General features: G+C 44.4%; 46 protein-coding genes, 1 other RNA gene and 2 pseudogenes (2 of these 49 only partly in view). 12 read left to right on the plus strand and 37 right to left on the minus strand.

Going from position 1 to position 57671, the window contains the following annotated elements; genetic code table 11:
- Together ACH19P_RS11365 and ssrA are read left to right on the plus strand one after the other, a co-directional pair.
- Positions 1-121, plus strand: partial view of a choice-of-anchor D domain-containing protein gene (locus ACH19P_RS11365; RefSeq protein WP_462158649.1) — the final stretch only. It extends 2405 nt beyond the left edge of the window; the window shows 121 of its 2526 coding nt (coding positions 2406-2526); its start codon lies off the left edge, out of view; its stop codon occupies positions 119-121.
- A 256-nt stretch (positions 122-377) separates the two neighbouring features.
- Positions 378-733: a transfer-messenger RNA gene (gene ssrA, locus ACH19P_RS11370) on the plus strand.
- A 164-nt stretch (positions 734-897) separates the two neighbouring features.
- Here ssrA and ACH19P_RS11375 read toward each other — a convergent pair.
- Positions 898-1869: a hypothetical protein gene (locus ACH19P_RS11375; protein ID WP_462158650.1), complete on the minus strand. Its 972-nt coding sequence runs from the start codon at positions 1867-1869 to the stop codon at positions 898-900.
- A gap of 209 nt (positions 1870-2078) precedes the next feature.
- Here ACH19P_RS11375 and dgt point away from each other — a divergent pair.
- The 3 genes and pseudogenes from dgt to ACH19P_RS11390 form a co-directional block, all read left to right on the plus strand.
- Positions 2079-3541, plus strand: a pseudogene (gene dgt, locus ACH19P_RS11380) (dGTPase).
- Positions 3542-3714: 173 nt separating this feature from the next.
- Positions 3715-4425: a hypothetical protein gene (locus ACH19P_RS11385; protein WP_462158651.1), complete on the plus strand. Its 711-nt coding sequence runs from the start codon at positions 3715-3717 to the stop codon at positions 4423-4425.
- Positions 4416-5597: pseudogene (locus tag ACH19P_RS11390) on the plus strand (DNA phosphorothioation-associated putative methyltransferase); the annotation flags it as partial. The gene ACH19P_RS11385 and the pseudogene ACH19P_RS11390, both read left to right, overlap by 10 nt.
- Here the strand turns inward: ACH19P_RS11390 and ACH19P_RS11395 are convergent.
- The 9 genes from ACH19P_RS11395 to ACH19P_RS11435 all read right to left on the minus strand — a co-directional run bounded on the left by ACH19P_RS11395 (position 5598) and on the right by ACH19P_RS11435 (position 15662).
- On the minus strand, positions 5598-6095 hold the full coding sequence (locus tag ACH19P_RS11395; protein ID WP_462159345.1) for a class I SAM-dependent DNA methyltransferase: 498 nt from the start codon (positions 6093-6095) through the stop codon (positions 5598-5600).
- Positions 6071-7207: a coiled-coil domain-containing protein gene (locus ACH19P_RS11400; RefSeq protein ID WP_462158652.1), complete on the minus strand. Its 1137-nt coding sequence runs from the start codon at positions 7205-7207 to the stop codon at positions 6071-6073. The genes ACH19P_RS11395 and ACH19P_RS11400 overlap by 25 nt, the downstream gene beginning before the upstream one ends.
- Before the next feature lie 339 nt (positions 7208-7546).
- Complete coding sequence (locus ACH19P_RS11405) at positions 7547-7759, minus strand: hypothetical protein (protein WP_462158653.1); 213 nt, start codon at positions 7757-7759, stop codon at positions 7547-7549.
- Between the two features lie 9 nt (positions 7760-7768).
- The gene (locus tag ACH19P_RS11410; RefSeq protein ID WP_462158654.1) at positions 7769-8764 is read right to left on the minus strand and encodes a DNA sulfur modification protein DndB; all 996 of its coding nucleotides are present in this window, start codon (positions 8762-8764) and stop codon (positions 7769-7771) included.
- A gap of 10 nt (positions 8765-8774) precedes the next feature.
- Positions 8775-9392, minus strand: coding sequence for a GIY-YIG nuclease family protein (locus ACH19P_RS11415; protein WP_462158655.1), 618 nt, complete (start codon positions 9390-9392; stop codon positions 8775-8777).
- A gap of 8 nt (positions 9393-9400) precedes the next feature.
- Positions 9401-10228 (minus strand): phosphoadenosine phosphosulfate reductase domain-containing protein, encoded by an 828-nt coding sequence (locus tag ACH19P_RS11420; RefSeq protein WP_462158656.1) that lies wholly within the window; start codon positions 10226-10228, stop codon positions 9401-9403.
- Positions 10229-10230: 2 nt separating this feature from the next.
- Complete coding sequence (locus ACH19P_RS11425) at positions 10231-13677, minus strand: hypothetical protein (protein WP_462158657.1); 3447 nt, start codon at positions 13675-13677, stop codon at positions 10231-10233.
- Positions 13678-13679: 2 nt separating this feature from the next.
- Positions 13680-14624 (minus strand): DUF4007 family protein, encoded by a 945-nt coding sequence (locus ACH19P_RS11430; RefSeq protein ID WP_462158658.1) that lies wholly within the window; start codon positions 14622-14624, stop codon positions 13680-13682.
- Between the two features lie 234 nt (positions 14625-14858).
- The gene (locus tag ACH19P_RS11435; RefSeq protein ID WP_462158659.1) at positions 14859-15662 is read right to left on the minus strand and encodes an ion transporter; all 804 of its coding nucleotides are present in this window, start codon (positions 15660-15662) and stop codon (positions 14859-14861) included.
- A gap of 196 nt (positions 15663-15858) precedes the next feature.
- On the opposite strand from ACH19P_RS11435, the gene ACH19P_RS11440 reads away from it, so the two are divergent.
- The 3 genes from ACH19P_RS11440 to ACH19P_RS11450 are packed head-to-tail and all read left to right on the plus strand — an operon-like array spanning position 15859 to position 17552.
- Positions 15859-16491 carry a class I SAM-dependent methyltransferase gene (locus ACH19P_RS11440; protein WP_462158660.1) on the plus strand — a complete coding sequence of 211 codons (633 nt, stop codon included), beginning with the start codon at positions 15859-15861 and terminating at the stop codon, positions 16489-16491.
- 53 nt (positions 16492-16544) lie between these two features.
- Entirely contained in the window at positions 16545-16940 is a 396-nt protein-coding gene (locus ACH19P_RS11445) for a hypothetical protein (RefSeq protein ID WP_462158661.1), read from the plus strand.
- Between the two features lie 36 nt (positions 16941-16976).
- Entirely contained in the window at positions 16977-17552 is a 576-nt protein-coding gene (locus ACH19P_RS11450; protein WP_462158662.1) for an HNH endonuclease domain-containing protein, read from the plus strand.
- 29 nt (positions 17553-17581) lie between these two features.
- Here ACH19P_RS11450 and ACH19P_RS11455 read toward each other — a convergent pair whose 3' ends face one another.
- The 3 genes from ACH19P_RS11455 to ACH19P_RS11465 are packed head-to-tail and all read right to left on the minus strand — an operon-like array spanning position 17582 to position 25267.
- Positions 17582-17755 carry a DUF3604 domain-containing protein gene (locus ACH19P_RS11455; RefSeq protein ID WP_462158663.1) on the minus strand — a complete coding sequence of 58 codons (174 nt, stop codon included), beginning with the start codon at positions 17753-17755 and terminating at the stop codon, positions 17582-17584.
- Between the two features lie 43 nt (positions 17756-17798).
- Positions 17799-24206, minus strand: a complete 6408-nt coding sequence (locus tag ACH19P_RS11460) for a PAS domain S-box protein (protein ID WP_462158664.1) — start codon at positions 24204-24206, stop codon at positions 17799-17801.
- Positions 24207-24214: 8 nt separating this feature from the next.
- Positions 24215-25267, minus strand: coding sequence for an HD domain-containing phosphohydrolase (locus tag ACH19P_RS11465; RefSeq protein ID WP_462158665.1), 1053 nt, complete (start codon positions 25265-25267; stop codon positions 24215-24217).
- Positions 25268-25595: 328 nt separating this feature from the next.
- Between ACH19P_RS11465 and ACH19P_RS11470 the strand changes: the two genes are divergently transcribed.
- The gene (locus ACH19P_RS11470; protein WP_462158666.1) at positions 25596-27149 is read left to right on the plus strand and encodes a response regulator; all 1554 of its coding nucleotides are present in this window, start codon (positions 25596-25598) and stop codon (positions 27147-27149) included.
- A gap of 4 nt (positions 27150-27153) precedes the next feature.
- Here ACH19P_RS11470 and ACH19P_RS11475 read toward each other — a convergent pair whose 3' ends face one another.
- Positions 27154-28095 carry a PDC sensor domain-containing protein gene (locus ACH19P_RS11475; protein ID WP_462159346.1) on the minus strand — a complete coding sequence of 314 codons (942 nt, stop codon included), beginning with the start codon at positions 28093-28095 and terminating at the stop codon, positions 27154-27156.
- A gap of 236 nt (positions 28096-28331) precedes the next feature.
- Here ACH19P_RS11475 and ACH19P_RS11480 point away from each other — a divergent pair, with 236 nt between their 5' ends.
- Positions 28332-28757, plus strand: a complete 426-nt coding sequence (locus ACH19P_RS11480) for a hypothetical protein (protein WP_462158667.1) — start codon at positions 28332-28334, stop codon at positions 28755-28757.
- A gap of 98 nt (positions 28758-28855) precedes the next feature.
- Here the strand turns inward: ACH19P_RS11480 and ACH19P_RS11485 are convergent, their stop codons facing one another.
- From ACH19P_RS11485 to ACH19P_RS11495, 3 genes are read right to left on the minus strand one after another with little or no spacing between them, the layout of a single operon-like run.
- Entirely contained in the window at positions 28856-31930 is a 3075-nt protein-coding gene (locus ACH19P_RS11485; RefSeq protein WP_462158668.1) for an efflux RND transporter permease subunit, read from the minus strand.
- The gene (locus ACH19P_RS11490; protein WP_462158669.1) at positions 31927-33132 is read right to left on the minus strand and encodes an efflux RND transporter periplasmic adaptor subunit; all 1206 of its coding nucleotides are present in this window, start codon (positions 33130-33132) and stop codon (positions 31927-31929) included. Before ACH19P_RS11490 ends, ACH19P_RS11485 begins: the two co-directional genes overlap by 4 nt.
- Positions 33133-33144: 12 nt before the next feature.
- The gene (locus ACH19P_RS11495; RefSeq protein ID WP_462158670.1) at positions 33145-34530 is read right to left on the minus strand and encodes an efflux transporter outer membrane subunit; all 1386 of its coding nucleotides are present in this window, start codon (positions 34528-34530) and stop codon (positions 33145-33147) included.
- Between the two features lie 191 nt (positions 34531-34721).
- On the opposite strand from ACH19P_RS11495, the gene ACH19P_RS11500 reads away from it, so the two are divergent.
- Both ACH19P_RS11500 and ACH19P_RS11505 read left to right on the plus strand, forming a co-directional pair.
- Positions 34722-35237: an outer membrane beta-barrel protein gene (locus ACH19P_RS11500; protein ID WP_462158671.1), complete on the plus strand. Its 516-nt coding sequence runs from the start codon at positions 34722-34724 to the stop codon at positions 35235-35237.
- 13 nt (positions 35238-35250) lie between these two features.
- The gene (locus ACH19P_RS11505; RefSeq protein WP_462158672.1) at positions 35251-36519 is read left to right on the plus strand and encodes an Ig-like domain-containing protein; all 1269 of its coding nucleotides are present in this window, start codon (positions 35251-35253) and stop codon (positions 36517-36519) included.
- A 35-nt stretch (positions 36520-36554) separates the two neighbouring features.
- On the opposite strand, the gene ACH19P_RS11510 is transcribed toward ACH19P_RS11505, so the two are convergent.
- The 20 genes from ACH19P_RS11510 to infB all read right to left on the minus strand — a co-directional run.
- Complete coding sequence (locus tag ACH19P_RS11510) at positions 36555-37277, minus strand: SIR2 family NAD-dependent protein deacylase (RefSeq protein ID WP_462158673.1); 723 nt, start codon at positions 37275-37277, stop codon at positions 36555-36557.
- 36 nt (positions 37278-37313) lie between these two features.
- Complete coding sequence (locus tag ACH19P_RS11515) at positions 37314-38630, minus strand: sensor histidine kinase (RefSeq protein WP_462158674.1); 1317 nt, start codon at positions 38628-38630, stop codon at positions 37314-37316.
- Positions 38630-39955, minus strand: a complete 1326-nt coding sequence (locus ACH19P_RS11520; RefSeq protein WP_462159347.1) for a sigma-54-dependent transcriptional regulator — start codon at positions 39953-39955, stop codon at positions 38630-38632. The genes ACH19P_RS11515 and ACH19P_RS11520 overlap by 1 nt, the downstream gene beginning before the upstream one ends.
- Before the next feature lie 47 nt (positions 39956-40002).
- Positions 40003-41208, minus strand: a complete 1206-nt coding sequence (locus tag ACH19P_RS11525; RefSeq protein ID WP_462158675.1) for an ABC transporter permease — start codon at positions 41206-41208, stop codon at positions 40003-40005.
- Positions 41209-41217: 9 nt separating this feature from the next.
- Positions 41218-42531, minus strand: coding sequence for an ABC transporter permease (locus ACH19P_RS11530; RefSeq protein ID WP_462158676.1), 1314 nt, complete (start codon positions 42529-42531; stop codon positions 41218-41220).
- Position 42532: 1 nt separating this feature from the next.
- A complete protein-coding gene (locus ACH19P_RS11535; protein WP_462158677.1) occupies positions 42533-43267 on the minus strand; it encodes an ABC transporter ATP-binding protein in 735 nt (244 codons plus the stop codon).
- Positions 43268-43294: 27 nt separating this feature from the next.
- The gene (locus tag ACH19P_RS11540; protein WP_462158678.1) at positions 43295-44554 is read right to left on the minus strand and encodes an efflux RND transporter periplasmic adaptor subunit; all 1260 of its coding nucleotides are present in this window, start codon (positions 44552-44554) and stop codon (positions 43295-43297) included.
- Between the two features lie 399 nt (positions 44555-44953).
- Complete coding sequence (locus tag ACH19P_RS11545; RefSeq protein WP_462158679.1) at positions 44954-45283, minus strand: Na+/H+ antiporter subunit G; 330 nt, start codon at positions 45281-45283, stop codon at positions 44954-44956.
- Positions 45284-45291: 8 nt separating this feature from the next.
- A complete protein-coding gene (locus tag ACH19P_RS11550) occupies positions 45292-45561 on the minus strand; it encodes a K+/H+ antiporter subunit F (RefSeq protein WP_347389066.1) in 270 nt (89 codons plus the stop codon).
- Positions 45555-46091 carry a Na+/H+ antiporter subunit E gene (locus tag ACH19P_RS11555; RefSeq protein WP_462158680.1) on the minus strand — a complete coding sequence of 179 codons (537 nt, stop codon included), beginning with the start codon at positions 46089-46091 and terminating at the stop codon, positions 45555-45557. The genes ACH19P_RS11550 and ACH19P_RS11555 overlap by 7 nt, the downstream gene beginning before the upstream one ends.
- Position 46092: 1 nt before the next feature.
- A complete protein-coding gene (locus ACH19P_RS11560) occupies positions 46093-47616 on the minus strand; it encodes a monovalent cation/H+ antiporter subunit D (RefSeq protein WP_462158681.1) in 1524 nt (507 codons plus the stop codon).
- A complete protein-coding gene (locus tag ACH19P_RS11565) occupies positions 47617-47958 on the minus strand; it encodes a Na+/H+ antiporter subunit C (RefSeq protein ID WP_462158682.1) in 342 nt (113 codons plus the stop codon).
- The gene (locus ACH19P_RS11570; protein WP_462158683.1) at positions 47958-50750 is read right to left on the minus strand and encodes a monovalent cation/H+ antiporter subunit A; all 2793 of its coding nucleotides are present in this window, start codon (positions 50748-50750) and stop codon (positions 47958-47960) included. Before ACH19P_RS11570 ends, ACH19P_RS11565 begins: the two co-directional genes overlap by 1 nt.
- A gap of 263 nt (positions 50751-51013) precedes the next feature.
- Positions 51014-52147, minus strand: coding sequence for a hypothetical protein (locus ACH19P_RS11575; protein WP_462158684.1), 1134 nt, complete (start codon positions 52145-52147; stop codon positions 51014-51016).
- A 37-nt stretch (positions 52148-52184) separates the two neighbouring features.
- Positions 52185-53099 carry a lipoprotein NlpI gene (gene nlpI / locus ACH19P_RS11580; protein ID WP_462158685.1) on the minus strand — a complete coding sequence of 305 codons (915 nt, stop codon included), beginning with the start codon at positions 53097-53099 and terminating at the stop codon, positions 52185-52187.
- 51 nt (positions 53100-53150) lie between these two features.
- Positions 53151-55280, minus strand: coding sequence for a polyribonucleotide nucleotidyltransferase (gene pnp, locus ACH19P_RS11585; protein WP_462158686.1), 2130 nt, complete (start codon positions 55278-55280; stop codon positions 53151-53153).
- Positions 55281-55525: 245 nt separating this feature from the next.
- Entirely contained in the window at positions 55526-55795 is a 270-nt protein-coding gene (rpsO, locus tag ACH19P_RS11590; protein WP_347389058.1) for a 30S ribosomal protein S15, read from the minus strand.
- A gap of 97 nt (positions 55796-55892) precedes the next feature.
- Positions 55893-56834: a tRNA pseudouridine(55) synthase TruB gene (truB, locus tag ACH19P_RS11595; protein WP_462158687.1), complete on the minus strand. Its 942-nt coding sequence runs from the start codon at positions 56832-56834 to the stop codon at positions 55893-55895.
- A 5-nt stretch (positions 56835-56839) separates the two neighbouring features.
- On the minus strand, positions 56840-57232 hold the full coding sequence (gene rbfA, locus ACH19P_RS11600) for a 30S ribosome-binding factor RbfA (protein WP_462158688.1): 393 nt from the start codon (positions 57230-57232) through the stop codon (positions 56840-56842).
- A 112-nt stretch (positions 57233-57344) separates the two neighbouring features.
- A protein-coding gene (gene infB / locus ACH19P_RS11605; protein WP_462158689.1) for a translation initiation factor IF-2 crosses the window boundary here: on the minus strand, positions 57345-57671 show its end. The gene runs 2340 nt beyond the window's last position; 327 of the gene's 2667 nt are visible here — the last part of the coding sequence; its start codon lies off the right edge, out of view; the stop codon is at positions 57345-57347.

A 57671-nucleotide genomic window follows, 5' to 3' on the forward strand; every position in this document is an offset into this window, starting at 1 on the left:
CATTGGCATTGTGCTCTTCCCTAATGGTGCCGTTTATTACTACGTGAGCGACAGCAACAGCTTTGCCTTTGGTGGTGCTGAGGCTGAGCTACATAAAATCAGTAATATTTGCCCTCAATAACCCCCAAAAAAAGCCCAGTTAGCTCAGCTCAAAACGAGCCTGCTAACTGGGTTTCTTTGTTCTGAACACTTGAAATAAGATTACTTCACACCCATATCGATTAAAGAACAAGCAAACAATTGATTTCAATAGCTTAGCAAAGCGCAGAATTTGCGAAATGTATTGATAAGCGAAATCGTAGGGGCTACAATGCCCGCAAATGTTGACTTTGACGCACTAGCCGATAAGTTAGTATTAACTGAATTTTTTGGATTCAGGGGCTGATTAGGATTCGACGGGATTCAAGAAGCCTGAGGTGCATGTCGAGGTGCGGTTGGCCTCGTAAAAAAGCCGCATTTAAAGTAATCGCAAACGACGATAACTACGCTCTAGCGGCATAATAGCCCGCTAGCACTTCTCCGGTGTATGTCTGTGGACCCGGTTCTGAAGTGTCACCCTACACGGACTCGCTACGGAAACCCTGGCCGGGGTTGAAGGGCTAAAACTAAGCGGCCTCGCCTTTGTTTATCGTGTTCGTCCGAGACTCAAAGGTTAACCAAAAGACGATACTAAACATGTAGGACCGATGGTCGAGGTTTTCCGGACGGGGGTTCAAATCCCCCAGCTCCACCAATAACAAACCCTGTGCTGAAAAGCACGGGGTTTTTTATTGCCCAGAATTTGGGGGGTGAATGAAACCCCATAGGTTGACACAAAAAGTTCGAGGGATTTGGGTTCAACTATAAGCATGAACCCAGCTCTAAATTTTCAGTAACTAACCTATATACTTACCTGTCTTAAATGCTTTTACTGCTTTCGACACAAGGTCGGTACCAAATAATAGGCTTCGACGCTATAGCATTATGAATAGCGTTTACTAGTTGTGTGTTTCCCCCCACGGGGTTATAAATTCCAACGACCCGAGCATGCGTTTTGGTATTTTCCTCGTCATGAAGAACAGCTTTAATACCACCAATGGCCAAAATAGCATTCTGTATAGTTGTTTGATTTAATTCGCTCGGCAACGGTAATGTAGTTGAAATAGTCTTGCCAGTTACACCTAACGTTTGTACCACCAAACTACCACTCGTCTTACCTGAAGCAGCATCTGCAGCTAAAGCACCAAGGCTACCCAAATTTGCTTCGCCGTCAAGGACTGTTACATTCGCTGTTAGCCTTAGCCCTACTCCGACATAAACTGTAACGTTTATAATTTCAGCAAACTCACCATATGATTGCAGACCCTTCTGTGCCTTGATCAATTGTTGTATAGCACCTTCTTTATAATTCGCATCTAAATCAATCCTATAAACTTCGTAGGTACTCACCGTGTCAGGTGTGGAAAAGAGCCCTACACTTTGACTTCCAGTCTTCCTATTTACAACCAACGGAACAGAAACAGCATCAACATTTGTATAGTCCAGCACCACTTTGTAACTTTTTCCTTTAGCTCCCAAAGAAATGGGCCCAAAGCTTAAATTTCCTGAGTTGTTGTAGCTAGCAACAACCATACGAACTGTTTGGTCAGGTAAAGAATCCAATAGTGACTTCCACTTATTGTTGTCTTCTTCAGGAGTTTTTTCATTACCACTTTTTCCACCACAACTTCTGCTGTTACGCGAAGAGAACACAGGTAAGGGATCAAGAGGTATATAAGAAGCAACAACCCTTCCTTCACCCAACGTTTCAGGAAGGTCATGACTATCACCATTTATGTGACAGGCTCCAACTAAAAAGAATGGAATTAATAAGCACATTTTACGTAGCATTTTAACGTCCTTGTTTGAACCCAAATAACAGACAAAGGTTAGTAACAAACATTAAAATTAGCAATTAATTAACATGGGCGTGGCACACTCATGTTAGTCTCAGTACAGATAGGCATTCACTTTACCGAGAGTCAAAATGTTCAGCCTAGATTATTGTCTAAATATCCAAACCTGTTAGCTTAGAGGTAATACATAATGTAGGTGAAATGATGGATCGCTTCGACTTTAAAATCAAAATCAATACAGCACGACCAGCTAACCAGTTAAAAACCTTACGCACGAGTTTAGAAAGTGATCGTGGCCGCATAATAAATTGTTCCGGCGTACGCCGACTACAGCAAAAAACCCAAGTCTTCCCACTAGAGCGAAATGCAGCTGTACGTTCGCGCCTAACACACTCGCTAGAAGTACAGCAAAATGGCCGCTTTATAGTACAAAAACTATTTTCCAAACTAAGCGACCAAGAGTTAAAAGACTACGGCCTAACCGATATGGAGCGCTCCTTTGAATCGCTAGTTGAAATGGCCTGCTTAATGCACGATATAGGCAACCCTGCTTTTGGGCACTTCGGCGAGGCTGCTATTAACCATTGGTTTAGCGCATACTTGGACACTCGCCACGGCAACCTCACCGAAGTTAAAGTTACCTCCCAGAAAGCTATAAGCTATTGCTTGATTTACAAAACTTTGAAGGCAATGCCCAAGCAATTAGAGCGGTACATTCTCTGTTAGCCTTGAATTTAAGTTATTGCCAAAGTGCTGCAATTCTTAAATATACCCGCCCTGGCACCTTAGCTAAAAGCGAGCGTCCCAAAGATAAAGACTATCTAATGAAAAAGGTAGGGTATTATCACAGCGAAGCAAAATTTGTGGCACACATGTGTGATGCCCTAGAAATGCAAAATGGTTGCCGCCACCCGGCCAGCTATATCATGGAAGCAGCCGATGATATAGCTTATTGCCTAGCGGATATGGAAGATGCTGTGGAAAAAGGGATCCTTAAAGTAAAAGACTTATGCCTTTATCTTGATGCAGCCTACCGCCAGTGCCTACAAGCACTTGAAAACCCAAATCAAACACAATCAGAGGTTGTAAGTAAAGCTTGCGCCTACGCGCTGCAAAAAGCCAGTGATTCAGAGTATAACTTTGACAACACTTTCTTCATTTATCTTCGCGTTGGCCTACTACACCCCCTTGTAGAACACGCCGCACAGCGTTTTAAAACCAATATCAAGGGCGTTTTTAATGGCACACTCAATGAATCGCTACTTGAAGATGGTAGTCATTACCAGGCCATCACCGATGCCTTAAAGAAAGTGGCGCGGGAGCGTGTATTTTGTCACCCAGAAGTGGAAAAGCTTGAACTGCAAGGCTATAAAATAATTTCCGGCTTATTAGAGGAATATCGTGTGCTTTTAGATTTGAGTTTTGAGGATTTTCAACGAGTGCTCAAACACGATAAAGAATTCTTGATTGCCACCCGTATGGTCAAAAAGCTCTCTAGTAAATACGTTAACGTGTATAAAAACGCGCTTGCTCAGTTAGATAATACTGATGAAAGCTTCGCTATCCATGAGTTTTATCACCGCTGCCGTCTTATTCAAGACCATATTAGCGGAATGACTGACCAATTTGCCTACGATGAATACAGAGCTCTCAAAGTGGTGGATTGAATGTCAAAACACAATAAAAACGAGAATTGGCTTAATAGTAGTGAAACTAAAAAGCTCCTAAAAATAAATGATTGTGAGTTAATGCACAGACGTGAACGCGGGGAGCTTAAATTTGAAAAGCGCGGCCGCGCTTACTTTTATCTATTGCGTGAAGAAAGCGAAAAGAAATAACAATGAATGCTGAGCAGTTTAAAAGCCAAGTTAAGCAAATCAAGGTGGGTAAAAAGTTACCTGATGCAATTTATTTCCATAAAGATGCATTCTCACACGCGCCTGAGCCGTTAATTAAATTTATTAGCCTAGTCGCTAAAGCGTTAAAGATTGCCGATGATGAGTGGAATCTGGTAAAGCTTTTCCGCAACGATTTTCGGCTCTCACTGCTCAGTTACCCTAAGTTTTTTACTGAGTCTTATCCCGCATTAGAGCGAAGTATCACCATCGACTTAGTGAAACTGTCACATCGCATTACCCACTACGGCGATCATGACAACCCACCTATCCTGCATAGAAAGGAAACCATGATCCCGCAAGAGCATGCAAGCTATCAGCTATTCAGTGAAATCACACAAGAAGGAGAGCAAGCCGGGCTTTATAAAAACGCTCGCATGATTGGCTTCAAAAACTCTTGGCTAAGGCTTATAGACCAACACGGCTATCAGCTTATTAATGGCCGCTTGGTACATGCCGAAAATGATACGAAGGCACGGGAGGCTCAAACAGAAGAACAACAAATCGACCGTCATAAAACGGCCCTTGTAAGGCATGAACTTTCCGCCCCTCTTAAAACTCTTGCCAAGCATGGTTTTTTAAATGGGGACTACTCTTTTTCGACTACGGCTGCGGACGGGGAGACGACCTCCGCGAGCTTGAGGCGCACGGCTTAGATGCGCTTGGCTGGGACCCCGTCTATCGGCCCGATGCAGACAAAGTAGGCTCTCACATAGTCAATCTCGGCTTTGTTATTAACGTAATCGAAGACAGGCTAGAGCGCATCGAAGCGATACAAGGGGCTTGGGAACTCTGCGAGCAAATTCTCGTTGTTTCTGCCATGTTGGGTAATGAAAGCTATATCAGCCAGTTTGAGCCCTATAAAGATGGCGTGATAACCAGTCGTAATACCTTTCAAAAATACTATACCCAAGGCGAGTTAAAAGAGTTTATAGAGCAAGCCTTAGATGAAAACGCAATCGCAATTGGCCCCGGTATTTTTTATATCTTCCGCGATAAACAACTTGAACAAGCCTACCTACAAAACCGCTTCAAGCGTAACTATGAGTGGCAGCATCTTACCGCTCCCGAGCCGGTCGATGAAACAAAAGCGAGGCTGCTATTTACTCAGCATCAGTCATTACTCGAAAGCTTTTGGCAACGCTGTTTAAGCTTGGGTCGTTGCCCGGCCAACGACGAGTTCGAACAAAGCGACGAGCTAAAGCAAGTTATCGGCTCACACAAAAAAGCGCTTAGGCTAGCCACTCAATGGTTTGACGAAGATGAATTGCAGCAAGCCCAAGCAATGCGTAAAGAAGATATGCTGATCTATTTCGCATTAGGGCAATTTGCTAAGCGTAAGCCCTATTCCCGCTTACCCGATGAGCTAAAACGGGATATAAAAGCCTTTTTCGATTCAATCAAGGTCATTGAAAACCAAGCAAGGGAACTGCTATTCACTATCGCGGATACAGTGGTAATTGAGCAGGCGTGTTTATCGGCAAACGAGTCATTGCCCGCGTCCAGACTTACTCTTGAAAACGAACAGCCCCACTCCCTGACTCTGCATAAACAGTATCTTCCTCAACTGCCACCAATATTGCGGATTTACGTTGGTGCAGGATTGCAACTTTACGGTGAACTGGATGGTATACAACTGATTAAGATACATATCACCTCGGGCAAGCTCACCCTATTGGGCTACGAGAATTTTGATAATGACCCAACTCCCGCATTAAAGGAGCGGGTCAAAATCAAAATGGCCGAACAGGATGTGGATTTTTTTGATTATTTAAGGCCGGAACATAGGTCAAGGCTGAACGATAAGCAAACCTATATGACCAAATAATTAGTCACGCCTAGCTTCGGGAGATTTTATAGCTGAAGACTTTTTAAATAAATAGTTCACAAACTTACTTGTCTGCCCTTGCTTTCGACCTTCATTCTCCCATATTTCTAGCTGTTCCATGGACAACTTACTCAGCATTTCGAGTACTCGAGATTGCTCATGATAGAAAAACTTCCTAGTGTCTTTCTCATTTTTTTCATCAGCAGAGGCCTTTAAGCTGAAATATAAAATGCCGCCTTCCTTTAACGCAAAACATAACTTTAAGATAGCATCTTCAAATTCTTCAGGTGATAGATGAATTAGAGTAGCAGACGCCCAAATACCATTGTACTTTTCTAACTCATCAACATCTGAAAACGTTTTATGTTCACATGCCGCAAAAGGGTACTTATTACACAATTTGACCATCTCAATAGAAGCATCAAAAGATGTTACACGATAACCATGCTCTATAAAGAAACGAGTGTCTCTCCCTACACCACATCCCGCATCAAGGATATACGCACAGCCGAAAGGTTTCTTCTAAACTTGCCATAAATATCCTTCAAATCTATCTTGATAGTTTCTTCGTAATAGCGAAGAGCATTCGAATCGTAATATGATATTGTCTCTTGCTGACTTACGCTCAAGCTCAGCCCGTTTGGAGAGTAATTTGGCATTAAACTGTTGTACTCTTTCTGTAATTTAAATATTGCTGAATCAATTGCACCATCAATTTCCAAAGGCATTGATAACTTATGGGCTTCTTTATTAAATTGAAGGCTCCCATCAAACGCCATTTTAAGTGCATCCACATGGGCACTATATTTTCCTAGTAAATGAATCAACGGTACATTGTTAATCAAGCAAGTCTTGGTTGATATTAAGTCTTGAATTTTGCCACCTATCAGCAAAATTTGTTTCAATATCTTTTCGTCACTATCACCAAGTTTATTCCCATAAATTAAAAAACGTAAGGTCCCAAAGTAGCACTTATTTAACTCTTCAGGTGACAGCTGTTGATTTCCTATTGGGTGTTGTTGCCTATAATTAAGCGCTTCCTCTTGCTGTGATAATGCAAAAATACTGTACAGCCTCGAGGACTGTATTCGAAGGCTTTTTAACGGAGCAAAAAAGTCCTGCAATTGTTTGCTGATTTCATTCCTTCTGAGAGAGTTTACCTGCTCATCAAAGCTTTTCTTATTTTGTGACAGAGTTGTCTTTATACTTGAAATTTCCGTTTCTAGCTTTTCTCTCTCAACATGTAACTTCTGTGTTTCCTTTCTTAATTTCTTCGCTTCTTCAGAAAATTTTTTATTTCTAAGGCGGTGACTTACAAGCAACGCAATCACAACAAAGATAGCAGAAGCGAGGTCCGTAAACTGAATAGATTCAAAATTCCAAAAGCTGCTTTCTAATGAGTGCCCTTGTTGTGCTATCGCCTTTTTCTGAGCACTCTCTCCTATCTCGATTGCTTCGCTTTCTTCTTGTGAGAAAGGTCCCACTTTAGCAACTAACGTTTTATTATGGTTGACTTTCTCTTGCTCAATCAAAACAGTCGCTTTCTTATCAAAGGACAATTTACGAGCCTCAACTGCCGAGTTTCCCTGTCTTCCCTCATTACTTGTCATAAACACTCCTTGTATTTGCTTATAATTATACACTTAATTATGTCACGAGGATTTTGATTATGACCCAACTCCCGCATTAAAGGAGCGGATCAAAATCAAGATGGTCGAACAATATGTGGATATTTTTGATGGTTTAATGCCAGAGAAGAGGCCGTTTTTAACTGAAAAGTATTCTCTTATTTAATCTTCACCTTAAATTTACAAAGCAACTCTGTAATATTTAACCAGCTTTTAAATGCCCTATCCGTCAAAATATTAGGGAGTTAACTAAGCTGTACTAGCTCAGATATCATTCATCATAAGTGAAAACCTACCTGGCCAATACAACTTTCAGCTCTATTAGATTGGGATATCGCGGCTTTTTTGCTCGAAATATTCTCCATATTTTTCTTTTAAGGCTTTTTTCGTTTCAACAGACTTTCCTAAATCGAGAAAAACTACTAATAACTCAACCAAAAATTTCCTTTCCGTTTTTCCCCAGAATTCGATTTGTTCCAGAGTTGTAGATAACGTTTCGCCATGGTTCTGCGTTAAGTTTTGTAGGGAGTCCATTTAATTTTGTCACAATTGAGTTAAACTCTGACCCGAGATTAAGGCTCGTTGAATAACCTGCGCCATGACCAGTTGAAATATAGGCCTAACCCATGTTTCGCCACCATCATCTCCTCCTCGACTTGCACCAGCAGTGACTTGCCCTTTTTTTATTTTTTTCAAGAGATCGATTTTTTCAAATAGCTCATCCCAGATTTCTTCTAGAAAACTATAAAAATCTTCCAATAATTCATCATCTGGGCGACGTGATAAAAAGTCTTTATTTATTTCAGTTCCGCCGTCAAATGCTTTCACTAATTCTGAATTTATTTCATATAAATTTTGCATAGTAGTTAAATACGCTGCATCAGCTTTACTTGGGGAAATTTGTTTCCCTGTTGCATTGATTTTGACAAACTTTTTAAGAAGATCGTGTTCTCTAACCAATTGCCTAGTTACAATAGCAATCGCATCATCTTCATCTAAAGTAATATTCGTCTTCTCGTCGGTCGGCTTTGCATATCGATTAAGTTTTGTGAAAAGGCGCCGAGTTCGAATCATTCCTTCTTTATCTTCGGCATGCTTTAAAACAATAACCGAAATCTCTTCATCCTTTAAATCAACATTTTCTGCACACGCTTCCTTAATTGATTCCAATCGATGTTGCCCATCAAGAGCAAAAAATGTTTGACTACCATCCATTTGTAGCAAACCAAAAGAATGGGTTACTTTATCTACAATTCCATGTTGTTCATCGATACGAATTGGGTGGAACTGAGGATTCCCTTTATATACTGCGACAACTAATGAACCATAAAAACGCTGTTTTTCTTGTAAAAGAAACTCTGTCATTTCTTTTACCCGATTTGATAAGTTTCTTTGAATTTGCTCATCTAACTCTTTGTTTGGGTGAATTTTTTCAGCCAACTCTACTTGTTTAGCTACCTCCCCAAACTTCATTTTTGTGATGTAGTACACCCAGTCACCCATTTTTGCTTTAATCGCTGGGACATAATTCGTGCTCATTGTTTCCTCCTTAAAATGCGTCTTCCGGCCCACAAATTTTAGTTCTAAACTTAAATTCACTTTCATCAAGTGGTTCTTCAATTTCTACGAACGCTTCATGTCCAGACTCTAAGTTAGCCGTTATGGCATTTTCATAATTGACAAAACTATCTTCATCTAGCTTTTGACTCGAGTTTAAGATTGGATCTAAAACTTGAATAAAGTAGTCTTCAAATGCAGTCAGTCTGTCTGGTGGAAGCTGCGCATAATAGACATCAATTTGGTTACCGTATTCTTGAAAGAGAATTCTTATATTATCCCTTAAAGGCGATACTCTCTTCGCAACTTTACTCGCTTCTTTTTTATCACTAATATACTCATTAAACCTGTCCTTGAGCCGAACAGACTTGCCTACGTAAATTATTTCATCTTGCGGGACTGGCAAGTTATCAATATCCGGGTACTTTACAATAAATGCATAAATTCCCGGTACATTAGGGACAGTGGTTAAATTCGCGCTAACTAACTTCCCAAGCCGAGTCCACGTAACATCACAATCGATGATGTTACTCCTTCGTTCAATATATTTTTTCCCCCAAACTCTTCGAATTCCTATTGGGGAAAGGGATTTAAATAAGTATCCATACAAACTACAAACTACAAACTACAAATTAAACATGCTTGGTCCTCTGCATCGTCTTCTTCCATATTTTGTAGCATTGCCTGCCAACGTTCCTTATCGGTGGAATGAGACTTGTAGATGATCCCTTTTTCTTGCTCTTTTTTCTCTGCATGAGCCACCACTTCATCAAGCGTACGCCCCTGCACCCAGGTGTAACCATTGCCTGCGGTTCTTTCTATTTCTTTCGCCTTTTCAAAAAGCTCTGGGTGATTGCGTTTAAGGCCCAGCCATTCGTCTTGGCGTTGGAAAAAGCAGAAATAACAACCGGAACGCGAGCGCCATTCGTAGTATTTTGGTACTCCTACTGTATCACGAAGAATTTGGTAGATATCTTCGCGTTCTAATTCGTCCTCTTTAAAAGGGAAAACGGCCTTGATATTCGGCTTAGTGCTAACATAACCATCGCGCTGCTCATCAGCACGGATCCCGATGTAACTGATCACTGGGTCTTGACCAACAAACTGCTCAAAAGGCTTAAGCTTCATGTTAACTGTACACCAGCGCTGACGAGCCGATGGTAAAAAGTCGTTGTTTACGCGCAGCCAGTGCTCGAACGGGCGGCCACTGCCAATGCGGATGATCTCTTTGCCTAGGTACGACTCCATTATATTTAAAAAGTCATACACCTCGCTCAGCTCCGCCCCCGTATCCGAAAAGAAGTACTCCATCTTCTCATGAAGTTCTGGGTAGTTATCTTTGATATGAATGGCTAATGCAGCACTGTCCTTACCACCCGACAACCCCAACACATGTCGGGAGGCCTTATCTTTCATGGCTTCCTTAAGCGTGACATGATTACTCATGTTTATTTCCCCTGCGCACTTGCTGGTTGGATCTGCTCAAGAAAGCCATCAACTAACTCGGCAAACAGTACCAACTTGGTATTGTCATCAAGACCTTCGAGATCTTGTTCTATTTGTTGTTTTAACCGCTTAATAGAGTCGCGTTTTGCATCGTCGATTGCAACCGCTTTTTCACGGGGATTTACCCCCTTTCGTAATGTTTTCAGCAGCACAACATCGAAGTCACCTTCGTGATGCTTACGTTTAGAATCATGCTCCAAACGCAACAACTCTAATTCGGAAATACGCTTTGAATAATCACTTAGATTAAACTCGGCCTTACTTCTATCGGCGTCCACCCATTCTTTAGGCGGCTTAGCGGCTAAGAAGGTTAATACACTTTCGAGCCAAACTTGGTCGCTGTCTCTTTCAGAAATGATGCGTTTGATGAAAGCCTTGAGACCATCGGTATCAACTGAGTATTCATCTAAACCAACATAATGCGCTAAATGCTTACGCAGCTGAGCTGTACTAGAATCTTTACTTAAGCCAAATGCATAACATAAAAGTTGTAGCTCATGATCGAGCATTTTCTGATAGTGATATTTTAGCTCGGTCAGCGTTTGACGCAACACAGATGAGAATGCCTTGAGGGTCTCACTGTTATCACCTTCAAGTGCTCTTTCATCGAAGCCAAGTGCCTTAGGCAAGGCTTCAAACAACAGCTTCTGCGGCGATTTCGCTACTTCAAATGCTTTCACTAACCGCTGTGCTTTTTTGTCTAACTCATCTGAACGAGTTTTTTTAGTATAAGGCTCCAACGCACCTATAAACTTAGCTAAAGGGCGTGCGATATTTAGTAGAGACTGTTCTTGTTCAACATCACCATATAATGCGTCTTTATACCCTTCGAAAATACTTGCTCTCAAACCCTCGATTTTAAAACTCTCAATCTTAAAAAACTGTGGTGCACGCACAAATCGCTCAATACTTTCTTGAGTTAATGACGGGATATACACTCCATCTTCAAAAACAGCTAACTCATGTTGATGAACCAATAATGCCTGTACATACAAAATAGGCAGCATACCTACTTTCACACCATACGGCGGAGCTATCAGAATAGCGTCTAATTCTTCAAAAGTTTTTGCATTACCACCTTGTGTGCTATCAAAGAACTTTAGTATTCGCTTCCATGTTGGATAAATATTAGAGTTTCTACAAGGGGCACTCAACTGCCACTTATCACCGACCTGCTGATGAAGCCCATGTTGCTTAACGATAGAAAGGTACATGGCCTTCTCTGGCGGAAACTTCTTGATATCAAATTCGGCTTTATCCGCCTTTTCCAACATACCGTAAAGAAGTTTATTACGGCCCGCACTAGCTTGGCTCGATGGTTTATCTCGGTTGATAAGCTCGTTATGAAACGATGGTGCTTTGCTGTAAATTGCCTCCAACACGGAGGACAACACGCTTTGTAATTCGCGGCGTGAGTGAACAGGGTGACGTGTTTTGTCGAAATACCACTCACACTCTTCAGGTTCGAGTTCAAACGCTTTTATCAACCTAATTGCAGATGCCTCCGCAGCACTGCGTCTATCAAAGTATTCTCGTTTTGCTACCGGGTCTTCTTTTAAGGCTTGGCTTTCTTGCTCAACCTTTCGCAGCGCGATCACTTCAGCAAAGGCGTCTTTTAATTGCACCGAGTTACGACATAAAACAACGATGTCTGTTTTATGAAAGGCGTTCACAACCTTCTGCTCAAACAACTTAATATCGTCTTGCGCATATGCCAAAAAGAAAATAATACGGGGAGCCGTTGGTTTAAACTTAGCTTCACTTTTATAGGTAGCAGCATCGATAAAACGAGGAACAAAGTATCTAATGGTGCCATTTTCTACGGTGTACTTTCGCGCCACCAACGGCTTTAATATTTGGGCTTCATTGAGTTCTTGAGAAAGGGAAAAGTTTCCTAAAACATTCAACTGCTCTTGCAATGCATCTTCTAAATCAAAATCACTGCCCTGCCAGACCCGGTATTCGTTATTAAAGGTACGGTAGGTGATGATTGACTTTTGGGTTAAAGCTGCAATATCCAAACGCGTGCTTTGTGGGGCAATCGTTTCAAGTAAAGCTTGTTGGGCTTTGAAGTTCCCTTTGGCATTAATAATGTTAAACAGGCCGATGGTTTTAAGTAGCCTAGAAACACTCTCTTCAGCAGCTCCTAAGCGCTCAATAGCAGTTACAACTTCTGCCCAGCGCCGGTGAGTTAAATGATCAGAGACAACCGAAGACTGGTTCGTGATGAAATAGTCAAAAATAACATCAGGAGTGATAAACTCACCCTCGCGCAGATGTTTTAATGTGCTTAAAAAACCGAATTCCTCGGCACTGCCTAAGAAGTTAAAAAGTGTTCTCTCATTCTGTGCTAACTTTTGGCACAAATGAGGTAATATTAGGGCGGAAATGGGATGTAAAGGGTAACACTGTATAAATAGAGTTTGCGCTTCTTCCTTGTTAATTACCGACGGAAGAGCTTCACATTCGGCTAATACCTGAGTGATTTCCGCGATACGTGTACGTGTTGTTTCGAAATTTTTTTCATCAATTTGGTTAACAATGGCTTTAGCTACGACTTTAAGCGTTTGTTCCGAGCTTTCTAAAAAGGGGACTTCTTCAAAACGCCCTTGCACCTTCGACCATTCATTTTTTAACGCTTCACCTAGCCCTTTAGCATACTGTTCAAAAGATTGGTGAAGTAACACAAACATGAGCAAATTACACTCATGCCCTTTACAGGCATGCTCAGCCAGTTCTTGTAGCAGAAAAACGTCATTCGCACCGTAATGGCGTGCTTCATATTCTAAGAACTTACCCAACTCATCAATAACCAAGAGTATGCCCTTAGCTTTCATACCTGAGCTCTTTTGAATTTCGTTTTGTAGTTTCTCTATTAGTTTTACTAACTGTGAGGAGGAGGTACCTTCTACTTCAGCTTGTCGTATTTCCTCTACAATCGCCGGAGTTTTGCCACGACGTCCTTGATAATAATTTTCAGTGGCGTTTTTAAGACCCGTAAGTACTCGTTGCCCCAATGGCTCGGGTGAACCAGAAATTAGGATTTGAATGTACCCACTGGTATCTGCGACATGCTTTGCATAAGCCTCGGCCTGCTCTACATCGTTAGCATTCAATACGTCAAATGCTGATTTGCTGGTTTTCGAGCTTGGGTTACCCAATAAGTGAGACAGGAAAACACTAAAGGACGATTTCCCCGAACCGTATGGCCCAATTAGCGACCAAGCCCTTGGATGGGTATCATTATCAAAACTTGCAACTAAGCGCTCAAACAATCGCTTTGATCTAGATGTCGGAATATAAGAGGCTACTGTGCTACCGCTTGAATGATCGCGCTCTAGGTTAATGGAACGAGTGTACTGGCTGTTGACTGTAATTAGTTCTTTCATGCTCATACTGCTTTACCCGCTTCATAATATTTTTCTAAATATTGCAGAGGTGATACTTCATGCTCCATTTTATAAACTTGGTGAATACCTGCTGATTCATTTATCGCAAACATCCCCGGTATATACTTTACAGCCTCTTCAATTAGCGCAATGGCTTGATTCTCTGGAATACGAAAAGCAGAACCAATTGCTGGCCACCCACCCTGGCTATAAATCAACTCTTCTACCGGTATAGATGTAGAGCCTCTAGCCTCAAACAATTGAGCTATTGCGAAACCAATAATGCTTACAGGCAGTGTGTCTTTCACTTGGCTTTTTGACTGATATTCTTTATTAGATTTTACTTCTATTAAACTCAACTGACTAAGAGGTGAATCTAAAATATCATCCCAGCCTTGCTTTTTGTCAGCTTGAGCGCTTGAATACATACGCGTGAGAACGGCTATATCATTTTTTATCGTCGAGGCAGAAGTCGAGGCACTTACATTTTCTCTAATGAAGTCACCAAGAGCCGTTCTTAACTCTTCCTGTGAAAAGTTAGTTTTATGGTAACGATTAAAGAACCAGTAAAAAGTAGTTGCCTGTGCACTATTAGAGGCTATTAGCCAATGTATTAACCAGAGCGTTGCCTCATCTTCAAGGTAAGGGTCCCACCCTGGCTTATTTGCGGTTCCCATAAGGGAGGTACCAAGTTCAGTAGGAAATAAGCCACTCTTTGACTCTAATTTAAGTAGCTGACAAGCTTGGAGCCAATACTTAATTGAGCCAACCATGTTCTTACCAACCCCTAACTCAACGACAGCATCGTCACTTTTGAAAATGTCATTGTTACTATCGTCTAGGCAGAATGATTCAAGAAATTTCCAAAAGCCCTTCGTTAACCACCCATAGCGTAGGAAGAAAGTCTCATGGCGCCCAAAGGCTGCTTTTTTTTCATCTAGTTTCATCAAGTTAGCTTATCCAAATACAGTTAGAGCTGTTTGTTGATTTTTATTAATGTGAGTTGCTCTTTAACTTGCAAATTCTATCACCTTAGCTAGCCAACAACAAAGACAGTAGGTCACAAAAACACTGTATAAATATACATTACCCTCTGTGGTTTTGTCAAAGTTAGGTGATACTTCACAGAGGCTTTAGCCCAGCGAGTGGTTGAAAAGATTATTATCGGACTAGTACTACAACTACTCCCTCCCCTGCTCCTTTATAAGCTGCTTAAGCTCTTGGATTTCTTTGTGTAGGTCTTCAATCGTTGGGGTATTATCCGCAGCCTCTTTTTCTTGGCGAATTTTGGCGTGCTCATCTTCCATCACGTTGACAACAATACCAATCACCATGTTTAAGAAGGCAAAGGCGGTGAAAAAGATAAAGGTTAAATAGAAGATCCATGACATGGGGTAGACTTCCATGGTCTCGTATTGAATGTCCGTCCAATCTTCAAAGGTCATGATGCGGAATAAGGTCAGCATCGAGATAGCGATATCCCCCCAAAGTGTTGGGTTGATATCTTTAAAGATGAAACTGCCAATCGCTGCATAAATGTAGAAGATGATAAACATCAACAAAATCACATAGCCCAACTGCGGCAAGGCTTTGAGTAAGGAGTTAATGAGTACACGCAGCTCTGGTACAACAGAGACCATACGCAGAACACGAAACACCCTAACGAGTCGCGCTAACAGCGCCATTTCACTGTCGTTGATTGGAATTAAACTAACTGCGACCACCAGCGTGTCAAATATATTCCAGCCCTTTTTAAAGAAGTTCTTTTTATCATCATCGGCGATGAAACGAATAGTTATTTCGAATAAGAAGAAGACGGTGATGAATACATCAAGCACTTGAGTAAACGATAAGGCACCATCTGGCAACGGAAATGTTTTCGCCCCTATTTCCAAGGCTGAAATGATGATCACGGTGACAACCGCAAGTTCAAAGAACTTATTATTCTTTAAATTGTTTAATGAGGTTCTAATGTTTTCGTACATGATTCGCTAAATTTTATAAACCAAAGTAGACGCACTGAGCGCGATTCTATCACTGGATTATCAAAAGCGTATTGTTTATTTATCATCACAATATTGGTTTTATTCTTCAAGAAGTGGGTCGATAAATCGACTAAATTATGTATGATGCTATAAACATACTTCTCTATAACTGGCTATTACTTAAGGACTTTATATCTTGTCAGATAACATCAACTTCTACTCTGTAAATGCTGAATCATTGGCTACGCAGTACGACAAGGTACCTTTTGAGTTAGTTCATAAAGACTGGATAAATGAACTACCCAGCGACGGAGTAGCACTCGATGTTGGAGCAGGCTCTGGTCGTGATGCGCGCTATTTAGCCGCAAGAGGGCTGAGTGTTGTAGCGGTCGAGCCAGCTGAAGGTATTCGAGAAGTTGCACAACGTTATGTCACATCACATTCTATTCACTGGCTGAACGACCGTTTACCTGATTTGGCTAATGTATTCACTTTGCAGATGAAGTTTGATTTGATTTTACTCAGTGCTGTTTGGATGCACATTCCCCCCAGTCAAAGGGAGCGTAGTTTTCGGAAGTTAAGCTCATTGCTCAAGCCTAATGGCAGAATCGTCATTTCCCTTCGCCATGGCAGTTGTGAAGACGAACGATGTAAGATGTTTGTGAAGCTGAATTATCCAAATTGGCCCGTCAATTTGGTCTCACGTTTAAATTGCTCAGTGACACAAAACAGCAAGATGAGTTGGGCCGAGACAACGTTTCTTGGCAAACCGTTATGTGTACACTGCCCGACGACGGTACGGGCGCGTTCCCCCTCATTCGCAACATAGTTGTCAATGACAGTAAAGCATCAACATACAAAATAGCCCTATTAAGAAGCCTGTTGCGAATCGCGGAGGGGCATCCCGGAGCCGTAATTGAGCGAAGTGATGAGCACGTTGTTCTACCCATAGGATTGGTGGCTCTGTATTGGTTGAAACTGTATAAGCCGTTGATAGATACACATTCAATGCAGCAAAACAGCAACAACTCAAAAGGCCTCGGTTTTATAAAAGAAAACGGCTGGGGTGCGCTCGCAACTTACACCAGCAGTGACTTCTATGTGGGCGCAAGTTACCAAGAGCCTGTTTTGATGGGCTCCTTATACAAAGCACTCAAAGACATTGCCTCTACAATAAAGAACATGCCAGCCAAGTACACGACGATTCCAGGTACTAAAAATGCGGTTTTTGATGTTGAATTATTCAAAAGCCGCGCGCCCAAAGAGGCGCTAAATTAAGACTTCGATTTTCTTTGTTCGCTCGGCAAGTTTTATGTGCCTAAACACATCTGGGACGCTTTATCTCGATTTAGCATATGGATTGAGCCTGCATTAATCAATGAATGGGCCACACTAATGGCTGGCTATGGCCTAAACAAATCTAAGCACTTTACTAAGCTGGATTACTTGAACGCGTTAACTTGGCATGATCCACAAAGAAGCACCAATAGAGTGAGGGAGCGAGTAAACGATTTGCTACAAGAGGCCGATTTAGCCTGTTGTTGGTCCGGCAAGTTTTTAAGCCGAAAAAATTACGCAATCGACCATGCGTTCCCCTACTCTCGGTGGCCAAATAATGACCTTTGGAATCTGCTGCCCGCATTGAGTCGCATCAACGCGGTGAAGTCAGACAAACTTCCAACTACCTCAAAACTCGCTACTAGTCGCGAGTTCATAACTCACTGGTGGCAAGAAGGCTGGAACCAAAACAGCGCAGAGTTTTTTAGCCAAGCTAACCTTGCATTACCTAACCTATCTCCCACAAATAGAAGCTTCGACGATGTTTTCGAAGCGATGAAATTACAAAGAGATAGAATCAAAGATATGCAACAACTCCAAGACTGGCAGTAGTTTCAATCCTAGCAACATACAAAGGCCACTTATCGTGGCCTTTGTATGTCAATTTGACACTCAGAGTTGCCTTTGATTTGCATGACTTCCACAAGGCGGTTCATTCTCACCCTGCGCTCAACAGTCTTTGGAGTGAAATCACTGCCATCACTGCTTTTATCCCAGTACAAACGGAATTTTGCGCCGAAGGCACAACGAAGCAATCAGAATAAAATGTGATGTACAACAAGAGTCGTACTCTGTAACTCAGTGTGAGGTAGGTTTAATATTGGCGAGAATGTCTGCCAGTGTCGCTGCTGCGTTATCGAAATCATAGGATTCTATTGCTTTGGTTAAACTGTTTAAGGTGGTACTAGCAATGTGCTCACGAAGTGATGGCATCATAAGCTCTAACAAAGCAACAGCATCGGTATCAAATTCAGCGATGAGGCTTTGCAGTTCTTCAAGTTTAGCCCACATGATAGGTTGCTCTAACGCCACGTTTGTTTGCTCACCGTATTGCTGCAAATTTAGTGTATTTAAGCTTGAGAGCACGGTATTTAGCTCATCAATGACGTTAGTTAATTGACTGCCAATGTGTTCTCTTTCAATACTGTTGCCACACACCAACTCTAACTGTTCTGCCTGATGATACAGCTTTGTAGCGCCAATATTTCCAGCTGTGGCCTTGAGGTTATGAACACAGCGAATAGCCTCTGCGCTGTTGTTTGTTTCCAAGGCTGCCCCAAACTCTTCTTCAAAGCACTGATAACCTTCATAAAAACGTTTAAGTAGCTTAACGTATAGTTGAGGATTATCCTGGGTTGTCTGCAAGCCTCTTTGCGTATCAATACCGTACAAATGACTGAAATCCTGACTTTTAACATCCCTGTGCTCTTTGCTGAATTCAGTTCGCTTAACCGGCGTGATCCACTTCGCCATGATGTTAAACATTTCATTGACGTCTATGGGCTTTGCTATGTGGTCATTCATACCCACCACGAGAACTTTTTCTCTATCCCCCGCCATGGCGTTAGCAGTCATTGCTATGATGGGTAAATCAGCAAATTGGCTTTGTTCTCGGATGCGTTTTGTCGCGGTGTAGCCGTCCATAATCGGCATTTGGCAGTCCATCAACACGCCATCAAAATTACGAGTTTTTAGTAATTCCAGTGCCTGTTGGCCATTTTTTGCCAATGTAGGGATTAGCCCATTGCGACAGAGTAACTCAATGGCCAGCTCTTGGTTCATTTCGTTATCTTCGACCAGTAGCACTTCAGCGCCTTGCAGCTTGGTGATGGCTGGAGAAATATAACTTACATTGTGAGCGACTCTGGGGTCAATTGAGCAAGACTTACCCAACGCCGCCTTTAGACACTCGAGTAAATTCGACGGTGTCACGGGCTTTGTCAAATAGCCATGGATTTCGAGACCTTCAGCTGCATTGATAACTTCCTCTCGGCCATAGGCCGTTACCATAATGATACTCGGAACATGGCTCACTACATCACCCGTTTGGATCTCTCTGCTCAGCTCAATGCCATCTTTGTTCGGCATTTTCCAGTCCATAAGGACAAGATTGAACGGCGCGTCATTGTCAGACTGTTGCAGTAAATCAATAGCCGATTGCGCGCAATCCGCTTGTGCAACTTCAATATCCAGCGCCTTTAGCATTTGTGACACAATATTGCACGCCGTCACATTATCATCAACAATCAATACCCTTAATTTTTCAAGTTCTTTATCAATTAGGCGTGACCTAGCGGCCGCGCCATGTTGCTTTTCAAACCGTGCGGTGAAACTAAAAATACTGCCTTTATTAGGCTCGGTTTCAAGCCATATCTGGCCACCCATCATGTTTACCAGTTTTTTAGATATCGTCAGGCCAAGGCCTGTGCCACCATGTTTGCGAGTTGTTGATGAGTCCGCTTGAGAAAACGATTTAAACAGATTTTTCTGCTGCTCTTTTGACATACCAATTCCGGTATCAGACACTGAAAACAGCAATTCAATGGAGTCTTGTTGTGTGTTTAACACTCTTACTTTAACAACTACCTCGCCACCGCTTTCAGTGAACTTAACCGCATTATTTCCGAGATTAATCAGAATTTGTCCAAGGCGAAGCGGATCGCCAATTAAGCCTGTTACAACATTAGGTAAAATGTCGAAGTAAAACTCTATTCCCTTTTCTTGTGCTTTAAGACCCACCAAACTGGCAAGATTGTCCATCACATCTTCAAGCCAAAATGGGATATTTTCCATATTGAGTTTGCCAGCCTCAATTTTTGAAAAATCGAGAATATCATTGATAATACCGAGCAATGACTCTGCGCTTCGATGCACTTTCTCTATATAATTGCGTTGTTTAGAGTTTAGGTTTGTTTGTAGCGCTAAGTGACTCATCCCGATAATCGCATTCATCGGCGTACGAATTTCATGAGACATATTGGCTAAAAAGTCGGATTTAGCTTGGCTGGCCTCATCCGCAGCTTGCTTCGCTTCAGTCAACGCATCTTCCCAATATTTTCGATCGGTGATGTCTTCAACAGCAACAGCAACACCACCACCTGCATATTCATCCAAAGGCGCAGCACTCACACTGACCCACACTAAGTCACCTTGAGGGCGGTACACACCCATTTCGAAATTCTTAACGATGTCACCTGTTCTTAGGGCAACATTTACGGGCGTTTGCTCTGCGCTGAGCGGCTGTCCCTCACTATTTACGAGTTGCCAATAGGAAGATGCAAACTCACGTGCTTTTTGCTCATTTGCTGAAACCCCCAGAATCTCTTCTGACATACTGTTGGCTTCGAGTACCTGGCCTTCATTTGAGACCATAGATACACCCACGGGGAGAGCTGCAAAAAGTGCTTTAAGTTGCTCTTGCTTACTAAACAGCTCGTTTTGCATGGATTTCGACGCGTCGATATCGATATGAATGCCAATGATTCTGACACCTTGTTGCTCTGGTTCTGGCGTAGCGTTTCGACCAACAGATAAAATCCATTTCCATTTACCGTCTTTCGTTTTCATCCTAAATTCAGCACGGTAAGTACTTGTTTTCCCAGCTAAGTGTGCTTGAAGTTTGTGTGTTGCATCTTGGATATCGTCTGGGTGTACCAAATATTGCCAGCGCTCGTAGCATTCACCGAACTCACGGTCCAACTCTTCTTTTGTATAACCCAACAAATTGGCCCAAATCTCATTGGTGTGCAGTATTTCTGTGTGAGTGTCCCAATCCCATAAACCGGCATTTGCGCCTTGTAACGCTCGCTCTAGTTGTTGCTGACTCTCGTGCAGTGCTAATTCAGCATCTTTGAGCTCGGTAATATCTAGCGCGAAGCAACCTAAGCCCACAAACTCCTGAACATTGTTGAATAATGGAAATTTGTGACAAATATACACAAGCTCTGCGCCGTCATCCATGACCAAGGTTTCTTCGCTAACAATAGGTTCTGCGAGCTCAATGACCTTTTGATCATCTTCAACCAAGGCTTGAGCATAATGATGTTGAGACCAGATCTGAAAGTCATTTTTTCCTATCGCGTCCTCACTACTCACACCGGCATACGCACACCAACTTTTATTGACTATTTGATACCGCCCGTGTGTGTCTTTGTAGTAGGCAATTGCTGGAAGGTTATCGAGGAAGCCTTTAATTTGCCGTTGGCTATTCTCAAGTTCAATAGCAGCTAACTTGGTATCAGTTATATCCGCAATATTACCGATGACACCTATAATTACACCGTCTTGATAAATCGCCTCACCGGTTGTTCGAATCCACTTTAGCTTGCCTTCCATACTTTTAAAACGCGCTGTGATGTCATAGGGAACGCCTTCTTTCACGCACAACGCAAAGGCACTTATCACTTGTTCACGTTCAGGCCCTTGGATACACGAAACACCATCTTTGACCCACTCTTTTCTGTCTTCCAAGGGAACTTCGTGTATTTTGTATACCTCTTCAGACCAACTAAACTCATCCAACGCGATGTCGTATTCCCACCCCCCTATTTTGGCTAAGGACTGACTACGATTGAGCAGCGCTTGACTCTTTTCTATTTCTCTTTGGGCACGGCGAATGTCTTCTATATCTCTGATAAAACAAATTACCGCTCCCGCGCCTTGGTGTGTAACGGGAATTAACGTTACTTCTGCAAGCCACTGTTTTCGACCGCGTAAATGCGTCCACTCAAAGCGCATGAGTTCTTTTTTACGGATCACGCTATCAATAATTTCTTGAGCGAGTTCGGCAGAGGATTTGCCACTGGGCTGAATGAGCGGAGAAATTAATGGGTCGTTGGGTTGTTTGTTGAGCAGTTCAGCTTCGCTTTCAAGCCCGCACATCTGCACAAATGCGGGATTCACTTTTTGGAAGCCCGCCTCTGTGAGCATCGCAATGCCATCGGTTAGACTTTCAAATATTGCTTCAGTTTGTTGTTTCTGACGATACAGCTCGGTCATATCTGATGCGAGGCCTATGACCCCTTGAGGCTTGCCGTTGAGTGAAAACGCTGTACGTGTATAAACAATATTGTGGATTTCTTTGTCCGCGAGCGTGAGGGTAAGTTCGTTGGTTCGAACCCCACCCTGCTCAATCATTTCTTTGTCTTCGTAATAAAACGCTTCTCGTGTGTCTTTGGGGAAAAATGCAACATCTAATAAATTACGACCGATTAATTGCTCGCGTTCAATCCCAAACGCCTGCTCAAATGCGGTGTTAACATCCGCTACATACAGATTGGCATCTTTCACTAAAATTGGGTTTGGAATAGCATCCAATAAGGCCGTTTGATAAGCCAGCATATGTTCACGTTCAAGACGTTTTAAATTTGCACGGTGGACTTGGGCCGCGATGAGAATACTGATAAAAAATATGAAAGCGGGAATTTTCATCAAGTCATCTGGGTATTGAGTGTAGATTTTAGGGCTGGCACCCGTAAATTTAACCGCCCATTCTTTGCCACCCACTAAAATGGTAGTGTCATACGCTAACGCAGTTTTACCTCGCAATTCCCCCAACGGCTTTGCATCACTGGATGCAGCAAAATGGGTGTATAAAGGCTCGCTATTGCCAAGGTCTGAAAACTCAATATGGAAATAATCTTCGTTGAAATTACTTTCCAGTAAAGTATCAATCATCACGTTTATCTGTACGACCACAAGTACAAATCCCAGTAGTGCAGTTCTGCGTTCATCGAGCGTGTTTCTGGGCAAAAATAGATCGTAAACGGGCATTAAAATCAACAAACCACCCTGTCCTGAATTGATCAAACTGATTCTATCTGACGCCGCAGGAGTGTTAATTGTTAAGGACATATCCATGGCATCATGAACATGTCCTATTGAAGCGATGTCAAACCCCATCACACCTGAGTTAGCCCGAAGGGGTTCAGCATAGTAAACGGGATAGTAGTATGACTTCTTCTTAGGTTGTGCACGTTGCCCATCTTTTAATATGAAAACGTCATAGTCTGCAATGCCATTTGCGCGCGCCTGTTGGATATGTGTAGGTAGTTCATCTCGTGCGATTTTTGGGGCCCACTCCATCGCTATCAAACCTGAAAATCTATCTACTGAACGCTGCACCATGCCCTTAAAATCTTGACGGGAAACGTTTTTGTTGATGTGAAAACCTGTTTGTATGGTGTACAAGGTTTCAAAGTAAGGAAGGATTGCTAGTTCAACTGCTTTTGCCCTGCGCTCGGCCTCAACGTAGAAGTCTTCAATGATCTCCTCTTTGAAGTCATCATTGCCCACTTGGTAAATGACACTGGCCAGTAGGATTCCGATTATCACTATAATCCCTTCAAATGACCAATTCCTAGGCTTTTTCTGCTCCAACGCAACACACGAAACCCAATACAATGTTGATAAGGTTAGAACGATTCCCAGTAGCAGCACGCTTTCAGCAGTATAAGAACTGCGCAGTAAGTAATCATTTTTTACTAAGATTGACTCGCGATTCTCTATCGCAAACCAGTTAAGTAGCGATGTACCAAAACCTCCGATGCAGATTGGTACCACGTACCAATTGCGTGAGGTGTCTTGCTGATAAGGAAGATAGCGAATACACAAACTCATGACGAGTACGGTACTGAGTATTGTAAATCCGAAAGCGGTTGGTAGCGCCATAGGAATAAAAGGTCCCCAACCATAAGCGGATTCCAGTTCAAACAGATATCCAGTGATGGCCGTGAGGCTTAACGCCGACACTAAAGCAATCACAATCGATTCGAACTTGGGGCTTTTATTAAATACAGCACTGCAAAACGCTAAGGCGCACAGCGAAAAGCACAGAGCCGTATTGGGTGCCATCCTACCAGGGTACATGTAGCTTTGCGGCACCTCGTAGCGCATGAACAATTCATCAATACCGAAGTTAAGCCCTGTGATGTATTGCATCAAACTTAAAAAACCAAGGGTAAAGACGATAAATGCTGCTGCAAGACAACGCTTCTTACGATGAGTGAGGAGCGCCAAAAGTGACATACCACTGAATAACATGCCTAACGCGGTGTTGAATTGCATGGGTGAAAAGTCTGGCCCAAGCTTCATCAGCGGGTAATTTTTAGTAAACCATGCAAATATCACCACTGAACCAATGGCAATTAGCAAAGTGCTAAAAGCCATGGCAATGACAGTGAGTGTACGGCTATTGGAGGCGTGCATCACTCACCTTAGACCCCAAAGCACATGTCTTCATCGGCGTCGATATACAGTTGTTGAATTTCCCTAACCTGCGGGATGCACTCCAAAAAAGCACGCACTAAATGAGGGTCAAAATGCTGACCTGATTCATCAATTAAATACTGTATCGCTTCTTGCTCAGTCCACGCTCTTTTGTATGGTCGTGTACTCGTGAGGGCGTCATACACATCGCAAATAGCCACAATGCGAGCTGATAGGGGTATGTCCTCCCCCGACAACCCTTTTGGGTAGCCCTGTCCGTTATATTTTTCGTGATGGTACATCGCCACTTCCTTGGCCAACTGCATCAGCGCGGAGCGATGGTCACCGATGATATGAACCCCATATTCGGTGTGCTTTTTCATGATTTCCCATTCTTGCGCGTTTAACTTTCCCGGTTTCAAAAGAATTTTGTCTGGTATGCCAATTTTACCAACATCATGCATAGGCGCGGCGTTATAAAGTAGCTCGCACCAATCATCATCCTGTCCTATTTTTTCAGCTAGGAAGCGACAAAACCAACTCATGCGAATAACATGCATGCCCGTTTCATTGTCTTTGAATTCAGCTGCTCGGCCTAACCTACGAATTATTTCGACCCGAGTTTCGTTAAGCTCAGCAGTGCGTTGCTGTACCAATTTTTCTAGGTGCCGGGCTTGGTCATAAAGATGTAACTGCGTTTTTACCCGAGTGAGAACAATGGGTGGGCTAATTGGTTTAGTAATGTAATCCACCGCGCCAAGCTCAAAGCCAATACGCTCATCTGCAACTTCCGCTTTCGCAGTGACGAAGATGATAGGGATCATGCTGGTAAGCGGGTTACTTTTAAGCACTTTGCATAACTCAAAACCATTCATGTCTGGCATAACGACATCGAGTAATATCAAGTCAGGTTTATCATCTCCTTGTGCAATTTTAAGTGCTGATTGACCATTTAATGCTGCTTTAACTCGGTATTCATCGTGCAGAATACCCGTAAGGACATCGATATTTTCTACCGTATCGTCGACGACCAAAATCGTTGCTTTTTCGAATTTTTCCATCTCACTACCCATCAAATAGATACAGCGTTTAGGTAGTACCAGAGCACGATATACCCAGCTGTAAACACTACAATCATCTAAAGCGTTAAGCGTGGGTCTCTAAAAGTGAACCGCGCTTGTTAGAATGCCATGAGAGAATACTTAGTCTCCCCAATAAAAATCGCCTTTGTCTTATATCAACTGCTTCTTCACGTCAGATGTAGGTTCACTTTGTAGAACTCTGGGTAAAATCTAAAAATGTCTCCTTATTCTCAAAGCTAAGCTATGCTAATTAAGCTGTACCTGTTTTTTCATACCTACGTTTAAATGTAGACCAACAGGAACCTTCATGCATGAGATAATTTCTAATTCAATAAAAGACACGTCATTTCAAAAACTAACGGTTTTAGTTGTCGACGCGATAGACAATATGCGTGTCACAGTGGCGAAAATGCTCCATGCCATGTGCTTTGGCGAAGTGCTCCAAGCAAGCAACGGCATCGACGCTCTCAACATAGTCAAAAAGCAGCAAATTGACCTCATTATCACAGAGCTTAAATTACCTAAGCTCGATGGCGTCGAGCTGCTGAAGGCGATTCGAAATGACGAAAATACGGCTTCGATACCGGTTGTATTTATGTCTGCGGTGATAGAACAACAAGAAGTCATTACGGCAATTAAACATGGCGCTTCTGAATATGTGGTCAAACCGTTCTCTGGCAAAATTCTTGCGCAGCGGTTAATTCGCGCACTAGAGAAACCCGTTAAAAAGTTATCGAGCAAACAACAACCTACATCGTCTAACACAACTGACGATACAACCCCTGACCCCATTCATATTTTAGTTGTGGATGATGTTGCGGATAACATTCAAGTGATCAGTGAAATTCTACGAAAGGACTACAAAATTAAAGCCGCAATAAGTGGTGAAAAAGCCTTGGCTATCTGTGAAGCGGATGTGCAACCGGATCTCGTGTTGTTGGATATCATGATGCCGAACATGGATGGACTTGAAGTGTGTCGGCGTCTCAAAGAAAACCCCAATACCCAACATATCACTATTATATTTCTAACAGCACTGGACCAAAACAAAGATGTGATCGCAGGCCTTGAGCTCGGCGCCGTTGATTACATCACAAAGCCGGTTAACCCAATGGTGGTAAAAGCGCGATTAGCCGCTCACACCAACACCATTTTATCGACACGAATGATGCGCAATCAAATTGATACGCTTATTGAGAATGAGCGCTTGCGTGATGAGTTTGACCGTATTACGCAAAACGATCTTAAGCATCCGCTCAATGAAATGATCAAAAGCCTAGAATTACTGGAGCGATACAACAAGGATGCGGACAAAGTTAAAAGTACTGCCGCAGCGATTAAGCTCTCGACAACCAACTTGTCATACATGATTGATAACATGCTGACGCTCAGCCAGCTTGAAGATGGCAGCTATCATCTTTGTCCGGTGCCATTGAATTTGCTTCGTTTAATTACAGCAGTGCTCGACAACTACCGATTTTCTGCCAATGAAAAACACCTAGAAATACAAAATGAAATTTCAGCGACCGCTCAAATTAAAGCGGAAGAATTGCTCACAATGTCACTGCTTTCCAATTTAATCCAAAATGCTATCGACGCAGCACCAAGAGGCTCTGCTATTAATCTTAGTGCCACCCGAAATGGCATGAATACGGTCATTAAAATTCACAATCACGGCTCGGTTGCCGATGAAGTTATACACTGCTTTTTCGACAAATATGTTTCCCATGGCAAGAAGAATGCTGCGGGCATCGGCACCTACGCAGCAAAATTGATGACCGAAGTACAAAATGGCTCGATTAGCTTTGATACACACGTTGAGCAAGGCACGACACTGAGTGTATCTTTGCCGTGCGAATAACAGTTCATGATGTTTTTTGATTTCGTTGTTGCTGGGCTTCCACCAGCATCAATTCTGCTTTTGCGCCTAAAAATACATACACTCCCAAGCCAATTAATAGACCGATCACGCTTAGCATCATCAACAGTGCCGGTGTGCTGTATTCGCTTTGTCCTAGCGAGGCTTTGAACATCGTCAATAAAGCCTCAATAGAAATTGCAATGAGAATCGTGGAGATAAAGCGCGTGATGGTGCGTCGTGTGGAGCTGTGCCGAAAGATATCTTTGTGCATCAAAATCTCTTCTTCAAGTATGGTTTTCCCCAAATCGAAGATAGATAAAGCCAGAGTAATGAAAATGATGATGCCAAAGGGTTTAAGAGGGTCATTGTTGACCCCAAGATTGAACAGCAACTGGCTAATATCAATACACACGTTGTAAACCAAGACTAAGACCAAAGTAAACAAGCTTAATACAATAACGGAGTAACCTGCTTTAAATACGCCGCTAAATCTCCCTCTTGAGCGATCTCCCATTACATACTCAATCAACTTAGGTAGGTTAACATCGACCACCACGTATTGGCTTCGCAGCTCAGCATCGCTCTCTTTTATCATCACAGAGATACACAAGTTACCGGTTGCTAAAGAGATGTAAGGCTCAGTAATGACTACCCCGATATCACTTCCATCTAAAGCGCTATAGTAAGGCCGATTAGCGCGAGATACCCCATCACCACGTTGGCACTCACCTTTGTTATTAATGTTGGCACTGATCTGCAGTCCTTCGGTGTTTAGAACATAAACCAACTCAGAAAATGAATAACACTTGCACAGTGCCACAAATGCCGTATTCGGTTGTTGTCGCCATTGCTCGTGCTCCACTAACGCATGGATAAGTGACTCCAGCAACGGATAGATTTCGATGTAATGTTCGCGGTATCGCTCGATAACGCTCAAGTAGCTCATAGCCATATTTCAAGTCCTCTGTGAAGGCTTGTAATAAACACGCAGAATTGATGCCAATTAATAAAGGTGCTTAATTTCAATTATTTAGAAAACTTCCCCCACGATTTTTGCGCCATATCAGTGCAATTTATTACGGCTATTCGCTCCTGTTCAGTGCACTTATCTTTCGATTCATTCCCTATTTAAGTTATTGTTCTATAATGAACCCATTAGTTAAACAAATAAGGGAAAATGTTATGAAACAACTATTTGCAGTTATCACTCTCGTGGCGTCAGCGCTAATCCTTACGGCCTGTGAAGATGCCAAAGAAGCGTCTGCAGAAGCAAAAGAAAAAGCAGCCGAGGCGAAAAAGGAAATCGCAAGTGCATGGAATGATGCCGTGGATGAGGTTAAAGAAGCCTCTGAAAATTTCGACAAAGAATCATTCTCTGAGCAAGTTGATGAGCTTATGGCTGAAACCAAAGCCCTTGCCGCGGCCGCAAGCGATGAAGGAAAAGTGCAATTCAATAGCTTAGTTGCTGACTCTAAAGAGCTTGCTGCCAAAGCATGGGAAGAATCAAAAGAAGGCGCAGGTGAGCTTTCTGACGAAACCAAAGAAAAAATTGAAGAGCTGAAAGAGAAAATCCGCCAAACGCGCGAAGAGCTCGAAGCAAAACAATAAGTTTACTGTCTATGTGATGCACCAAACCCAGCACAGTGCTGGGTTTTTTCTTGCGTACTTGGATTAATAAAAGGCGCTTTTTAGCGCCTTAAATATGATTAATACTTGACGATTTTACTCATAAGCATGTAATTCACAGGCACCAATATCAAGGTGATTAAGGTCGCAAATATAATCCCAAACCCTAATGACACTGCCATCGGAATAAGGAATTGTGCCTGTGTTGCCTTCTCAAACAGCAATGGCATCAACCCGATAAAGGTCGTTAAGCTGGTGAGCATGACTGGGCGAAAGCGCGCAGCGCCGGCAATGCTAATGGCATCGTGCACTTTATCCCCTTTAGCACGGCGCTTATTAATGTAATCGACTAACACAAGTGAGTCATTCACCACTACCCCGATAAGTGCCAACATCCCCAAGAAACTCATAATGGTTAAGTCCATGCCCAGCATCCAATGCCCTAGCACTGCACCTATCAATCCAAATGGAATGACACTCATCACGATTAGCGGCTGATAGTAAGATTTCAGCGGAATCGCCAATAAGCTGTAAATCACAAACAATACGATGATTAACCCCCAGAAGAGGGAACCAAACGACTCACGTTGCTCTTTGGCCTCGCCTTCTAAACTGTATGTGACGTTCGGGTACTGCACCATGAGTTCATCAAGGTATTGACGCAAATCGGCTTGCAGCGTCGTCATATTAGTGTTGTTTTTTTCAACATCGGCAATGACGTTCAAGGTGCGGTAGCGGTCAATACGGTATATTGATGATGGGCTGGTACCTGTTTTAAGTGTTGCCACGTGGGCAAACGGTACCTTGTTACCATCCGGTGTTTCAATCAGCACATCTTGTAAGTCTGCGACTGAGCGACGCTCGGTGAGCGGTAGACGCACCATCACAGTTACATCATCTCGTCCACGTTGAATACGTTGTACTTGCGAACCGTAGAACGAACTGCGCACCTGCTGAGCAACACTCACCTTTGTCAGCCCTAGCGCATAGCCTTGCTCTGTTAACTCAATTTGCAGCTCTTGCTTGCCATCAGTCATGCTATCGGAAATATCAAATACCGTTGGGTAAGTTGCCAGTCGGGCTTTGATGTGTTCTGCCACTTCTTGCAAAGTTTCGATATTCGTGGCGCTTAGCTGCACATCAATAGGGTCTGAGCTACGGCCAATCTCGGCACGGAATGTAAGACTTTCTGCACCTGGGATCACGCCAATCAAGGTTCGCCATTCGTTGGCTAGCTGAATTGACGACACATTGCTGGTGCGCTTTTCACTCGGTGTGATTTCAAATCGTACGCGCCCGACATTGGTTGAGCCGCCACGGCCACCTGTGGTTGCCAGCACATTGAGAATTAAGCTCTCCCCTGTCTCAGCATCGCGGTATTTCTCTTTTAACTGTTCTGCTTTTGCAGCCATATCAATGATGTAATTGTTGGTCACATCAAACGGTGTGCCTGTTGGCATAGTCAATTCAACGCGCACGGTTTCACTGGGAATACGAGGGAAGAAGATAAAGCGTGTCCAGCCACTGGAAATCAACGAGATAATCACGGCGAACACAGCCACAAACATCAGCACAGTAGAGAGCTTGTTTCTTAACGCGAGCTGCAACACAGGCTGGTAATAACGTAAAATTGAACGCTCAAACCCATCTGCAAACTGCTGTTGCCAACGTTCAAAACGATTCGGTTGCTTGTCTTGGCGCACCTTCAAATATTTTAAGTGTGCGGGCAATACAAACTTAGACTCGATCAATGAAAACAGTAATACCGGAATAACCACCGCAGGAATTTGCGCGAAGAACGCACCGCGGCCACCTTCCATAAACGCCAGCGGCATAAACGCAGCAATCGTGGTTAATACACCGAAGGTCACTGGAGTTGCCACTTCTTGGGTACCGTTAATGGCCGCTTGCTCACCACTTTCGGAGGTTCTTAAGTGGGTATAGACGTTTTCCCCAGTAACGATGGCATCGTCAACAACAATACCGAGCACCAAGATGAAACCGAATAAGCTCATGATGTTCAAAGTAACGCCGAAAAACGGCAGTAAGAAAAAGGCACCGATGAAGGAAACCGGAATGCCAATAAACACCCAAAACGCGATAGCGGGACGCAAAAACAGCGTGAGCAATGCAAGAACCAAAATGCCCCCTTGCAAGGCATTGGTGGTCAAGGTCGCGATACGGCTTTTAACAATTTCCGAGTCATCATCCCAATAACTTAATTCAAAGCCGATGGGCAAATTTGCTTGTTTCGACTGAATGTACTCTTTGACTTCATCCGCTACTTCAATCGCGCTTTGTGGGCCGATGCGATAGACATCTATAAATGCTGCTTGTTTACCGTTAAAACGCGTACGTACTGGCGTTTCTTCAAAAGCATCATTAACCTGGGCGATATCTCCAAGACGAATAATTGAACCATCCGCTGTGCGCGACACCACAATTGCCGCGAATTCATCTTTGCGATACGCCTGCCCTTTTGAGCGTAGTAAAATTTCGCCACCCTCAGTCTTTAAGTTACCAGCAGACACATCGCTACTGGAATTACCGATGGCGTTGGCGATATCCGCTAAGGTCAAATTGTATTGGCGCAACGTGTCTTTTGGCACTTCGATGGCGATTTCATAATCACGAACACCGCTAAGTTCAACTTGCGTCACATTAGGTAAACGCAGCAATTCATCACGCACTTGCTCGGCGTATTCACGGGTTTCCAATTCGCCGTAGTCACTGGCCACGGTAACTGCGATAACTTCTCGCGTGCGCTGTGCTAATGAAACAACAGGTTTTTCTGCATCCACGGGAAAAGTATTAATGGCATCGACTCGCGATTTGATATCGGCGAGCAGTTCACGCTTGTCATACCCAGACTCAATCTCGATACTGACCGTCGCGCCACCTTCACTCGAGCGACTGACGATGCGTTCAATCCCTTCGAGGTCTTGCACCGCTTCTTCGATGCGGATCGCGACGCCTTTTTCTGCATCTTCTGGCGTTGCACCGCGCAACGTAACGCTGACGTTCACTTGCTCTGCTTCAAATGCCGGAAAAACTTCTAGCGGTATTTTATTAGCAAGACTGTAGAGGCCCGCGATGAGGATGCTTATCATCAGAATATTCGCGGCCACATGATTTCGCGTAAACCAAGCAATCATGAACTTGCTCCTTGAGAGCGCTCACCTTTGCGCATGCTCTCATTGGGCTTTTGCTCTTGGCTTTGTTCCTGCCCATGAATGTTCACGCGAGTACCTGAACTCACTTGCCCAAGCGGCGTAAGAACCAATTGTTCACCGGCCTCAAGACCCGCGACCACAACGCTGTGATCTGCACCTTGCCATCCTAGTTTGATGTCTTTTCTGAGCAACTGGCCATCAACAACGGTGTACACGTAACTGCCCTGATAGACAGTGCTGTTGGGGATCACTATTGCGTTATCAACGGGATTTGTTTTGATATGTGCGCGCACATATTGGCCAATTTTTATTGGTACTTGGTTGCTTTCACTCGGCGCAAATGGGTCACTTATCTCACCAACAACATAAAGCTGCTGAGACGTGCTATCGATGGCACTTTCTGTGCGCACTAGGCGCCCTTGCCAGTGCTGCTCACCGAACACACTGGAACTGAATTCAACCTGTGAACCAGTTTGTTCACTGCCATCACGGTATTGTGTTGGCAGTTGCATCATCACCAAGTCGCTGTTTTTAATTGGTAGTCTTACTTCTACACTGTCTGTTGCATACACCTCTGCGAGTTGCGTATTCACACCCACCACTTGACCAAGGTCGACCATCTGCGACAATACCCGGCCTGAGAAAGGTGCTTTGATGGTCGTGCGTTCCAAATCTAGCTTGGCTTTATCCACCGTTGCTTGCGCCGACATCACATTGGCTTTTGCAGTTTCAAGCTGAGGTTTACGCAGCACTAAATCTGACGCTTGTTCGCCATTTCCAAGGCGCTGCCAATCCACCTGCGCTTGCTCAACTCTAGCTTGCTCTTCGAGCAAGGCTTGCTGAGCACTAAAGAGCGCAGCTTGCGCAGCCTTTAGCTCCGCGCGATGGTCTCTGTCGTCCAACTGCAAGAGCTCATCACCTTGCTCAAAAAAGCCACCATCACGAAAACGTGAGTGCACCTTCACCACTTGTCCAGACACCTGAGCGGACAGCATCGTTTGAATGCGTGGACGCACCACTCCATAACTGGAAATGTCGGCAGCGAATGGCACAGCTTCAAGTGCAAGCACCTTGACGGTGATCTTCGCCGCTTTAGGAGGCGCACCACGCCCTACTTTGGGTGGGTTCGATACAATAAAACTGATGGCTGCGAGTGCAACAATCACGATAATGAGTGGGAGCACGACTTTTTTACATTACTTTTCATTGGTTTGGCTCTCGAAGTCACCACCTAATGCTAGGTGTAAATTAATTCTATTTTTAATTAGTTGAAGCTTGATGTTAATTAGCGCACTTTGTGCATTGTAGGCACGTTGCTGCGCATCAAGGACTGTGGTGTAAGTTTGTAAACCGCCTACATATTGCTCAAAAGACAACTCATAGGCGTAGTTCGCACTGTCTAACGCCTTTTTCGTTTGCTCATATTGCAGCTTCAGACTTTGCTCTTGCGTCAGGGCGTTTTCAACGTCTGCAAACGCATCTAATAAGGTTTCTAAGTACGCTTGCTCTGTCTCTTTCAATGCGAGCCTAGCGATTTCTTCATTTGCCTTTAACTCGCCTCCTGCAAATAAGGGCATAGACAAGTTACCCAGCAATGACCACGCCAACGCGGATGGCGAGAGTAAATCGTCCCATCGGCTTGTGCTATCACCTAAGGATGCTGTCAAACTCAAACTGGGGTAACGCTGCTTGTGGGCAAACGCCAGCGCCGCGTCTTTTGCTAATAATTGCTGCCAAGCGGCTTGCAATTGTGGCTTGCGGGTAACGAGCTCTGAAGGCAGGCCAACCCCCACAGGCTCCTGCAATAAAGGTAGTTCAGACTTGGTGGCTATCAATCCTGCTGGATACTCACCGACTAAACGTTCTAACTGCCGCTTACTGCTGGTTAATGTGGCTTGCTGCGCCGCCAAAGCAGATTGCTCTGATGCGAACTCATTGCGCGTCAAGTACACATCTAAGGCCTCGTAAAGACCTTGACGGTATCCACGCTCAATGATTGCGAGGTTGTCCTGTGCAGCTTTAATACGCTGTTGGTACACGTCAACCAGCTGCTGATCAGCGATGACGTTAAACCATGCACTGATGACATCAGCCACCAGCTGCTGACGACTTTGTGCGTAGCTATTTAACGCACTTTGATAGGTATAAAATGCCTGTTTTTGCGCCGCATCTAACTTGGCAAACAAATCCACTTCATAACGCATGGTCAAGGAAATATCGCTGGCATTGCCATAAGAGACTGGACGATTGTCTTTCTTGCGGCTGGTTTGCGTTGACAAATCAATACTGGGCCAATCAGTTGCTTCACTTACGTTGAGCTGTTGCTCGCTTTGCAACAACGCATAGAACTGTTGTTTTAACGCTTGGTTGTTTGCTAATGCATTGGCAACTAGTTGGTGAATTTGTGGGTCGGTCAGTTGATTAATCCAGCCTGTGCTGACAAGCGTGGACTGTTCTGGAAATTGAGGATTGTGCTGCCAATTCGCGGGGAATGCTGGCTGCACCAACTCAGTGTTGATGTGGCTGCTGGTACAGGCACTTAAACTTAATATGCTACATATCGCAAGGGTGAGCGCGCGCACATTGGTTTCCTATTATGCTAATTTACTGCATGCAGTAAAGCAGAAGCGCTTTTTAAAAACCAGTAACTTTACATAGCCTTACACTACTTGATAACGACATCAAAAATGCCGTACTTTAACCATTTTACACATAAAAATACTTAACAGTGTAAGTAAGGCTGATACAATGTCGAAAAAAATGGAGGACAGTTATGAGTAGGATAATCTCACTGGCATTGTGGTTGTGCCTTTTTAGTGGAGAGTTAGCGGCAAACGAATACTACGTTGGTGTAGACCATGCACAACTTAGGACCGATTTTGCCGGGGTTGAAGCTAAACCGACAGCATTAATTATTAAAGCAGGCGCAGAACTATACAATCGCACTTATTTAGAAGTTCAAACGGACATAAGCCAATCAGAAGATGAATTACTGGGTGTATCAATCGACGCTAGTAGCGCACAATCTGCTTTAATTCGCTTTAGAACCCCACAGTTTGGTAGTTTTAGTTATGATCTTGCTTTTGGATACGCCAAGACGGAATTAAATTTTACTGGAAACGCAGAAGTCTATGATGGAAAGGAAAAGTTTACAGGCTTTGCATGGGGCGGACGCCTGAACTATGAATTACCCTACAACCTTCGCTTAAACGCCGATTATTTATCTCGATATAACAAGGACAATTTAAAGATTGACACTTGGAGTGTTGGGCTAAGCTATTATTTCTAAAGGATTACATTATATGAGAGCTACACTATCGGCTTTAAGTATTTCAACCTTGTTCGCTTTAACAGGCTGCAGTGAAAACGAGAATGCAGACGAAATCAACAAAGCCTTCAATGAAGAAGAGCAAGTTCAAACAGGCGATTTGATAGAATCTGTTGTTGTATATGGAGGTAATATCCGAATTGAACCGGGCGACACGGTACAATTAACTGCGATCGGTAAAGATTTAAACGGTAAAAGTAAGGACATTTCCTCTGATGTAACTTGGAAGTCTTCTCACCCTGATTCCGCAGCTATTGATGAAAATGGTCTTGTCACCGCTATTGCTAAAGCTGACACTCAATATTCACTTATTACCTTCACAGCAACTGCATTAGGCGATGCCAGTGAATCCGCTCAGATTTCGGTCAAAGATATTGCTATCGAATCTATTACATTATCCTCATCAAGCGCTGAAGTGTATGCATGCCAACCAAACACTATTGCGAGCACCATTATTTTTACCGATGGGTACCAAGGAAAAGTACAGAACGGAGATTTGACTTGGAGCTCATTGAATGACAATCAAACACGCTTCTCAGAGAATGGTGAACTGTTCACACGAGCTGAGCCTGGCAGCACACTGACCATCTCAGCTTCTTATGAACAAGCACAAAGCAATCGATATCAACTGGAAGTAGCAGCCAGTCAAATAAGTAGCATCGAGTTCGTTGATGCTGACTCAAATAATTTAGATTCTTTGACAATGGAACTCGGTTCAAGAAGCACAATAGGTGTCAGTGGCAAACTTGGGTCTCAGGTATATGACCTCACTCCTATTATTGTGTGGGACCAAAAAAATGAAGATCTGGTGCATGTTGCTACGGATCCCCAAGCAATAGGCTCAATTATTGCCACCAGCAAGGGCACAGGCCTGATTTACGCCCAATGTACAGATACATTAAATGAGTCTTTATCTGTTGAAGTTGAGAGCTCCGCTGAAGGCTCGTTAGAGAGCATTACGGTTAATGATGGTATAGAGGCACTTACGGTCAACTCTGGGGCAACACAGAAGCTAACAGTGTTTGCCAACTATCAAGGTTTGAACTCTGCTATCAATGTATCGGATGCAACTGATGTTGCCCTCAGCAATGATTTACTTTCAGTTTCATTAAAGAATGCGGGGTCTGATAGTGCTTATTTGGAGATTACAGCAGCTACTGAGGTGTCTGGTTCATCGACAATTACTTTAGAGTTTCTGGGTCAACGTATTGTGCTAGATACAACAATCACCAAAGTTGAATAACTTTCCGTGCTCTAGTGCGTCCAACGTAGGGCGCACTAGGGCACTTTTTGGATGTACTCCAGTGCTGTCATTTTGTGGTACGTCACGTCAGGGTGCAAAACATGGGTGGGTTCTGGGTCTACCACTTCAATGGGAATCGCCATACTGCGGGCAATATCCAGTGCCATTTGGGTAATATTGACGCTAAAAGAGGTACCCATAAACACCATTTTATCGGCCTCTAACATACGCTGTTGTGCTGCCGTAATGTTGTATAAGTCGGTGTAATACTCATCAAAGAGCAACACAAATGGCTTGTAGGAGCGATAGAGGGCAGGTTCTCCGTTGTCGACAGCAAAAACATCAAACAAAGATTCGGTTAAACGGCTTTCATCAACGTCATTCCAAGGCGTCACTATCTTGTCTACTGAATCACCTTGTTCATGAAATAGCGTCATTTGGTCTAATCGCCCATGAATAGCAATGTAATCTTGATTACCCGCTTTGCCATCTAAGCCATCAATGTTTTGAGTAATGAGGTTTTTATCAGCTAACCAGTGATGCACCTCATTTGGGCCGTGGTCGCGATAAGTCGCGAAACGATGATAGTACCAAGCTAAAAATTGCTCTGGGCAGTGTTGGTACATGTGCCGTGTGGCCATCTCCATGGGGGTATAATTCTTACTGCCAATGCGCCAATACCCATCTTCACCACGAAAAGTGGGAATGCCACTGGCGGCACTTACGCCCGCTCCGGTGATGTATAAGGTATTGCTCATTATGATGTCCAGACTACAAAAACGTTTGGAATATGATTATACGTGAACTATCGGTAAGTTCACACGTACCACTAAGCCGCCTTGTTCTTGATTATGCAAACTTATGTCGCCGTGATGCGCCTCGCATATTTCTCGGCACAAGGCCAAACCCAAACCACTGCCCGATGCTTTGGTGGAATAAAACGGCACGAGTGCACTTGCCATCACGGTTTCAGTCATGCCTTTGCCTTTATCACCAACAGAGATAACCTGCTGCTCGTCACAGCTGATACTTAACCACACCTCCTCAGGTGCACTGCCCGATTCATGGGCATTCTTAAGTAAATTTATCAGCAATTGTTGGATTTGGGTCTCATCACCATAGCCTTGCTCACTGATTTCACCACGTATTTCAAACGGCCATTGCTCTTGCAGATTAGTGACTAAGTTTTGCCAGTTAAAATAGCCTAACTGAGGCTGCGGAAGTTTAGCGAATTTGCCATAACCTTGGACGAACTCGCTCAAGCGTGCGATACGCTCATCAATGGTATTAAACACACGCTCAAGGCGCTCATCTTGATTGCGTTGAGACAGCAATTTCCCTGAGTGCAACATGGATGAAATCGGTGCCAAGGAATTGTTCAGCTCGTGGCTGATAATACGAATAACCTTCTTCCACACCTGTACTTCTTGGCGCGATATTTCCCGTGTCATAGGTTTAAGGATGTAAAGCAGATGCGCCTGATTATTAAGCAAAAACTGCCCAGTCGCCAAGTGCCATGTTTGCCTTTGTTGGTGCTCTTGCTCAACGCTAAATAAGCCATCTCCGCCGCGGCCAATGGCTTGTGCTATCGATTCAGGCATACCATCAAAGAGGTTATCAAGTGATTCCCCTTCTACTTTATTGCCCGCAAACAACAAGCTACGTGCACTGTGATTGGTGTATACCACTTGTTCTTTGGAGTTGACCAACAACAAGGCTTGCGGCGAGTTATGGAGCACTTTATCAAGCATTAATTCGCGCTGATAAATCCATTGGCGTTCTTGGTGGAGCTTACTGGCGGTTTCATTATAAAGCTGGCACAAATCCCCTAGTTCATCGCTTTTTCGATAAGCCAAGGAAGTGGAAAAGTCACCATCTTTAAAATTGAGTAGCCCAGATTCGATAGCTTGCAACCCCCTTACTCTGGGGGTGATAACGAGGCTGACAAAAATAGCCTGAAATGCGCCTAACAGTAGCCCGAGTAACAATCCTTGAATCAGCGTAAATGTGCCCACCGCAACACCAGCGCCAACGGGTAAACAGATAAAAAGACTGAGCCAAATGCTCAATTGCCAAGTCAGTCGGCTGGCGCCTGTAGGAAGTAACTTCATTAGTAATCAATACCAAACTTTTGCATACGACGATACAGTGCCTGTCGCGATAAGCCAAACTCGCGCGCCACCTTGGCAATCACCCCTTGGTGCGCGCGCATCGCATCTTCAATTTCCTGTTTATTAGGCTCAGCTTTGTTTTGCATGCCAGGCTCTGCCTGTTGCAAGGCAAAGTCTTCTGCCTCCAACGCTCCCACAGGCTTAAGTACAGCGATACGTTTACAGGCATTTTCAAGCTCGCGCACGTTGCCAGGCCATGCATGTTGACGTAAAACTGTTTCGGCATGCACACTGAGCTCTCGCTCAGGTAAGAAGTGGCTGATAAGCGCGGGGATATCGTCTTTGCGCTGCGCTAACGGCGGAATACTCAGCTCAATAACATTCAAGCGGTAGTATAAATCTTCACGAAAGCGGCCTTGTTTAATATCTGTCAGTAAGTCAGCGTTGGTGGCGGAAATCACGCGCACGTTCACCTTACGAGTTTGCGTTGAGCCCACACGCTCAAATTCCCCAGTTTGTAACACGCGCAATAACTTTACTTGCCCTTCAAGTGGTAAGTTACCGATTTCGTCTAAAAACAAGGTGCCACCATCAGCGGCTTCAAAGCGACCAATGCGCATCTGCTTTGCGCCTGTATACGCACCGGCTTCAGCACCGAAGAGTTCAGCTTCGATGAGATCTGCGGGTAGCGCACCCGCATTGACCTTGATAAAGGGTTTGTCACGCAGATTAGAGTTGCGATGAACTATCTCGGCTATACCTTCTTTACCGCTACCGTTCGCACCTGTGATCAGGGTCGGCACATCAGATTTCGCAACCTGCAGTGCCATGTCTACCACACGCTGCATTGCCGGACTTGCAAAAATGAGCCCAGCTAAATCGGCACCTTGATGCGCTTGGTCACGCTCTTGCGCTTGGCGCTTAAAGACGGCATTTTCACTGGCTGCTTCGCCAAGCGCCACGAGATTTTCGATTGTTGTGAGTAGTTTTTGGTCATCCCACGGCTTGCTGAGATAATCCGCTGCGCCCGCTTTGACTAATTCCACCGCCGTGCTGAGTTCCGTCCACGCGGTAATAAGCACGATCGGTAAATGCGGGTTAATGTCGCGCAAATCGTAGAAGAGTTTTTTACCCTCTTCACCTGAGGTGGTGTCGGCACTGAAGTTCATGTCTTGTAAAACCAAGGCGATGCGCTGATAGCGCACGATATGCAGAGCTTGGGCCGGTGTTTCGCAGGTCACCGCTTGGTAGTCGTGCAGCTCAAGGAGTAACGCTAACGCGTCTAAAACGGCTGGGTTGTCATCAACAATCAGTATCTTTTTCATATTATCCATAATGTCGCGCGCCCGAAGGCGCGCCATTGTTATTGTTATTATATTGAGCGTGTTGCTACACTCGGTGGCACATTCGCAGCTCTAAGTGCTGGTCCCCAAGCGGCAACTAGACTCATTATGAGCATAAATAGCGCGCTCGCCAAGACGAATGTCAAAGATAAGCTGGGTAATGAGAACAGTTTCATCAATTGTTGCCCTAACACCATCGCCAACATCGAACCAATAACCAAGCCCACGCCTGCGACGAGCGTATTCTCAATCAGGAAGTAGCGCACAATTGCAGACTTGCGTGCACCTAATGCCCTACGGGTACCGATTTGTTTTGTGCGTTTGGAAATATTGAACAGCGTCAAGCCAAAGATCCCCAGTGCCGTTACTAACACCAGTACCACGATTAACACTATCAACATACGCATCACAAGTTTATCACGCGCCATGTAGCTCGCTTTATTCTCATCCAATCCTTGAATGCCATAAATCACACGACGTGATTCACCTTTAAGCAGTACTTCTTCTACTTTGGCCATTACCTGAGCGCGTTGCTCTGGCGCAGTGCGTACCACAAATTCTGTGCGCGGCTGTGAGAAGTTAAATGGAAATATCACCACGTTCGAAGGACGGCTGTCTTTTAACCATGGGCCCTTGATAGTGTCGATAATACCGATAATCTCCACTGCATCATTACCCTGATAAAGAAACTTGCCTAACGCGGGCTCATCTGGGAACAGTTCTTTGGCAAAGTCCGTAGTCACAATCGCTTTATTCGGAAGCGTATCGTAGTTATCTGCGTTAACCACTTCTTCGGGATAAAAATTGCGCCCTTCAATTAACTGAGCGTCCAATGTATTGAGCAAGTGATCATTGGTCGTAAAATACGCTGCGCGAACGCCAGAACCAATTTCGGGATTAGGCACCGTATGCATACTGCTTGAGGAACCACTTCCTGACAGTGGCACCCAATTCACCATAGCGGCGTCAATGACGCCTTCTATGGCGCGCAAATCTCGCTCGTCCTGGGCATATTGCTGAATAAGGTTGATGCTCGGGTCGAAAGTACTCACGCTGACGCTGAAAATCGCCTGCTCATCGTAGCCCGTTTCTTGCGTCAAATACGTTAAACGGTCACTGATCATAAATGCCGCATTACTGACAATGGCCAGCGTAATAGCCACTTGAATCAGTAGCAATGCCGCGCCGATTTTTGAACGCATAAGCGAACTTATCATTGGTTTTAGTTCAAACATGGGGCTCTCCTACTGAGTTTTTAGGTAATAAGCTGGGTTGGTACGACACACTTGCCATGCAGGGAATAAACCCGCAATGATACAAGCAGTAATCGCAATTAACGGCGCACTTATGAGCATTAATACATCCATGGTCGCAAGATTTGAGTAATAGCTATAACTCTCTCTCACCCCCCATAGGCTCAGTTGCGCCAATAAAATACCCAACACACCGCCAAACACACCCAACAAAGCCACTTCAACAAGGTGCTGCATGAACACTTGAGTTTTACTTGCACCTAATGCGCGGCGAACTCCCACTTCTGGGGCACGGCGCATAAACTTAGCCAATAGCAAACCTAAGATGTTGGCTAAGCAGACCGCCAAAAACATGAAGCTTAAAAGTACCAAGATCTTATTATCTTCACTGACCACTTCGTTGTATTGCATCCATTGGTTAACATCTTGAATCTTACTTTTAGGGTCTTTACGCGCAAAACGACCGAGTTTTTGTTGCTCTTTAATATAGTTTTGTAAGTATTGCTGATAATCCGATTTGGCCTGCTCATTGTCGAGCTGCACCCAATATTGAATCCACAAAATTTCCGAATCCAAGCGCTCTTTATACGTTCTCACTAATTCACGCTTCCAGCCATTGCTGTTACCCCAAGTTGGGATCTCCAGCTCTTTTACTAAAGAGAATGGGTAAAACACGCGTTCTGGTTGTCTAAAAGCACCATTGTTTAAGTCATAGTATTTGATGTTGTCTGTTACCGGTTCAACCACGCCCACAATTTCAAATAGGAACTTATCTAGGTACACAGTTTGCCCAACAGGATTGATATTTCCGAATAGCTCTTCACTTAACGTGCGCTCCAGTACCACCTTTTGCACGGCGTTATCTTCATCCGCCTGTTGCCATGGGCCGCCATACACGAACTGCGCATTAAACATAGTGAAGAAATCACGCCCCGTAGCGCGCGCATCCATTAATTTTGGAGATTGACTTTCGTTTCCTAAGTGCACAGCAAAGCCAGTACGAACCATAGCTGCTTGTTTGCTGCCTTGCGCATCAGCCATGAGCTTTTGTGCATCTTTAAAAGTCAGCTGATATGGAACATCGTCATTAGTGAACCATCCTTCACCCTCGTCCATGGTTTGTAGTTGCACAGCGAACAGCTGGTCGCTTTTACTCGGGATAGGATCAGCGCTCATCATGTGATAAACGGACAGTGTGGTCATGGTAATACCAATGCCGATAGCAATGGCAATCACCATGAGCGCACTGACCAAGGGAGTGCGTTTAAACGAACGCCAGCTTAAGTCTAAATAGTACCAAAACATATTAAGCCTCCACTGCGCGTGCGGCGATTTCGCCAGCCGTTTGTTCTTTGCTAGGCGCACCTTGGTAAAGACTGAAATCAGCGAGCTGACCATCAACCACTTGAATATTGCGCGGTGCACGGCGAGCCAACTCAGGGTCATGGGTTACCATCACAATGGTGGCACCTTCACGGTTAATATCTTCCAGAATTTCCATCACTTGGCGCGCCATTAGGCTATCTAGGTTACCCGTCGGCTCATCCGCTAACAGGAAACGCGGCTCACCGGCTAGGGCGCGGGCAATCGCCACACGTTGCTGTTGACCGCCTGACAGCTGCTGCGGTAAGTGCTTTGCACGCGCGCCTAGCCCAACTAATTCAAGGCAACGTTCAATACGCTTTTTACGTTCATTTGATTTGATACCACGATAGCGTAAGGGTACTTCAACGTTTTCATAAAGGTTTAAGTCAGGGATAAGGTTAAAACCCTGAAAGATAAAGCCAATTTTTTGGTTACGTAGATCGGCTCGTTGATTGTCATTAAGTTTACCTACGTCAATACCATCAAGTTCGTAGGTACCGTCAGTAAAGGGCTCTAACATGCCTGCGATGTTTAAAAAGGTAGTTTTGCCACTACCACTGGGTCCTGTTACCGCAATAAATTCACCCTGCTTAACTTCAAGATTGAAATCACGAAGTGCGTGTGTCTGCACCATTTCCGTTTGGTATACCTTGTTGATGTTATTCATTTTAATCATTATTTTATTCCTTATTGCGAGTTCGGATTAACGCAGTAGTACGCGTTCTGAGCGCTTAAATGAGTCATAGTTTGAAATCACGATTTGGTCGCCTTCTTGGGCACCGTTGGTAATTTCAACATTATTGATGCTGGTCGCACCGGTTTGAATTTGAATTCTTTCAGCCACGTCACCATTGACGCGATAGGCAACCAAGCCACCGTCATTCAAAAAAGCACCACGGCGAACCATGAGTACATTTTCACGATTTTCGAGCAGAATGCGGGCAGATAAACGCTGGTTTTGACGGATTTTGTTCACGTGGTCTTGGTCAAATCGGACACGAGCACTTACTTGGCGGTCTTTTACTTCAGGCGAGATAGAAGAGAGTGACCCATAAACTGTGTCACCACCAATTTTAAGCTCAACTTCTAATCCTAAGCCCAACTCATTGGCGTAACTCTCAGGCACTTGAAGCTCTGCTTCAAACGCACTCAAATCAACAAGAGTCATCAGCGCTTGGCTTGGTGACACAGCGGCTTGTTGTTGCACTAGCAAGTTACCAACAACGCCTGTCACAGGCGCTGCGATGTCTAATTCATTGACACGACGCTTAAGCTCATCCACAACCAGTTGCTGGCGTGCTACATCGGCTTGGGCTGATTTGAGCTCAAACGCTAACGTATCTTTACCAATTTCGATTTCTTGTTGTGCATGTTTGAAAGCCAATTTGGCACGGGCTAAGTCGTCCTGCGCCTGCTCCATATCGATTTGGCTAATGAGGTTATCTTTAATCGACAAAAGCGCACGACGATGTTCACGATTAGCAGCGTTTAGCGTGACTTCAGCCATGTCGAGCGTTCTTGCTAATGCTAGCTTGTCACGGCGAACTTGCAGTTCTTTGCGAGAAAGCTCATCGGTTAAGCGCTGTAGTTCAGACTCATGCTGCTTGAGTTCATTGGTAAGCTCGGGGCTGTACACTGTGGCAATAATTTGTCCTTGCTCTACTTCATCACCTGGGTCGACCATCAGCTGCACATAGCCTTGTGATGAGCTGTAAATTTGCGGTGCATTGGCAGCTACGATGAAACCTGTTGTGGCGATATCACGAGTGAGGTCACCACGCGTGACTTGAGCAATTTTTACACCATCACGATTCAGTGACATGCTGGTGTTGGCACTGCTGCTAGAGAAATAAAATGCAGCTATTGCCAAGAATGAGCCCGCAATCACCGCTGCTAGCACATATTTACTGCGATTACTTTTTACAACAATTTGCGTGTCTTGCGCCTGGGTATCACGGATCATAGTGTTACCTCACAGTGGGATGCATTGTTGTTCTTATCTGCGATAGTGTTGACCAAAGCAACAACGAGCATCACCAATGGTGAGGTAAAAAACACGAAAGAAGTTAAAAGCATGGCTATTGTCCATTTTATTTGTGTACTGCGTAATGACTTACGAGAACCATGCCAATATAAAATAAAACCATAACATAATGTTTTATATGGTATTTTCATGTTTAGATAAAAGTGAACGACTGTCCGCGGACGTTAAAAGTGTCCGCAGCGGACACTTTTAACGTTCGTTTGTGTTGAACATACCCCACAACGATAAGCGCAGTAATACAACAGAGCAGGTATTAAAAAGCCCAAGCAATTGATTGCTCGGGCTATTTGATTTGTATGAGATGCGTAGTTAAAGGACTTAGTCTTCTTCGATATTATCCATGCCTTTGGTGCCATCCTTTGCTTTTAATTCGTGATGAATCGCTGACTTGATAAGCATGTACCCTGTTATTGGCGCAGTGATGAGCAAGAAGATAGAAATCAAGATTTCCTTGATATTCACTTCACCACTGTTAACGCTAAAAAATACGTTAGCGGCAATCAACAACGACGCCATGCCAAGCGTGGTAGCTTTCGTTGGACCATGCAAACGCATAAAGAAATCAGGCATTTTTACCAGACCGATTGAGCCAATGAGGATAAACATACCACCGGCCAATAATAACAAAGAAATAATCCATTCAGTCATATCAGTGCCTATTCAATAATGTCGCCACGAAGCAGGTACTTACACACAGCTACCGTGCTCACAAAACCTAACATAGCAATCAACAATGCCGCTTCGAAGTAAATCTGAGTTTTCATGCCGATACCGTACAGAACAATCAACGCGATGGTGTTGATGTACATGGTGTCCAAGGCCAAGATTCTATCTGGCACCGAAGGACCGACGATTAAGCGCCATAAGTTCAACACTAAGGAAATCCCAATCATCGCAAAAACAACCAATAATACATGCTCTAGCATTGGAAAATCTCCTTAAGCGGCGCCTCGTAGCGGCTCTTAATGGTGTTAATCAACTCCTGCTCATCGTCTAAATCCAACACGTGAATGAGCAAAAAGCGTTGCTCAGGAACTTGTCCTTTAGGCAGTGATTCCGGAATTGGGTAGACTTCCGCGCTCACGGTACCGGGTGTTAACGACACCGTGCTTGCCAACATGGTAATCGGTAAATCTTGGTCCAAGTCTAATGGCACTTTGATAAAACCTGGACGCAGTCGTTTAGTCGGCCCCAAGATTTTAAACGCCACTTCGATATTGGCTGTAAGAATGTCCCACAAAACAATCATCAATTGTTTAAGTGCTAACCCTGGACGCATAATCAGCGGCTGAGGTTTTCGAAATGGTGCGATGACTAATGGGATCACAATTGCCAACACAGCGCCAAGAATAAGATGCCCTGCCGAGACGCTGTCATTAAGTAATAACCAGACTAAAAACAGTAGGATGCTTCGAAACGGAGTCGGTAGCCATTTAAAACGAGCTTCTAATTGCATGTTATTGCTCCTTAGCCAGCGCAAATACAGTATCGATAGCCACTTGCGTATCGTGCAATGACGCTGCCGCTTTTGAGCTAATATCACTGATATGTGATGCGAACACACTCATCAATACTGGCACAGACAAGATCATGACCAACGCCATCGCACGACGTTTACCCGAGTAAACATTGCTTTCAAATTGCTCCTCATGATTAGGATGGTCATGCCAAAATAGGCTTGTACCTGCGCGCGACAACGCAACGAGTGTTGCAAGGCTCCCTAATAAATAAATAGGCCAGAACACCCAAGCTACACCCACGCTGTATGACGCTTCAAGTAACCACAGTTTTGCGATAAACCCAGACAATGGTGGTAAACCTGCCAAAGCAATTGCGGCAGTGATAAAACAAAAACCCAGTAATTTAGGTTCAGCAACACTGCGGCTGTTTACAAACCTGTCTTGCACTTTGCCACGCTGCAGCGCAATCATATCCGCGACTAAAAACATCGCGGCACACGCAATCGTAGAGTGAATCATGTAGAAAATCGCAACAGCTGTTGCTTTCTCATCGTTCAGGGCAACCATAGCAATCAAGGTGCCTACAGACACAATCACAAGGTTGGCACTTAAGCGGCGTAGGTCTTCCGCAGCAAGTACCCCCACAGCGCCGACAACCAAAGTCACCAACGCTAACGGCCATAACCACGTTGCAGCCAAGCCGCTGAGTTCACCTGCCTGTTCGCCAAAAATAACCGTAAACACACGCATTATGGCGTACACACCTACTTTGGTCATAATCGCGAACTGTGCAGCAACGACTGGCATGGCGCGGCTGTAGGTGGCAGGTAGCCACAAATGAAGCGGCAATAAAGCAGCTTTTAGGGCAAAGACAATAAGCAGCATTAAGCCACCTATTTTCGCCAAGAAGATGTCATCACCTTGTAAAGCCGCAACTTTCACCGCCATATCAGCAATGTTAAGCGTTCCCAGTACGCCGTATAAAATGCCCAATGCAATCAGGAATATACTCGAACCAACAAGGTTCAAAATCACATAATGCAGGGCTGCTTTGGTCGTGTGCTTATCTTTTTTATGCATCATCAGGGCATAGGATGCGATGAGCAATACTTCAAAAAATACGAATAGGTTGAATAAGTCACCTGTAAGAAAGGCACCATTGACCCCCATGAGCAAGAAATGCGTCAGAGGGTGATAAAAACTGCCCGCCTTATCATCGGCACGACTCGCATAGATAACCGTCACCAAGGTCAGGAAGCTGGTCAAAATAGTCAAAATAACCGCGAGCGGATCAGCGAATAGCACGATACCAAACGGTGGCTGCCATTCGCCGATGGCGTAAACAATCGAGCCGTGATGAATCACTTCACCAAGTAGCATCATTGACGTGATACACGTAATCAGTGCCATAAAGGTGGCAACCCAGCGCCTTAACACCAAACTTTTACCGCACGGCGGCAATAACAGGATTATCCCCGCAATCAGTGGCAATAGAATCGGAAGCGTGATCAAATGCTGCATTTATTTTGACCTCTTTTTCGAGCGTGGTTGTCCATCTACGTGATCATTACCTAAATCCGCACGACCACGAATCGACAAAATCACCACGAACGCGGTCATTGCAAAACCAATTACAATCGCTGTAAGCACCAGTGCTTGCGGTAATGGATCGGCATAACTTGCTGATTGCCCAAGAACAGGAGCTTGGTTTATTTTCAATCGACCTGATGAGAACAAAAATAAGTTCACGGCATATGACAACATAGTTAATCCCAGTACCACTGGAAAAGTCCGTGCGCGTAAAATCAGATAAACACCGCAGGCCACTAACAGACCTACACAACATGCATATAAGAGTTCCATTAGAGATTAACCTTTTCTTTTGGTGTTTCCGCCGTCAATTTACCCAGACTTGCGAGAATCATTAATGTTGCACCGACGACCGTGAGGTATACCCCAAGGTCAAAAATCATGGCACTGGCCAACTCGGTTTTACCCACCAGTGGAATATCAAAGTAATCGAACCAACTCGTAAGGAAGTTGCGACCAAACGCCCAACTACCCAAGCCGCTAATTGTCGCGATTGCTAAACCAGAAGCGATAACTTTACGGTAGTTAATATCCATACGTGCCATGATCCAATTTGAACCATTAGCCATGTACTGCAATATGAAGGCGATAGAGGTAACAAGACCTGCGATAAAGCCGCCGCCAGGCATGTTATGACCACGCAAGAAGATATACACAGACACCATAATTGCAAGCGGTAACAAGCTTTGTGAAATACTTGCAAGTAATAATGGGTGACGTTCACGTGCCCATGGGCGACCTTCGCTGTCCGATGCAGGCATAAACAGAGGCAAATTAAGCAGCAACTTATAAATACCCAGCGCCGCGATACCCAATACAGTAATCTCACCAAGCGTATCAAAACCACGGAAGTCCACAAGAATTACGTTCACCACATTCGTACCGCCACCGCCTGTTTTGGCGTTGCCGATGAAGAACTGCGAGATACTTTCTTGTGGGCGGGTCAAAATGGCGTAACAAATACTGCCAATGACGATACCAATCGCACTACTGATCCCTAAATCGCGTAAGATGCGCAACGAGCTTGACTCTTTCGGTGTACGTTGGGGTAAGAAGAACAATGCCAACATTAGTAACATCACCGTTACTACTTCTACCGTTAACTGAGTTAACGCCAAATCAGGCGCTGAGAAGCGGGTAAACGCCACTGAGGTCATCAAGCCCACAACTGACACTAAGATTAACGCCACCATGCGTGAACGGTGCCAAATCAAGGTGGCCAATGAGCCTACCATGAGCAAACCAGCACCAATCGCGTTATGCGCATCAATGTCAGTTAACCCCGTTGCACCTGCTAAGGTATGCATTTCAAATAAGGGTAACCCAGCAACAATCAAGGTAGATAAAATTAAAATGAATATATAACGCTGCAATGAGCCGTTTTCGATACGTAAAATTTGCTCTCGAGACCAATCAATCACCCGTTGAATGCTCGCATCAAAGGCCTTCTTCGCACTCACATTAGGCAGAGACGCTTGGAACTGAAACAAATATTTACGTTGTGAGTAGATAAACAAACCACCGGCAACCGCTACAGCACTCATGAACAGTGGCAAGTTAAATCCGTGCCAAATAGCTATGTGGTAATCTGGTGCTTCACCACCGAGTACGACATTCGATGCCACCATCAGAATTGGGTCGACAACAAAACCGGGGAACAAACCCACAAGGACACACAATAACACCAAAATCTCAATTGGAACGCGCATATAGCGCGGAGCTTCGTGCGGCTCTTTTGGCAGGTCTTTGGGCTCACCATTAAAGAATACGTCGTGAATAAAACGTGCCGAGTAAGCAACAGATAACGCCCCTGCCACCGTTGCTAGTACTGGAATTAACCACGACATTGACCCTAGCATTTGCTGGTGCAGTGTCTCAGCAAAGAACATTTCTTTTGATAAGAAACCATTGAGCAGAGGTACACCCGCCATGGACGATGCTGCCACCATAGCCAAGGTTGCGGTGTAAGGCATGTAACGCCACATACCGTTAATCTTCCGCATATCGCGCGTGCCGGTTTCGTGGTCGATGATACCGGTCGCCATAAACAATGACGCTTTAAAGATAGCGTGGTTAATAATATGGAATATGGCCGCCACCGCTGCCAACTGAGTATCAAGACCCAGTAGCAAGGTAATCAAACCAAGGTGGCTGATAGTCGAGTATGCCAATAAGCCTTTAAGGTCGTGTTTGAACAAGGCAATATACGCGCCCATTAACAAGGTCGTTAAGCCGGTGACGCCGACGATAATGAACCACAGCTCCGTACCCGCTAAGGCTGGGTAAAAACGGGCTAACAGGAAAATACCCGCTTTTACCATCGTGGCTGAGTGCAAATAGGCACTCACAGGCGTGGGGGCTGCCATGGCGTGCGGCAGCCAAAAATGGAAAGGGAATTGCGCCGATTTAGTGAATGCGCCCAGCAATACCAACACTAAAATAAGTGGGTACCACTTTGAACTCTTAATCAATTCACCATTTTGCAAAATAACGTCAAGTTCATAGCTCCCGACCAGCTGTCCGATTAACACTAATCCGGCAAGCAAGGCTAAGCCGCCAGCACCGGTAATAGCCAGCGCCATGCGCGCACCTTTGCGCGCTTCTGGGTTGTACCACCAGTAACTGATCAGCAAGAACGAGCTAACACTGGTTAGCTCCCAAAAGAACCACATTTGAATAATGTTGTTGGCTGTAACAATGCCCAGCATTGCGGTCATGAACAACATCAAGTAAGCATAGAGTTTCGGCATCGAATCTTTGGCGCTCAGATAATAACGCGCGTACAAGATGACTAATAAGCCAATGCCGAGAATAAGAATACAAAATAGCAGTGCCAACCCGTCGAGACGAAAAGAGAGATTCACCCCTAGTTCAGGGATCCAAGGTAGGCTGGCATACAGGATTTCACCAGCAAGCACTTGCGGTGCCATGCTGACGACCAACGCCAAGCATATAATGGGCATTACTGCAGTGACGGCCGCGCTTTGGTTACGCGTCAATTTGCCGGTAAAACTCGCAAGTAGACTGCCAATAAGGGATAACAGGGGTATCCACAGCAATGTCATAGTGTATGAACCTTTTTGTTGTTGCCGATAGCGCAGGCAATCATTTTGTTATCACCCATTATGAAGCGGGTGCTTTTTGTACTGATGTTGTCACTAATAAGATTAGTACAGTGCCAATTAAATATTAATAATTAACCAGTTATACTGGGCTGCCTAGCCTTTGTCTAGACTGCGACAGCCTATTCGGCTAAAACTTAGGCGGACGTTAACACCCTACTAACCTACCTAACATTATTTCTTGAGAACTGAACAAATCCAAGTGCTTATGAGTTATTTTTGTCATCCAGAGCACGACGATATTGTCGCCATCTTTCATTTCCACTGATGGCATAAAACCAATCTGCAAAACGCAGCTGGTTATGCGGGTTTTCTAATTGTTGAACCCACAATTGCCGATATGACTGAGATAAGCCAACTTCAGAGTGCTCCATTATCGACACACTGTTGGTTGGTTTGAAACCACGACCATTAGCACAATAATCACTCGTCACCCATCCAGCCGGCCCCGATTCACCCACATATAAGTTAGCAAACACGCGTCCTTGTTGCTCACAATATCCCTGTTGTTTCATGGGTGCTCGGTATTCATCTGTGAAGCCTGAAAAGTGCAGCAGTTCATGCAAGAATGTGTGGTACTGCGTTTGCAGGTTCACATGCATAATGCCCGCACGCACGTTTGCAAGGCCAGATTGCGTCATCATGACAATAAAATCAAACCCTTGGGGGAAATCCGCGGGGCTTGCAGCGATGCGTTGCCAATTGCACAGCCCAAATTGAGCATCATTTGGAGCACACTCTATTCGGCCACCAATGTAATTCGGTTGTGATAAGCAAATTAAGCCGGATGTAGGTTCTGGCTGCTCTTCGTACTGAGATTTAATTGCTTGCAACTGCTGCATCGCTGCCAAACTATCACCCAATAGCAACACGTTATAAGGACATGTGTCTGATTGCGCATATTCAAGCGACGTGCCAAACCCTAACTCATCAGCAATATCGTCTGAAACGGGGTTAATACTTAACCCTTGATGCATCCGCCACAACACTTCCACTTCTTCTGGCAAACTGACTGATTTGCGAATATCAGATAGCGACTGCCACTGTTTATGCTCGATGAGTAATGAAGATAACGCCTGCCAAAGCGCTGGGTGAGTATTGTGATGTTGTTTGAGGGCTTTTTGCCAGTAAATTCGCGCCCCACGATAATCTCTAGCCAACACTAAACGCTGAGCAACAAGCAATAATGCGGCTGTGGCGTTATGTGCCGCAAGCGCTCTTAAACTCGGCTCATCGAGTAAGGAGTAAGGAATGTGTTGTGGCGCTCGGTAATAATACGCCAATGCTGCTTGTGGGTCGTGTACAGCATAAAACAGGGCTGCATCGCGATGTTGACTCACACTCGCGCACACCCCTAGCATAAGCGCTATAAGGAGGCTAGAGCGCACCCTCGCCTGCCATGATATCTAATTCAAGTCGCGCATATTTATACTCGACAAATTCATACACATTGGTCGACAACGCAAGCTTGAAGTAATCACTCGCTAAAGTGTTATGACCTTGAGCTTGATGACTCTTAGCGAGATAAAAATAGGCTTCACAAAGACGCTCAGCGAATTCATGGTGTGACTCAACGCCCTCAGCTAAGCTCGACAATAAGTCCTGTTCGGAAATATCGCCTTTATAATAAGCAACTAACTTATAAGCCCAGTTTTGAGGATCAAGCGCTTGAACCATTTTATTCAAGTTCGCTTGAGCACCTTCTGGATTTTGCGCTTTTTGTGCAAGGTAAACCCACAATACGCGATAAGGGTCGTCTGGTGCAAAATTCAAGAATGCTTGTAGGTCATCCACCGCCAATTCAGGGCGCTCACCATAATACAGTGCAATCCCCCGGTTAAGGTACGCGTATTCATGCTCGGCATTGAGCTCCAATACAGAGTCAAACATCTCATAAGCTTTGCTGTATTGCTGCATCAGCGTGTGATGAATGCCCAAGAAGTTATACACTTCTGCAAAATCAGGCTTAAGGTTGATTGCGCGGCTGAAATCGATACGTGCCAAGGTCGTTAAACCTAGACTTTCAAACAACTTACCACGGTCATAGTACAAAGCTGCTTGTTGATCATTTGAGAGTTCAGCTTGTTCGATTAATTCGGTGTATCTCGCTACCGCGACTTCGCTACGGTAATCACTAGGTAAAGGGGCCGCAAAAGGAACCGTAACAACATATTGAGGACTTTCGGGTGTAGTTTGACAGCCTGTTAGCATGACTGCCACAACGCTCGAAACACAAAGCGATATAAGTTTTCTCAAAGCCCTAAACCTATTTATCCATACATGGACTTTCATTAAAACATAAAAAAGGGGCCTAAACAGCCCCTTTTACTATGCTTTTATCGCTTATTCAGCGTCTTTTGACTCATCAGCCGCAGGTGCAGAAGAGCCCTGCGCTTCTTTGATGCTCAAACGTACGCGACCTTGGCGGTCTACTTCTAGTACTTTCACTTTTACTTCCTGACCAACACTTAGGTGATCAGCAACGTTATTCACACGCTCTTCGCTGATTTGCGAAATGTGAACTAGACCGTCTTTACCTGGAAGAACGTTAACGAATGCACCGAAGTCTACGATACGTACCACTTTACCTTCGTAGATAGTACCTACTTCAAGTTCAGCAGTTAGCTGCTCAACACGTGCGATAGCTGCACGCGCGCTCTCACCGTTCGTCGCTGCAATCTTAACAGTACCATCGTCTTCGATTTCAATCGTAGTGCCTGTTTCTTCAGTCAGTGCACGGATTGTCGCGCCACCTTTACCGATAACGTCAGCAATTTTCTTAGGTGGAATGTTCACAACGTAGATACGTGGAGCGTAGTCTGAAAGCTCAGCCGCTGGTGCAGAAATCGCTTCGTCCATTACATTTAGGATGTGTAGACGTGCAGCTTGTGCTTGGTTAAGCGCAATTTGCATGATTTCTTGAGTGATACCTTCAATCTTGATATCCATTTGTAGTGCAGTTACACCTTCAGCTGTACCGGCTACTTTAAAGTCCATGTCACCAAGGTGATCTTCGTCACCTAGGATGTCAGAAAGAACGACAAAGTCTTCGCCTTCTTTCACAAGACCCATCGCGATACCCGCTACAGATGCTTTAGTTGGTACACCCGCGTTCATAAGCGCAAGTGACGTACCACATACTGATGCCATTGAAGAAGAACCGTTAGATTCTGTGATTTCAGACACCACACGGATTGAGTAAGGGAATTCTTCAAGCGTAGGAAGAACTGCTGCAATACCACGCTTAGCTAGGTTCCCGTGGCCGATTTCACGGCGCTTAGGAGAACCTACGAAACCAGTTTCACCTACACAGAATGGAGGGAAGTTGTAGTGCAACATGAAACGATTCGTTGACGTACCGAATAGGTCATCAATCATCTGTGAATCACGCTCTGTACCAAGCGTTGCAGTTACAAGTGCCTGAGTCTCACCACGTGTGAAAATTGCACTACCGTGTGTACGAGCAAGTACACCCGTTTTAACGTCAAGAGCACGAACCATGTCTGGAGAACGACCGTCGATACGTTTTTCACCCGCGATGATGCGACCACGTACGATTTTCTTCTCAAGTGATCCGAACACGCCAGATACTTCTTGCTCATCAAGGCTTTCGTCTTCACCAAGCTCAGCGCTTAGTTTCTCGATTACTTCTGCCTTCGCTGCACTTAGTGCATCTTTACGCGCTACTTTATCTGTGATGCGATACGCTTCACCGATTTTCTCTTCAGCGATTGCTGCTACTTTTTCAGCCAATGTTTCGTCTTTTGCAGGTGCTGTCCAATCCCATGCAGGCTTGCCAGCTTCAGCTGCAAATTCGTTGATTGCATTGATGATCGCTTGTGATTGCTCGTGACCGTAAACAACTGCACCCAACATAACGTCTTCTGCAAGTGTTTCAGCTTCTGATTCAACCATAAGTACGGCGTTGTCAGTACCAGCGACAACGAGGTCAAGCTTACTTTCTTTAAGCTCAGTCATTGACGGGTTAAGAACGTATTGACCGTCGATGTAACCTACACGTGATGCACCGATTGGACCGTTGAATGGAATACCAGATAGCGCGAGTGCTGCTGATGTACCAATCAAAGCAACGATGTCTGGTTGGATTTCAGGGTTAACTGAAACAACAGTTGCGATTACTTGTACTTCGTTTACGAAGCCTTTAGGGAATAGCGGACGGATTGGACGGTCAATTAGACGTGCAATTAGTGTCTCACCATCGTTAGGACGACCTTCACGCTTTAAGAAACCACCCGGGATACGGCCAGCCGCATACATTTTTTCTTGGTAGTTAACTGTTAGAGGGAAGAAGTCTTGACCTGGGTTAGCGTCACGCTTACCTACTACTGTTACGAGCACTGTCGTATCGCCAATGCTTGCTAATACTGCACCGTCTGCTTGACGTGCAACTGCACCCGTTTCAAGCGTTACTGTGTGTTGTCCGTATTGGAATTCTTTAATAATTGCTTGCACTTAAATGTTTCCTTAAGTTGCAGTTAGTCATTTCACAAACAGTGAATTGACTAAGGATTTTCTTAAGCACCTCACCAATTACAGTAAATAACCACACTCAAGCGAATGCCTTTATTTACTACAATTGGCAATATGGTGCCATCTAGTCTGCCTAATAGCGAAACTTAGACAGCGCTAAGTATACTCGCCAAAGGCGCACAAAAAAAGGGGCGATTAGGCCCCTTTTTCAAACTGGTATCAAAGAATTAGCGACGTAGGCCAAGTTCTTGGATTAGCGCAGTGTAACGTTCGATGCTCTTACCTTTAAGGTAGTTAAGAAGGTTACGGCGCTGGCTTACTTTGCGAAGAAGACCACGACGTGAGTGGTTGTCTTGCTTGTGGTTAGCAAAGTGGCCTTGAAGCTTGTTGATATCGAAAGTTAAAAGTGCAACTTGTACTTCAGGTGAACCAGTGTCGCCTTCAGCGCGTGCAAATTTAGCAATGATTTCTGCTTTTTCTTGGTTGCTTAGTGACATAATTTACTCCAAAAATTGAGTGTTTATATACGGTAAGAGCCGATCACTAATCCAGCCCCACCAATTGAGCGCGCTATTTTACCAAGCTTGTATAGAACTACAAGTTATTTGTGATAGCTACAGCACGCTTCGCTTTAAGGTGTCCATGTTGGTTTCGCTCACCGACACCGAGGAAACGCTCACCACAACGCACAGCGCACACGTCTTCTGGCACTTCGCCGATAACCACCGTTTGTCCGTGAGCAAAAGCAATCGCTTGCTCTTCGTTCACTTCCACGCTTGGCAAATCTTGAACCGCTGTATCCATAGGCAGCAGCAAGGTATCTAGGACATCTCCTGGTGCTTTGTCTTGGCTTTTAGCGTCATCAAGTAGTGCTTGTAACTCGTCTAAGGTGACCATTTTCTCACTTGGATAATGCCCTACCTTTGAGCGATGCAGCATGATCACATGGGCACCGCAGCCGAGTAACTCACCTAAGTCATCAACGATAGTACGAATGTACGTGCCTTTGGATACATGGGCGGTCATCTGAATTTCATTCGCTTGCTCGTCAAATTCATCCAGTGTCAGGCTGTACACGGTAATACGGCGACATTTGCGCGGCACTTCAATGCCTTCGCGCGCGTATTTGTAAAGAGGCTGACCTTGATACTTCAGCGCTGAGTACATAGATGGATATTGATCAGACTCACCTAAAAACCCAGCAACATGTTGCTCAATTTGCGCTTTAGTAACATTGACATCACGGGTTTGTACTACTTCACCATCAGCATCCGAGGTGGTAGTGCGTTCGCCTAATTTAGCGCGCACAACATAGGTTTTATCCGTATCGAGTAAGAATTGGCTGAATTTAGTTGCTTCACCAAAACAAATGGGGAGCATGCCTGTGGCCAATGGGTCGAGTGCCCCGGTGTGGCCAGCTTTTTGCGCGTAATAAATGCCTTTAGCTTGTTGCAAGGCACGATTACTCGATATACCTTGCGGCTTGTGTAACAAGAGTACGCCATCAACCGGACGGCCTTTGGTACGACGGGCCATCTGGCTTATTCTTCTTCGTCTGACTGAGTACCGCGCTTTTGCTCATCTTCGCGCATCACTGAGTCAACAAGGTTAGAAATACGCATACCTTCCATTAACGAGGTATCTACCACGAAACGAAGTTCTGGAACGATACGCGCGCGGATACGATTACCCAACAATGAACGGATATAACCGCTGGCGTCATTTAGAATGCGCATGCTTTGCTTGGTTTTGCTCTCATCTTCTTGATTGAAGACAGTCACGAAGATTTTCGCATAAGATAAGTCACGCGATACTTCAACCGCCGATACAGTCACCATGCCTAAACGTGGGTCTTTCACTTCACGCTGGATGATCACGGCGATTTCTTTTTGGATCTGTTGCGCTACGCGCTCTGTGCGAGAAAACTCTCTCATTATCACCACTTATATAAAAAATACCCTGTGCGTTGTTGAACAGCAGCCGGGTAATACACAATGCACAAATGGGGGCACGAAGGCCCCCATCATTTATTTAGGTCAGTAAGGCTTACAGTGAACGTTGAACTTCAACTGTCTCGAATACTTCGATCTGGTCGCCAACTTTAACATCATTGTAGTTCTTAACGCCGATACCACATTCCATACCGTTACGAACTTCTTGTACGTCGTCTTTAAAGCGACGAAGCGACTCAAGTTCACCTTCATAGATAACCACGTTATCACGAAGTACACGGATAGGCGCGCTGCGCTTAACAACACCTTCAGTAACCATACAACCTGCAATTGCACCAATTTTAGGTGACTTAAACACGTCACGTACTTCAGCAAGACCAATGATCTCTTGCTTAAATTCTGGCGCAAGCATACCTGACAT

This window comes from Pseudoalteromonas sp. GB56 (genome assembly GCF_054923835.1).

Bases quoted from the DNA above. Each gene is read 5' to 3' on its own strand.
- ACH19P_RS11375 (WP_462158650.1), bottom strand. From the start codon at position 1,869: ATGCTACGTAAAATGTGCTTATTAATTCCATTCTTTTTAGTTGGAGCC.
- ACH19P_RS11385 (WP_462158651.1), top strand. From the start codon at position 3,715: ATGAATGCTGAGCAGTTTAAAAGCCAAGTTAAGCAAATCAAGGTGGGT.
- ACH19P_RS11400 (WP_462158652.1), bottom strand. From the start codon at position 7,207: ATGACAAGTAATGAGGGAAGACAGGGAAACTCGGCAGTTGAGGCTCGT.
- ACH19P_RS11405 (WP_462158653.1), bottom strand. From the start codon at position 7,759: ATGGACTCCCTACAAAACTTAACGCAGAACCATGGCGAAACGTTATCT.
- ACH19P_RS11410 (WP_462158654.1), bottom strand. From the start codon at position 8,764: ATGAGCACGAATTATGTCCCAGCGATTAAAGCAAAAATGGGTGACTGG.
- ACH19P_RS11420 (WP_462158656.1), bottom strand. From the start codon at position 10,228: ATGAGTAATCATGTCACGCTTAAGGAAGCCATGAAAGATAAGGCCTCC.
- ACH19P_RS11425 (WP_462158657.1), bottom strand. From the start codon at position 13,677: ATGAAAGAACTAATTACAGTCAACAGCCAGTACACTCGTTCCATTAAC.
- ACH19P_RS11430 (WP_462158658.1), bottom strand. From the start codon at position 14,624: ATGAAACTAGATGAAAAAAAAGCAGCCTTTGGGCGCCATGAGACTTTC.
- ACH19P_RS11435 (WP_462158659.1), bottom strand. From the start codon at position 15,662: ATGTACGAAAACATTAGAACCTCATTAAACAATTTAAAGAATAATAAG.
- ACH19P_RS11460 (WP_462158664.1), bottom strand. From the start codon at position 24,206: ATGCACGCCTCCAATAGCCGTACACTCACTGTCATTGCCATGGCTTTT.
- ACH19P_RS11465 (WP_462158665.1), bottom strand. From the start codon at position 25,267: ATGGAAAAATTCGAAAAAGCAACGATTTTGGTCGTCGACGATACGGTA.
- ACH19P_RS11470 (WP_462158666.1), top strand. From the start codon at position 25,596: ATGCATGAGATAATTTCTAATTCAATAAAAGACACGTCATTTCAAAAA.
- ACH19P_RS11475 (WP_462159346.1), bottom strand. From the start codon at position 28,095: ATGAGCTACTTGAGCGTTATCGAGCGATACCGCGAACATTACATCGAA.
- ACH19P_RS11480 (WP_462158667.1), top strand. From the start codon at position 28,332: ATGAAACAACTATTTGCAGTTATCACTCTCGTGGCGTCAGCGCTAATC.
- ACH19P_RS11485 (WP_462158668.1), bottom strand. From the start codon at position 31,930: ATGATTGCTTGGTTTACGCGAAATCATGTGGCCGCGAATATTCTGATG.
- ACH19P_RS11500 (WP_462158671.1), top strand. From the start codon at position 34,722: ATGAGTAGGATAATCTCACTGGCATTGTGGTTGTGCCTTTTTAGTGGA.
- ACH19P_RS11505 (WP_462158672.1), top strand. From the start codon at position 35,251: ATGAGAGCTACACTATCGGCTTTAAGTATTTCAACCTTGTTCGCTTTA.
- ACH19P_RS11510 (WP_462158673.1), bottom strand. From the start codon at position 37,277: ATGAGCAATACCTTATACATCACCGGAGCGGGCGTAAGTGCCGCCAGT.
- ACH19P_RS11515 (WP_462158674.1), bottom strand. From the start codon at position 38,630: ATGAAGTTACTTCCTACAGGCGCCAGCCGACTGACTTGGCAATTGAGC.
- ACH19P_RS11520 (WP_462159347.1), bottom strand. From the start codon at position 39,955: ATGAAAAAGATACTGATTGTTGATGACAACCCAGCCGTTTTAGACGCG.
- ACH19P_RS11525 (WP_462158675.1), bottom strand. From the start codon at position 41,208: ATGTTTGAACTAAAACCAATGATAAGTTCGCTTATGCGTTCAAAAATC.
- ACH19P_RS11530 (WP_462158676.1), bottom strand. From the start codon at position 42,531: ATGTTTTGGTACTATTTAGACTTAAGCTGGCGTTCGTTTAAACGCACT.
- ACH19P_RS11535 (WP_462158677.1), bottom strand. From the start codon at position 43,267: ATGATTAAAATGAATAACATCAACAAGGTATACCAAACGGAAATGGTG.
- ACH19P_RS11540 (WP_462158678.1), bottom strand. From the start codon at position 44,554: ATGATCCGTGATACCCAGGCGCAAGACACGCAAATTGTTGTAAAAAGT.
- ACH19P_RS11545 (WP_462158679.1), bottom strand. From the start codon at position 45,283: ATGACTGAATGGATTATTTCTTTGTTATTATTGGCCGGTGGTATGTTT.
- ACH19P_RS11550 (WP_347389066.1), bottom strand. From the start codon at position 45,561: ATGCTAGAGCATGTATTATTGGTTGTTTTTGCGATGATTGGGATTTCC.
- ACH19P_RS11555 (WP_462158680.1), bottom strand. From the start codon at position 46,091: ATGCAATTAGAAGCTCGTTTTAAATGGCTACCGACTCCGTTTCGAAGC.
- ACH19P_RS11560 (WP_462158681.1), bottom strand. From the start codon at position 47,616: ATGCAGCATTTGATCACGCTTCCGATTCTATTGCCACTGATTGCGGGG.
- ACH19P_RS11565 (WP_462158682.1), bottom strand. From the start codon at position 47,958: ATGGAACTCTTATATGCATGTTGTGTAGGTCTGTTAGTGGCCTGCGGT.
- ACH19P_RS11570 (WP_462158683.1), bottom strand. From the start codon at position 50,750: ATGACATTGCTGTGGATACCCCTGTTATCCCTTATTGGCAGTCTACTT.
- nlpI (WP_462158685.1), bottom strand. From the start codon at position 53,099: ATGAAAGTCCATGTATGGATAAATAGGTTTAGGGCTTTGAGAAAACTT.
- rpsO (WP_347389058.1), bottom strand. From the start codon at position 55,795: ATGTCACTAAGCAACCAAGAAAAAGCAGAAATCATTGCTAAATTTGCA.
- truB (WP_462158687.1), bottom strand. From the start codon at position 56,834: ATGGCCCGTCGTACCAAAGGCCGTCCGGTTGATGGCGTACTCTTGTTA.
- rbfA (WP_462158688.1), bottom strand. From the start codon at position 57,232: ATGAGAGAGTTTTCTCGCACAGAGCGCGTAGCGCAACAGATCCAAAAA.